This is a genomic window from Dechloromonas sp. ZS-1, from assembly GCF_039649255.1.
GTDB lineage: Bacteria > Pseudomonadota > Gammaproteobacteria > Burkholderiales > Rhodocyclaceae > Azonexus.
Genome location: NZ_JBDIYD010000010.1, coordinates 56,631 through 100,953 on the forward strand (window position 1 = coordinate 56,631; position 44,323 = coordinate 100,953).

44 protein-coding genes and 1 tRNA gene (1 of these 45 running past the window's edge) are annotated in these 44,323 nt (G+C 64.2%); 18 read left to right on the forward strand and 27 right to left on the reverse strand.

The window, feature by feature from the left end:
- Both napG and napH read left to right on the forward strand, forming a co-directional pair.
- A protein-coding gene (gene napG, locus AACO21_RS12705; protein ID WP_346192896.1) for a ferredoxin-type protein NapG crosses the window boundary here: on the forward strand, window positions 1–442 show its 3' portion. It extends 440 nt beyond the left edge of the window; 442 of the gene's 882 nt are visible here — the last part of the coding sequence; its start codon lies beyond the left edge, outside the window; its stop codon occupies window positions 440–442.
- Complete coding sequence (napH, locus tag AACO21_RS12710) at window positions 439–1,308, forward strand: quinol dehydrogenase ferredoxin subunit NapH (RefSeq protein ID WP_346192897.1); 870 nt, start codon at window positions 439–441, stop codon at window positions 1,306–1,308. Before napG ends, napH begins: the two co-directional genes overlap by 4 nt.
- Before the next feature lie 110 nt (window positions 1,309–1,418).
- On the opposite strand, the gene rpoH is transcribed toward napH, so the two are convergent.
- The 6 genes from rpoH to rpsU form a co-directional block, all read right to left on the reverse strand.
- Window positions 1,419–2,276: an RNA polymerase sigma factor RpoH gene (gene rpoH, locus AACO21_RS12715; protein WP_346192898.1), complete on the reverse strand. Its 858-nt coding sequence runs from the start codon at window positions 2,274–2,276 to the stop codon at window positions 1,419–1,421.
- A 143-nt stretch (window positions 2,277–2,419) separates the two neighbouring features.
- Window positions 2,420–2,496 (reverse strand) — tRNA-Ile (locus tag AACO21_RS12720).
- A gap of 12 nt (window positions 2,497–2,508) precedes the next feature.
- A complete protein-coding gene (gene rpoD, locus AACO21_RS12725; protein ID WP_346192938.1) occupies window positions 2,509–4,494 on the reverse strand; it encodes an RNA polymerase sigma factor RpoD in 1,986 nt (661 codons plus the stop codon).
- Between the two features lie 40 nt (window positions 4,495–4,534).
- A complete protein-coding gene (gene dnaG / locus AACO21_RS12730) occupies window positions 4,535–6,280 on the reverse strand; it encodes a DNA primase (protein ID WP_346192899.1) in 1,746 nt (581 codons plus the stop codon).
- 9 nt (window positions 6,281–6,289) lie between these two features.
- Window positions 6,290–6,736: a GatB/YqeY domain-containing protein gene (locus AACO21_RS12735; protein ID WP_346192900.1), complete on the reverse strand. Its 447-nt coding sequence runs from the start codon at window positions 6,734–6,736 to the stop codon at window positions 6,290–6,292.
- A gap of 91 nt (window positions 6,737–6,827) precedes the next feature.
- Complete coding sequence (gene rpsU, locus AACO21_RS12740; protein ID WP_275708197.1) at window positions 6,828–7,040, reverse strand: 30S ribosomal protein S21; 213 nt, start codon at window positions 7,038–7,040, stop codon at window positions 6,828–6,830.
- 157 nt (window positions 7,041–7,197) lie between these two features.
- Here rpsU and tsaD point away from each other — a divergent pair, with 157 nt between their 5' ends.
- Window positions 7,198–8,217: a tRNA (adenosine(37)-N6)-threonylcarbamoyltransferase complex transferase subunit TsaD gene (gene tsaD / locus AACO21_RS12745; RefSeq protein WP_346192901.1), complete on the forward strand. Its 1,020-nt coding sequence runs from the start codon at window positions 7,198–7,200 to the stop codon at window positions 8,215–8,217.
- Here tsaD and AACO21_RS12750 read toward each other — a convergent pair.
- Complete coding sequence (locus tag AACO21_RS12750) at window positions 8,187–9,137, reverse strand: LysR substrate-binding domain-containing protein (protein WP_346192902.1); 951 nt, start codon at window positions 9,135–9,137, stop codon at window positions 8,187–8,189. The genes tsaD and AACO21_RS12750 overlap by 31 nt on opposite strands.
- Before the next feature lie 107 nt (window positions 9,138–9,244).
- Here AACO21_RS12750 and AACO21_RS12755 point away from each other — a divergent pair, with 107 nt between their 5' ends.
- The gene (locus AACO21_RS12755) at window positions 9,245–10,153 is read left to right on the forward strand and encodes a DMT family transporter (protein WP_346192903.1); all 909 of its coding nucleotides are present in this window, start codon (window positions 9,245–9,247) and stop codon (window positions 10,151–10,153) included.
- Window positions 10,154–10,243: 90 nt separating this feature from the next.
- On the opposite strand, the gene AACO21_RS12760 is transcribed toward AACO21_RS12755, so the two are convergent.
- Both AACO21_RS12760 and AACO21_RS12765 read right to left on the reverse strand, forming a co-directional pair.
- Window positions 10,244–11,743 carry an acetyl-CoA hydrolase/transferase family protein gene (locus AACO21_RS12760; protein ID WP_346192904.1) on the reverse strand — a complete coding sequence of 500 codons (1,500 nt, stop codon included), beginning with the start codon at window positions 11,741–11,743 and terminating at the stop codon, window positions 10,244–10,246.
- Window positions 11,744–11,932: 189 nt separating this feature from the next.
- Window positions 11,933–12,133: a hypothetical protein gene (locus tag AACO21_RS12765; protein ID WP_346192905.1), complete on the reverse strand. Its 201-nt coding sequence runs from the start codon at window positions 12,131–12,133 to the stop codon at window positions 11,933–11,935.
- A 135-nt stretch (window positions 12,134–12,268) separates the two neighbouring features.
- Between AACO21_RS12765 and gcvA the strand changes: the two genes are divergently transcribed.
- Window positions 12,269–13,258 (forward strand): transcriptional regulator GcvA, encoded by a 990-nt coding sequence (gene gcvA / locus AACO21_RS12770; RefSeq protein ID WP_346192906.1) that lies wholly within the window; start codon window positions 12,269–12,271, stop codon window positions 13,256–13,258.
- Here the strand turns inward: gcvA and AACO21_RS12775 are convergent.
- Complete coding sequence (locus AACO21_RS12775; protein ID WP_346192907.1) at window positions 13,249–13,587, reverse strand: FlxA-like family protein; 339 nt, start codon at window positions 13,585–13,587, stop codon at window positions 13,249–13,251. The genes gcvA and AACO21_RS12775 overlap by 10 nt on opposite strands.
- A gap of 247 nt (window positions 13,588–13,834) precedes the next feature.
- On the opposite strand from AACO21_RS12775, the gene AACO21_RS12780 reads away from it, so the two are divergent.
- Genes AACO21_RS12780 through AACO21_RS12790 form a run of 3 tightly spaced genes read left to right on the forward strand, consistent with a single transcriptional unit; the run spans window position 13,835 to window position 17,940 of the window.
- Window positions 13,835–15,364, forward strand: coding sequence for a DUF4118 domain-containing protein (locus AACO21_RS12780; RefSeq protein ID WP_346192908.1), 1,530 nt, complete (start codon window positions 13,835–13,837; stop codon window positions 15,362–15,364).
- Entirely contained in the window at window positions 15,361–16,050 is a 690-nt protein-coding gene (gene kdpE / locus AACO21_RS12785) for a two-component system response regulator KdpE (protein ID WP_346192909.1), read from the forward strand. The genes AACO21_RS12780 and kdpE overlap by 4 nt, the downstream gene beginning before the upstream one ends.
- 9 nt (window positions 16,051–16,059) lie before the next feature.
- Entirely contained in the window at window positions 16,060–17,940 is a 1,881-nt protein-coding gene (locus tag AACO21_RS12790; RefSeq protein ID WP_346192910.1) for a potassium transporter Kup, read from the forward strand.
- A gap of 72 nt (window positions 17,941–18,012) precedes the next feature.
- Here AACO21_RS12790 and tpx read toward each other — a convergent pair whose 3' ends face one another.
- The 8 genes from tpx to AACO21_RS12830 all read right to left on the reverse strand — a co-directional run bounded on the left by tpx (window position 18,013) and on the right by AACO21_RS12830 (window position 25,880).
- Entirely contained in the window at window positions 18,013–18,513 is a 501-nt protein-coding gene (tpx, locus tag AACO21_RS12795) for a thiol peroxidase (RefSeq protein WP_346192911.1), read from the reverse strand.
- A gap of 118 nt (window positions 18,514–18,631) precedes the next feature.
- Window positions 18,632–18,787 (reverse strand): hypothetical protein, encoded by a 156-nt coding sequence (locus tag AACO21_RS12800; protein ID WP_346192912.1) that lies wholly within the window; start codon window positions 18,785–18,787, stop codon window positions 18,632–18,634.
- Between the two features lie 231 nt (window positions 18,788–19,018).
- Window positions 19,019–19,183 carry a hypothetical protein gene (locus AACO21_RS12805; protein ID WP_346192913.1) on the reverse strand — a complete coding sequence of 55 codons (165 nt, stop codon included), beginning with the start codon at window positions 19,181–19,183 and terminating at the stop codon, window positions 19,019–19,021.
- Complete coding sequence (locus AACO21_RS12810; protein ID WP_346192914.1) at window positions 19,176–20,273, reverse strand: AbrB family transcriptional regulator; 1,098 nt, start codon at window positions 20,271–20,273, stop codon at window positions 19,176–19,178. The genes AACO21_RS12805 and AACO21_RS12810 overlap by 8 nt, the downstream gene beginning before the upstream one ends.
- A 129-nt stretch (window positions 20,274–20,402) precedes the next feature.
- Window positions 20,403–21,470 (reverse strand): ABC transporter ATP-binding protein, encoded by a 1,068-nt coding sequence (locus AACO21_RS12815; RefSeq protein WP_346192915.1) that lies wholly within the window; start codon window positions 21,468–21,470, stop codon window positions 20,403–20,405.
- Window positions 21,463–23,130, reverse strand: coding sequence for an iron ABC transporter permease (locus AACO21_RS12820; protein ID WP_346192916.1), 1,668 nt, complete (start codon window positions 23,128–23,130; stop codon window positions 21,463–21,465). Before AACO21_RS12820 ends, AACO21_RS12815 begins: the two co-directional genes overlap by 8 nt.
- 90 nt (window positions 23,131–23,220) lie before the next feature.
- A complete protein-coding gene (locus tag AACO21_RS12825) occupies window positions 23,221–24,318 on the reverse strand; it encodes an ABC transporter substrate-binding protein (RefSeq protein ID WP_346192917.1) in 1,098 nt (365 codons plus the stop codon).
- Between the two features lie 161 nt (window positions 24,319–24,479).
- Window positions 24,480–25,880 carry a porin gene (locus AACO21_RS12830; protein ID WP_346192918.1) on the reverse strand — a complete coding sequence of 467 codons (1,401 nt, stop codon included), beginning with the start codon at window positions 25,878–25,880 and terminating at the stop codon, window positions 24,480–24,482.
- Between the two features lie 165 nt (window positions 25,881–26,045).
- Between AACO21_RS12830 and AACO21_RS12835 the strand changes: the two genes are divergently transcribed.
- Window positions 26,046–26,723, forward strand: a complete 678-nt coding sequence (locus AACO21_RS12835) for a response regulator (RefSeq protein WP_346192919.1) — start codon at window positions 26,046–26,048, stop codon at window positions 26,721–26,723.
- Complete coding sequence (locus AACO21_RS12840) at window positions 26,720–28,159, forward strand: sensor histidine kinase N-terminal domain-containing protein (RefSeq protein WP_346192920.1); 1,440 nt, start codon at window positions 26,720–26,722, stop codon at window positions 28,157–28,159. Before AACO21_RS12835 ends, AACO21_RS12840 begins: the two co-directional genes overlap by 4 nt.
- A gap of 94 nt (window positions 28,160–28,253) precedes the next feature.
- On the opposite strand, the gene plsY is transcribed toward AACO21_RS12840, so the two are convergent.
- Complete coding sequence (gene plsY, locus AACO21_RS12845) at window positions 28,254–28,862, reverse strand: glycerol-3-phosphate 1-O-acyltransferase PlsY (RefSeq protein ID WP_346192921.1); 609 nt, start codon at window positions 28,860–28,862, stop codon at window positions 28,254–28,256.
- Window positions 28,863–28,934: 72 nt separating this feature from the next.
- On the opposite strand from plsY, the gene AACO21_RS12850 reads away from it, so the two are divergent.
- Window positions 28,935–29,285, forward strand: a complete 351-nt coding sequence (locus AACO21_RS12850) for a dihydroneopterin aldolase (RefSeq protein ID WP_346192922.1) — start codon at window positions 28,935–28,937, stop codon at window positions 29,283–29,285.
- A gap of 95 nt (window positions 29,286–29,380) precedes the next feature.
- On the opposite strand, the gene AACO21_RS12855 is transcribed toward AACO21_RS12850, so the two are convergent.
- Both AACO21_RS12855 and argH read right to left on the reverse strand, forming a co-directional pair.
- The gene (locus AACO21_RS12855) at window positions 29,381–29,758 is read right to left on the reverse strand and encodes an OsmC family protein (protein WP_346192923.1); all 378 of its coding nucleotides are present in this window, start codon (window positions 29,756–29,758) and stop codon (window positions 29,381–29,383) included.
- Window positions 29,759–29,894: 136 nt separating this feature from the next.
- Window positions 29,895–31,283 (reverse strand): argininosuccinate lyase, encoded by a 1,389-nt coding sequence (gene argH / locus AACO21_RS12860; protein ID WP_346192924.1) that lies wholly within the window; start codon window positions 31,281–31,283, stop codon window positions 29,895–29,897.
- Between the two features lie 58 nt (window positions 31,284–31,341).
- On the opposite strand from argH, the gene AACO21_RS12865 reads away from it, so the two are divergent.
- Together AACO21_RS12865 and AACO21_RS12870 are read left to right on the forward strand one after the other, a co-directional pair.
- Entirely contained in the window at window positions 31,342–32,358 is a 1,017-nt protein-coding gene (locus AACO21_RS12865; RefSeq protein ID WP_346192925.1) for a histidine kinase, read from the forward strand.
- Window positions 32,337–33,113, forward strand: coding sequence for a response regulator transcription factor (locus tag AACO21_RS12870; RefSeq protein WP_346192926.1), 777 nt, complete (start codon window positions 32,337–32,339; stop codon window positions 33,111–33,113). The genes AACO21_RS12865 and AACO21_RS12870 overlap by 22 nt, the downstream gene beginning before the upstream one ends.
- Window positions 33,114–33,128: 15 nt before the next feature.
- Here the strand turns inward: AACO21_RS12870 and AACO21_RS12875 are convergent, their stop codons facing one another.
- From AACO21_RS12875 to AACO21_RS12895, 5 genes are all read right to left on the reverse strand, one after another.
- Window positions 33,129–33,905: a transporter substrate-binding domain-containing protein gene (locus tag AACO21_RS12875; RefSeq protein WP_346192927.1), complete on the reverse strand. Its 777-nt coding sequence runs from the start codon at window positions 33,903–33,905 to the stop codon at window positions 33,129–33,131.
- A 4-nt stretch (window positions 33,906–33,909) separates the two neighbouring features.
- Window positions 33,910–36,534 (reverse strand): aminopeptidase N, encoded by a 2,625-nt coding sequence (gene pepN / locus AACO21_RS12880; RefSeq protein ID WP_346192928.1) that lies wholly within the window; start codon window positions 36,532–36,534, stop codon window positions 33,910–33,912.
- An 82-nt stretch (window positions 36,535–36,616) separates the two neighbouring features.
- Window positions 36,617–37,642, reverse strand: coding sequence for an AraC family transcriptional regulator (locus tag AACO21_RS12885; protein WP_346192929.1), 1,026 nt, complete (start codon window positions 37,640–37,642; stop codon window positions 36,617–36,619).
- A gap of 1 nt (window position 37,643) precedes the next feature.
- The gene (gene leuE, locus AACO21_RS12890; protein ID WP_346192930.1) at window positions 37,644–38,306 is read right to left on the reverse strand and encodes a leucine efflux protein LeuE; all 663 of its coding nucleotides are present in this window, start codon (window positions 38,304–38,306) and stop codon (window positions 37,644–37,646) included.
- 3 nt (window positions 38,307–38,309) lie between these two features.
- Window positions 38,310–38,951, reverse strand: a complete 642-nt coding sequence (locus AACO21_RS12895) for a methyltransferase domain-containing protein (protein ID WP_346192931.1) — start codon at window positions 38,949–38,951, stop codon at window positions 38,310–38,312.
- A 42-nt stretch (window positions 38,952–38,993) separates the two neighbouring features.
- Here AACO21_RS12895 and hemC point away from each other — a divergent pair, with 42 nt between their 5' ends.
- Genes hemC through AACO21_RS12920 form a run of 5 tightly spaced genes read left to right on the forward strand, consistent with a single transcriptional unit; the run spans window position 38,994 to window position 43,213 of the window.
- The gene (hemC, locus tag AACO21_RS12900; RefSeq protein WP_346192932.1) at window positions 38,994–39,929 is read left to right on the forward strand and encodes a hydroxymethylbilane synthase; all 936 of its coding nucleotides are present in this window, start codon (window positions 38,994–38,996) and stop codon (window positions 39,927–39,929) included.
- A 23-nt stretch (window positions 39,930–39,952) separates the two neighbouring features.
- A complete protein-coding gene (locus AACO21_RS12905) occupies window positions 39,953–40,744 on the forward strand; it encodes a uroporphyrinogen-III synthase (RefSeq protein WP_346192933.1) in 792 nt (263 codons plus the stop codon).
- Window positions 40,734–41,759: a uroporphyrinogen-III C-methyltransferase gene (locus tag AACO21_RS12910; RefSeq protein WP_346192934.1), complete on the forward strand. Its 1,026-nt coding sequence runs from the start codon at window positions 40,734–40,736 to the stop codon at window positions 41,757–41,759. Before AACO21_RS12905 ends, AACO21_RS12910 begins: the two co-directional genes overlap by 11 nt.
- On the forward strand, window positions 41,756–42,946 hold the full coding sequence (locus AACO21_RS12915) for a heme biosynthesis HemY N-terminal domain-containing protein (protein ID WP_346192935.1): 1,191 nt from the start codon (window positions 41,756–41,758) through the stop codon (window positions 42,944–42,946). Before AACO21_RS12910 ends, AACO21_RS12915 begins: the two co-directional genes overlap by 4 nt.
- A 27-nt stretch (window positions 42,947–42,973) precedes the next feature.
- A complete protein-coding gene (locus AACO21_RS12920) occupies window positions 42,974–43,213 on the forward strand; it encodes a hypothetical protein (RefSeq protein WP_346192936.1) in 240 nt (79 codons plus the stop codon).
- Window positions 43,214–43,263: 50 nt separating this feature from the next.
- On the opposite strand, the gene hemF is transcribed toward AACO21_RS12920, so the two are convergent.
- Window positions 43,264–44,160, reverse strand: coding sequence for an oxygen-dependent coproporphyrinogen oxidase (hemF, locus tag AACO21_RS12925; RefSeq protein WP_346192937.1), 897 nt, complete (start codon window positions 44,158–44,160; stop codon window positions 43,264–43,266).
- Between the last annotated feature and the right edge of the window lie 163 nt (window positions 44,161–44,323).

Genomic DNA, 44,323 nt, shown 5'->3' on the forward strand with positions numbered 1-44,323 from the left:
CCTCGGCCTGCGCTGCGATGTCTGCTATCGGGTTTGTCCGGTGATCGATGAAGCGATCACCCTGGAAAAGCTCCCCAACGAGCGCACCGGGCGCCACGCGATGTTCCTGCCGACGGTGCATTCCGACCACTGTACGGGCTGCGGCAAGTGCGAAAAATCCTGCGTGCTGGAAGAAGCGGCCATCCGCGTCTTGCCGCCCAAGCTGGCCAAGGGCGAGCTCGGCAAGCATTACCGCGTGGGCTGGGAGGAGCAGAAGAAAGCGGGGCACTCCCTGATCGATGAATCCAAGATGCTCGATCTGCCGGATCGCCTGCCGGATGGCGCGGTGCTGCCCGGGCACTATGATCCGGCGAGCGGGCACACCGCGCCGGCGCGCGGCATGCCCGGCAGTGCCGCCGGGGTCATTCCGAGCACGCCGCCGGGGCTGGGAGACAAGCCATGAGCCGCCTCAACAAGCCAATCGGGGCGGATGCCGTTGCTGAAAAAGGCTGGCTGGCCGCGCACAAGTGGCTGATCCTGCGTCGCCTGAGCCAGTTCGGCATCCTGGGGCTGTTTTTGCTCGGACCGCTGGCCGGCATCTGGCTCGTCAAGGGCAACCTGAATTACAGCTACACCCTCGATACCTTGCCGCTGGCCGACCCGTATGTCGTGCTGCAGGCCCTGGTGACCGGTCATCTGCCGGAAACCCTGGGGCTGGTCGGGGCGCTGATCGTGCTGGCCTTCTACTTCCTGGTTGGCGGGCGGGTGTTCTGTAGCTGGGTGTGTCCGGTCAATGTCGTGACCGATGCGGCGGGCTGGTTGCGCGATCGTCTGGGCGTCAAGGGCAGCGTGCATCTGGCGCGCGAAACCCGCTACTGGATTCTGGGGATGACCCTGGTCGGTTCGGCTTTGAGCGGCGTGGTGCTGTGGGAGCTGATCAATCCGGTGTCGATGCTGCATCGCGGCCTGATTTTTGGCATGGGCGCAGCGTGGACCGTCGCCCTCGTCATCTTCTGCTTCGATCTCTTCGTGATGAGCCGTGGCTGGTGCGGGCGGCTGTGCCCGGTGGGCGCTTTCTACAGCCTGCTTGGGCGCTGGAGTCCGCTGCGGGTCTCGGCCGCCAAGCGCACTGCTTGCAACGATTGCATGGACTGCTTCGAGGTTTGCCCGGAGCCGCAGGTCATCCGCCCGGCCCTGAAAGGCGCAGCGAAGGCCGTGGCGCCGGTCATTCTGGCATCGGCCTGTACCAACTGCGGGCGCTGTATCGATATCTGCGCCAAGGATGTCTTCAATTACAGCCTGCGTTCGAATACGCAGGAACGTGTCTGACGGTCGACGGCACGGGAAGTGCCAAATCCAGCTCAAAAAGAAGGGGCGCCTGGGCGTCCCTTTTTGTTGCCTGATGCGGCGTTGACCGTCGGGCTCGTGTCTGCCGCTACTCAGGCTGCGAGCAGGCCGCGCATTTTTTGCAGGGCCTTGGCTTCGATCTGACGGATGCGTTCGGCTGACACGTCGAATTCAGCCGCCAGTTCATGCAGCGTGGCGGCATCGCCTTCGGCCAGCCAGCGTGCCTCGACAATACGGCGGCTGCGCGGGTCCAGGGCTTCCAGAGCGGCGTGCAGGCCTTCGCTCTGCAGGTGGGCCGCCGCCTTGTTCTCCAGTACGCGCACCGGCTCGTAGCGGGAGTCGGCCAGGTAATCGATGGGGGCGAAACTGTCCTCGCCGTCATCCGGGTTGCCATCCAGCGCCAGGTCGCGGCCGGTCAGGCGGGTTTCCATCTCGACGACTTCTTCCGCCTTCACGCCCAGGCGCGCGGCGACTTCCGCTGCCTGTGTGCCAGAAAGGGTGTCGATGCCTTCGTAGTCATTCTTCAGGCTGCGCAGGTTGAAGAACAGCTTACGCTGAGCCTTGGTCGTGGCCACTTTGACCAGACGCCAGTTCTTCAGGATGTATTCGTGAATTTCCGCCTTGATCCAGTGCATCGCAAAGGAGACTAGGCGGACGCCGCGCGACGGATCAAAACGTTTGACGGCCTTCATCAGGCCAATGTTGCCTTCCTGGATCAGGTCGGCATGGGGGAGGCCGTAGCCGAGATAGCCACGGGCAATCGAAATGACAAGACGCAGATGCGACAGCACCAGCTGACGCGCTGCTTCCACATCGCCATCGTCGCGGAAGCGCTCTGCCAGCCGGGTCTCCTCTGCCTCTGTGAGCAACGGGTAGCGGTTCGCCGCCTGAATGTAGGCGTCGATGTTACCAACTGCGGACGGGACGGGAAGCGCCAAGGCGTGGGTCATTGCGTTGAACTCTCCAGTAACGGTTACAACTTGATTCTAGCACTCACCCAGGGGGAGTGCTAATAAGCAGCGAGGCTTTTCTGTGACTGAATGTGTCGACAGTGCATATAAAAAACCCCGGTATTAACCGGGGTTTTCTGGGATGGTAGGGCCGGTGGGGTTCGAACCCACGACCAAAGGATTATGAGTCCTCTGCTCTGACCGACTGAGCTACAGCCCCGCCAATGAACGCTTAGCTGTTGCCCTGGTCGAGGAAGCTGCGCAGCTTGTCGGAGCGGCTCGGATGACGCAGCTTGCGCAGGGCCTTGGCTTCGATCTGGCGGATACGCTCGCGGGTCACATCGAACTGCTTGCCGACTTCCTCAAGGGTGTGGTCGGTGTTCATTTCGATGCCGAAGCGCATGCGCAGGACCTTGGCTTCCCTCGTCGTCAGCGTGTCCAGGATTTCCTTGGTCACGCCGCGCAGGCTGGAGTACATCGCAGCATCGGCCGGGGCCAGGGTTGCGGTGTCCTCGATGAAGTCGCCCAGATGGGAGTCGTCGTCGTCGCCGATCGGGGTTTCCATGGAGATGGGCTCCTTGGAAATCTTCATGATCTTGCGGATCTTTTCCTCGGGCATGTCCATCTTCTTGGCCAGCGTTGCCGGATCCGGCTCGGCGCCGGTTTCCTGCAGGATCTGGCGGGAGATGCGGTTCATCTTGTTGATCGTTTCGATCATGTGAACCGGAATCCGGATCGTACGGGCCTGGTCCGCGATGGAGCGGGTGATGGCCTGACGGATCCACCAGGTGGCGTAGGTCGAGAACTTGTAGCCGCGACGGTATTCGAACTTGTCCACCGCCTTCATCAGGCCGATGTTGCCTTCCTGGATGAGATCGAGGAACTGCAGGCCACGGTTGGTGTACTTCTTGGCGATGGAGATCACCAGACGCAGGTTGGCCTCGGTCATCTCGCGCTTGGCGCGGCGGGCCTTGGCTTCGCCGGTGGACATCTGCTTGTTGATGTCCTTCAGCTCCTTGAGCGGAATACCGGTTCTGTCCTGCAGCGCGAGCAGCTTCTTCTGCTCTTCCTTGATGGCCGGCGCATTGCGGGTCAGGATGGCGACGTAGGTCTTCGGGGCGGCGGCGATTTCGCCGTCCACCCAGTCGAGGTTGGTTTCGTTGCCCGGGAAGACGCTGATGAAGTGCGGACGGGGCATCTTCACGCGGTCGACGCAGATTTGCTGGATCTTGCGCTCGCAGCCGCGAATCTGATCGACCATGCCGCGCACGCTGTCGCACAGACGCTCGATGGCGCGCGACGTGAAGCGGATGTTGGTCAGTTCGTCGGAAATCTGGCCTTGCAGCTTGAGGTAGGTCTTGTCCTGCGAGCCCTTGCTGGCCAGTGCCTTCAGCATCTTGGCATGGAGGGCCTTGATCGTGTTGAAGCGCTCCAGGGCATCGGCCTTGAGCTGGATCAGCGAGGCTGCAGCGGCACCGCCTGCGGCGCCGTCATCTTCGCCGTCTTCGTCTTCGTCCTCGTCCTCTTCGTCCTCTTCTTCAGGCATCTCCTGAGCCGGGGCTTCTTCAACCGCGTTCGGGTCGATCAGGCCGTCGACCAGTTCGTCGATCTTCATTTCCTCGGTTTCGACCTTGGCGGCCATGTCGAGGATTTCGGCGATCGTGGTCGGGCAGGCGGAGATGGCCTGCACCATGTGCTTCAGGCCTTCTTCGATGCGCTTGGCGATTTCGATTTCGCCTTCGCGGGTCAACAGCTCGACGGAGCCCATTTCGCGCATGTACATGCGGACGGGGTCGGTGGTGCGGCCGAATTCGGAGTCGACGGAGGAGAGGGCCTGTTCTGCCTGCTCTTCGACTTCTTCGTCGTCGGTGGCGGCAGCAGCCGTGTCGGACATGAGGAGGTCTTCGGCGGCCGGGGCCTCGTCGAACACCTGGATGCTCATGTCGCTGAAGGTCGAGATGATGGCCTCGATGGATTCGGCGTCGACGACGTCGTCCGGGAGGTGGTCGTTGATCTCGGCGTAAGTCAGGTAACCGCGTTCCTTGCCCAGCTTGATGAGGGCTTTGAGGCGCGTCTTGCGCGTCTCGGCGTCGAGCGGTTCGGGCGTATCGGCGATGGCGCCTTCAAGCAGCGCCTTTTCGGCCGCCTTTTCCTTGGCTTTGCTGGTGCGAGCCTTGGGGGCTTCCTTAGCGGTGTCTTTTGCCTTGGCCATGAACACTGTCCCTTGATTTTCGGAAAACTTCAAATTCTACCATAGGTTAGCGCTGTTCCGGTCCGCGATTGCGGGCGGTCAGCAGCTGGATGTACAGCTGTTTTTCTTCGGCCGAGAGGCCGGCCACGCCAAATTGCTGCGCCTTGGTCTGGAGGGCCTCGAATTGCCGCTTGGTGTCGCCTTCCTGCAGCTTGTTCAGCGTGTCGCGGAATTCGGTCTCGGCTTCGCTTTCGTCAAACGGCAGCGCGAGAAGTTCCGACGCGCTGGTTTCGATCATCTGCTCTTCCGGCAGGCCGCGCAGCTGCTCGCGCAGGATCGCGTAGCTCGCGTTGCCCGGCTGGGCCGAGACCAGTGCGTGCAGGCGGGTCAGTGCCGGGCGCTCCGGCGTGTCGGGCAGGAGCGCGAGCGGCAGTTCGGCGGCCAGGGCGGGCTTGTGCAGGACAATGCGCAGCAGATTGCGTGTCAGTGACGGCGCGGTGCGCTTGGCCTTGGGCGGTGGAGGCGGCGTGTAGGATTTCAGCTCGCACAGGCGTTCGACCTCGCGCTGGTCGAAGCCGCTCGCCTCGGCCAGGCGCTTGACGAGCTGCAGGCGCAGCAGCGGCGTGGGCAGCTTGTGCAGCAGGGGCTTGGCTTCGTAAATCAGCTTGGCCTTGCCTTCGGCGCTGGTCAGGTCGCAGCGGTTGGCCAGCTCGCGCAGCAGGACGTCGGAGAGCGGCGTCGCCTGGGTGATTTCGCGATCGAAGGCGGCTTTGCCGTGGGCCCGGATGAAACTGTCCGGATCGTGTTCGGCAGGCAGGAAAACGAAGCCGATCTGCTTGTTGTCGGCGAGGGCTTCCAGCGCATTTTCGAGGGCGCGCCAGGCAGCCTTGCGTCCGGCGTTGTCACCATCGAAACAGAACACGATGCGGTCCACCTGGCGTAGCAGCTTTTGCACGTGCGTCGGGGTGGTGGCTGTGCCGAGCGTGGCCAGGGCGTTGCCGACGCCGTTCTGGGCCAGGGCGATGACGTCCATGTAGCCTTCGGTGACGATGGCGGTATTGGTTTCGCGCAGTGCCTGGCGGGCTTGCGGCAGCCCGAACAGCTCGCGCCCCTTTTCGAAGAGCGGCGTTTCCGGTGAGTTCAGGTATTTCGGTTCGCCCTGATCGATGACCCGGCCGCCGAAGGCGATGATCTCGCCCTTCTGGTTGATGATGGGGATCATCAGGCGGTCGCGGAAGCGGTCGTAGCGTCGCCCAGCCTCATTCTCGATGACCAGGCCGGCCGCCTTCAGGGCGTCGGCGTTGTAATCCGGGAAAACTGCTTGCAGGTTCTGCCAGCCATCCGGCGCGTAGCCCATGCCGTAGCGGGCGGCGATCTCGCCGGTCAGGCCGCGCTTCTTGCAGTATTCGATGGCTTTGGGCGAGCGCTTGAGCTGCTCTTTGTAGTACTGTGCCGCCCGCGCCATGATCTCGACGAGCGCGCGCAACTGGCCGCCGTTTTCCTGGCGCGCTTGTCCGCCTTCGCTTTCCGGGACGACCATGCCGGCGCGGCCGGCCAGGTCCTTGATCGCGTCAACGAAACCCAGGCCCTGGTATTCCATGACGAAGCCGATGGCGGTGCCGTGGGCGCCGCAACCGAAGCAGTGATAGAACTGCTTGCTCGGGCTGACCGTAAACGACGGCGTTTTCTCGTTATGGAAGGGGCAGCAGGCGGAGTAGTTGGCGCCGGCTTTCTTGAGGGGGACGTAGCTGTCCACCAGGTCGACGATGTCGACCCGGGCCAGCAGATCCTGGATGAAACTCTCCGGGATCATCGTCTGGGCTTAGCCGGCCAGTGCGGCCTTCACCAGCTTGGAGACTTCGGCCATGTCAGCCTTGCCGGCCAGCAGCGGCTTCAGGACGGCCATCAGCTTGCCCATGTCGGCCGGGCCGGTGGCGCCGGTCTGGGCGATGGCTGCTGCCACGGCGGCGGCGATCTCGTCGTGGCTCATTTTTTCCGGCAGATAGGCGGAGAGCACGGCGATTTCGGCTTTTTCGACATCGGCCAGGTCCTGGCGGCCAGCGGCCTCGTACTGCGTGACGGAGTCCTTGCGCTGTTTGACCAGTTTTTCGATGACGGCAGCGACGGCGGTGTCGTCGAGCTCGATGCGTTCATCGACTTCCTTTTGCTTGATGGCGGCGATGAGCAGGCGGATCGCGGCGAGGCGACCGGTTTCCTTGGCCTTCATGGCCGATTTCATGTCGTCGGAGAGGCGTGCTTTGAGGCTCATGGTGTGATGGATGCAAACAAAAGGGCTGAAAACAATGAAAAAAGCCGCCGGCTTAGAGGGCTGGCGGCTCTTCGTGCTGCGATGCGTACGATTAGTACAGCTTCGGCGGCAGGGTCATGCTGCGAATGCGCTTGTGATGACGCTTGACGGCGGCAGCCAGCTTACGCTTGCGCTCGGCGGTGGGCTTTTCATAAAACTCACGGGCGCGCAGTTCGGTCAACAGACCGGTCTTTTCGACCGTGCGCTTGAAGCGGCGGATTGCAACTTCGAACGGCTCGTTTTCCTTGACACGAATATTCGGCATAGATATCACCCCCTTCCGTCAGGCGCCCATCCGGTCAAGTTTGGGATGGTGCGCGCAAATTTTGTCCGCAGAAATGCGGCAAGCCCAACAGTATAGGGGGTAAAACCTTTTCTGATCAAGCATTAATCGTCGGGGCTGATGTTAAAATCTGCCGGCTATGCTGATCCTTGGTGTTGAATCCTCCTGCGACGAAACCGGTATTGCGCTCTACGACAGCGATGCCGGCCTGCTTTCCCATGCCCTGCACTCCCAGGTCGCCATGCATGCCGAATACGGTGGCGTGGTGCCGGAACTGGCTTCGCGCGATCACATCCGGCGCGTCGTGCCGCTCCTGCGGTCGACCCTGGAAAATGCCGGAAAATCGCTGGCCGACATCGATGCCGTGGCCTACACCCGTGGTCCCGGTCTCTCTGGCGCCTTGCTCGTTGGCTGCGCCTTTGCCGAAGCGCTGGCCGTGGCGATCGACAAGCCGACCATCCCGGTGCATCACCTCGAAGGTCACCTGCTCTCGCCGCTCCTGTCGAAAACGCCGCCAACCTTTCCCTTCGTGGCCCTGCTGGTGTCCGGCGGGCATACGCAGCTGATGAAGGTGACGGGCGTCGGTGAGTACGAACTGCTGGGTGAAACGCTGGACGATGCCGCAGGCGAAGCCTTCGACAAGAGCGCCAAGCTGCTCGGCCTGCCGTACCCGGGGGGCGCCTTGCTCTCCCGTCTGGCCGAAACCGGGACGCCGGGCGTCTATGAACTGCCGCGTCCGATGCTGCATTCGGCAGACCTCAATTTCAGTTTTTCCGGCCTCAAGACGGCGGTCCTCACGCTGGTTCGCGAACAAGGGGAGGCCCCGCTTGACGAGGCCTTCCGTGCCAATGCCGCGCGTGCTTTTCAGGAAGCCATCGTCGAGGTGCTGGTCAAGAAGTCGCTCAAGGCCATGAAGCAGACCGGCCTCAAGCAACTGGTCGTGGCCGGCGGGGTGGGCGCGAACAAACAGCTGCGGTCGACCCTCGACGAGGAGGCAAAACGCAAGCGCTTCCGCGTCTATTACCCGGAACTTGAATTCTGTACCGACAACGGCGCGATGATCGCCCTGGCCGGCTGCCTGCGCCTGCAGTCCGGCACACCGGCCAAGCCGGCCGGCGCCTTTGCCGTTCAGCCGCGCTGGCCCTTGATGGGCGCCTGAGCCGCCTCCTGCCCCTGCGCGGGTACCGTGGCGCTCGGTGGGGCGGAGGCCAATAGCCGTTCAACGAGCGCTTGCGCAAAGCCTGACAAATTGTCCCGGGCGCGGATGCAGACCTGCAGGTCGCGCTGCGCCCAGGGCTCGGCCAGTTCGATGACGGTGGGGGCCGCCAGCCCGCCGCTCACGGCACTGCGCGGCACCAGCCCCAGCCCGACCCCGGCCGCCACCATGCGGCACACCGCCTCGAAACTGCGCACCTGGATGCGCACATCCAGATGACGTCCGAGCGCGGCGGCCGTATTCATCGTGAAGGTATGGATGGCCGAGCCGGCATGCAGCATCACGAAGGGATGGTCCAGCACGTCAGCAAAGGCCGTCACGCCCAGCCGGGCCAGCGGATGCGCGGGCGGGGCAATGAGCACCAGGCGATCGGCGCGGTAGGGCAGCAGTTCGACATCGGCCCCTTCCACGCGCTCGGCGACCACGCCCACCTCCACCTCCCCGCGCGCCACGGCCAGCACGATTTCCGGGCTGGTCCGTTCTTCCAGCGTGACACTGACCTGGGGATGCGCCCGCAGGAACTCGGCCAGATCGTCGGGTAGAAAACTGTGCGTGGCGTGGGTGTTGGCCCACAGGCTGACATGGCCGCGCACGCCGGTGGCGAAGGGCGCCAGATCGGCGTGCATCTGTTCGAGCTGGGCGAAGACCTGGCGGGCATGGCGGAGCAGGGCCTCACCCGCCCGCGTCAGCCCGACGCCGCGCGCCTGGCGGATGAGCAGCGGCGTGCCGATGACTTCTTCGAGCAGGCGGATGCGATGGCTGGCCGAGGAGGGCGCAAGGTGGCTACGCTCGGCGCCACGGGTCAGGTTGCGTGCCTCGGCAATGGCCACAAAGAGGCGCAGGTCGGTCAGGTCGTATTGCATCAGGGTTCGTTCTGGACGAATGCTGGCTTGCGGAAAGGCCAATTGTAAGCTGGGTTTTGTGGTCGCATCATTCGTGCATGCCAAATCCTGGCGATCGAAAGTCACCCATGCCCTGGAAATCCTGGTCGACCGAAAAGGTCGGCGTCGCCTTCGCCCTGCTGGCTGCCTTCGGCTTTTCGCTGAAGGCCATCTTCGTCAAGCTCGCCTATGCCGTGGCTCCGGTCGAGGCCGTGACCCTGCTCGCGCTGCGCATGGCCTTGTCGCTGCCTTTCTTCGTGATTGCCGGCTGGTCTGCCCTGCGCGCCGGCGATGCGCTGACGCGGCGCGATTGGGGCATGCTCGTCGCGCTCGGCCTGCTCGGCTACTACGCCTCCAGCATGCTCGACTTCATGGGCCTGCAATACATTTCCGCCGGCCTGGAGCGCCTCATCCTCTTTACCTATCCGACGCTGACCATCCTGATCGGCGTGCTCTTTCTCGGCAAGCAGTTCGACCGCCGCCTGATTCCGGCCGTGCTGCTTTCCTATGCCGGGATCGGCCTGGCCTTCGCGCATGATCTGCAGATTGCCGGCGACCTGCGCAGTGTCTGGATCGGCGCGGGGTTTGTCTTCGGCTCGGCGCTCACCTATGCGCTGTATAGCGCCGGCACGGAGGTGGCGGTGCATCGTCTGGGCTCAACCCGCTTTTCGACGCTGGCGCTGCTTGTCTCGACAGCCGCGGCGCAAGCCCATTTCCTGATCAGCGAACCGCTCTCCGCCCTCATCCAGCCCTGGCCGGTCTATGCCTACGGCGCGGGGATGGCTGTTTTTTCCACCGTGCTGCCCGTCTTCTGGCAATCCGCCGCCATCCGCCGCATCGGCTCGGCCCGCTCTGTCCTGATTGGCACCCTGGGCCCGATGCTGACCTTGGGGTTCAGCTGGACGCTGCTCAAGGAGCCGATGTCCCTGCATCAAATCGGCGGCGCCGCGCTGGTGGTCGGCGGCGTGCTGCTGGTGACGCGCAAAGCCGCCCGCTGAAGCCCGCCTGATTTTTGGGCTTCTCCGGCGGTCGACCGTCGGAGAAGCGGCCATGCTGGCGCCGGCATCATGGCCCAGCCTTGGGCGGTTTTACCCCTGCCAGTTCCGCAGGAAGCTGAAGGCTTCCTCCATCAGATGCGGCGTGTGCTGGCCGGGGCTGCTGGCTTCGGCGCGGCGCAGGTAGTCGCGCAGGGCCGGACGGAAGTCGGGATGGGCGCAGTGCTCGACGATCTGGCGGGCGCGCTGCTTGGGCGAGAGACCGCGCAGGTCGGCCAGGCCTTGTTCGGTGACGATGACCTGGACGTCGTGCTCGGTGTGGTCAACGTGCGAAACCATGGGGACGATGCAGGAAATGCAGCCACCCTTGGCGGTCGACGGGGTCATGAAGATGGAAATGAAGGCGTTGCGGGCAAAGTCGCCCGAGCCGCCGATCCCGTTCATGATCGCGCTGCCGTTGATGTGCGTGGAATTCACGTTGCCGTAGAGATCGGCTTCGATGAGGCCGTTCATGGCGATCACGCCCAGGCGGCGGATGACTTCCGGGTGATTGCTGATCTCCTGCGGGCGCAGGATGATCTTGTCCTTGTAGCGTCCCAGGTCGGCATACAGTTCGCTCAAGGCGTCCGGGCTGAGCGAGAAAGAGGTGGCCGAGGCGCAATTGAGTTTGCCGGCTTTGATCAGGTCGAGCATGCCGTCCTGCAACACTTCGGTGTAGGCGGTCAGATTCTCGAACGGACCGGCCTGCAGCCCGGCCATCACCGCATTGGCGACATTGCCGACGCCGGATTGCAGGGGCAGCAGGTTAGCCGGCAGGCGGCCTTTGCGGACTTCGTGCCGGAGAAAATCGAGAATATGGCCGGCGATGCGGCGCGAGTTTTCATCCGGCGCGGTAAAGGGCGTGTTGCGGTCGGGATGATCGGTCTCGACGATGCCGATGATGCGGCTGGAATCGACGCGGTAATACGCATCGCCGATCCGGTCGTCCGGGCGCAGGATGGGAATCGGCTTGCGGTGCGGCGGCAGGGCCGTGCCGTAATAGATGTCGTGCATGCCCTCGAGCGCCGGGTTTTGCCAGCGATTGACCTCCAGGATGATCTTGTCGGCCTGATCGAGCCAGGTCTTGTTATTGCCGACGGACGACGACGGGATCAGGCGCCCGTCTTCCAGAATGCCGGCCACTTCGACCACGGCCACATCCAGCTTGCCGAGAAAGCCGGACCAGACAAACTGGGCCACGTGCGAGAGGTGGATGTCGATGTATTCCATCTGGCCGGCATTGATGCGCTGGCGGCAGATCGGGTCGGACTGGTAGGGCAGGCGCAGTTCCACGCCATCCACCTGCGCGAGCGCGCCATCCAGCTCCGGGGCGGTCGAGGCGCCCGTCCACACACCGATGCGGAAGGTCTCTCCGGCGGCATTGGCGGCCAGCATGCGTTCGGCCAGCGCCTTGGGCACGACCTTGGGATAACCCGCGCCGGTAAAGCCGCTCATGCCGACATTGGCGCCGGCGGGGATGAGGGCGGCCGCTTCGCTGGCGGACATGATCTTGCTGCGCAGCGCGGCGTGGTGAATACGGGACGAGGCAGACATCGACGGCAAACTCCTGGAAAAGGTGGGCGGGCGGCATGGACCCGAAAAAAGCCCGCACGAGGCGGGCTGAAAAACCGGAGACACCGCGCATGACGTGTCCGGTGAAGCGTTGACCGGCGGGGGAGGCCGGGATGCGGCAGACGGTTAGGGCCGCATCGTCGGTCCGACGGTCAACGCCAGGGGAAGGGCTTATTTGGGCTGGCTGTCCTGGGCGGGCGCCGGCGCCGGGGCCTCGCTGGCCGGTGCGCTGGGGGCGGGGGCCGTATCGCCATTCGGTGCGACCAGGGAGGGCTGGGTGGCCGGCGGCGGCAGCGCGACGGCTTCTTCCTTCTTGCCACAGGCCGACAGGGCCAGGGCGCAGAGCAGGGCGGCAAACAGTGTCGTTTTCATCTTGGATTTTCCTTTCCGTGGGGCGGGGGAACGCTGACGCAGGGGGCGTCGCGGACAGCGAAGATAAGGAAACGCTTGTGGGCTGACAAACGACAAATTATGATCCGACGGATTAGATAAACTTAACCATGCGCCATGACCGACCGCCTGCCGCCCCTGCTTGCCCTGCGCGCCTTCGAGGCAGCCGCGCGTCATCTCAGTTTCAAAAAGGCGGCGCAGGAGCTGCATGTCACCCCGGCGGCGATCAGCCAGCAGATCAAGCAGCTTGAGCTTGCGCTCGGCCATCCGCTCTTTGTCCGCCTGACCCGCGCCCTGGCCCTGACCCCGCAAGGTGCGGCCATGCTGCCCAAAATCCGCGAAGGCTTTGCCTGCTTTGCCGAGGCCATCGCCAGCAGCCGGCAAGCCCCCCGCGCCACGCTGACGTTGACCGCGCCGCCCTCGTTCGCTTCTCGCTGGCTGGTACCTCGCCTGCCCGGCTTTTATGCTGCCCATCCCGATATCCAGTTGCGTCTGGCCAGCAGCAGCGACAGCGTAGACCGTCCCGGCGAGCCGCCCTTCAAAGCGGCGGTACGTGCCGGGCCCTTGCACGATGCCGAAATCGCCATTCGCTACGGCACCGGCCACTACCCCGGTTTGCAAGCGGAGCTGCTGCTGGCGCCCATGCTCCTGCCCGTCTGCGCCCCTGGCACGATCACGGCGGAGCGCCCACTGCGCACCCCGGCAGATCTGGCCGGACATACCTTGATTCATGACGAAACCATCGTGCCGGGCGCGCAGCGCTCGGCATGGGATGAATGGCTCGCTGCCGCCGGCAATCCGACGGTCGACGCCCGTCGCGGCCTGTTTTTCTCCAACGCCGTGCTGGCGGTGGATGCTGCGCTGGAGGCTCAGGGCGTAGCCCTGGCGCTGCAGCCGCTGGTTGAAGCTGAGTTGGTGGCAGGGAGGCTGATTGCGCCGCTGCCGATGGGGATTCCTTCACCCTATGCGTACTACCTCGTGCTGTCCCCGGCGAGTGCCATGAGTCCCGCGGCAGTGGCCTTCAGGCACTGGCTGCTCGGCGAAACAGCGGCGAACTCATCCGTTAAGCGCGCGCCAGCACAGGTGTTGAAACCACCTCAAGCGTAGGTGTTCACCTGGCTGCCCAGTGTGTCGCTGCCGTTCGCAGTTGCCTGGGTGTCAGCCTGTGAGCTTGGAGCAGTTTGTGCCGAATTGCCGCCTTGCTTCTTTTCGGCCTTCAGTTGGGCGATCCGTGCTTGTAATTCGGCGATCTGCTGCTGCAACTGTTTGATTTTTTCAGCGCTTTTTCCGGACGTATCTTCCTGGGCTGTTTTCAATTGCTTTTGTAGCGCCTGCAATTGTTTTTCCAGTGCGGCAACCTGGTTGTCATTGCTGCTGACGCTGCTTGTGCCGGTCGAGCGGCTGGCCGTACTCGTGATGTTGCTCAGGGCTGACATGATGAACCTCGTGTTGGACTGTTTGAGTCAATATCGACACGGCAGCGGCTCAGCCTGAGTCCGAAACGGGTAAAACGGTGTAAAAGCTGGTGAGCGGATTGGGCGGGCGCTCACCAGATCAATGTCTCCGCCTGCGGCAGTTCGTACCGCGAATATTTACGCCATTTTTACGCCGCAATCGACACAATAAACACGGTTTTTAGAGGGCCTGTCTTAGCCTTCGAATATCTTATTTCAGGATACGGATATGTCTCCCGACCCGCTCAAGACCGAGCGTGCAGGCTCTGCGTTGCAAACGTATACCTTGACCTGCGCTGCATGTGCCACCACGACCATGCTGGCCACGCCGTTATATGCCTATCTCGATTCGGCCAATATCGTCATGTTGTTCCTGCTGACGGTATTGGGCGTGGCCGTTAAGTTGGGGCGAAATGCGGCGGTGCTGGCGTCCCTTCTGAGCGTCTTGTGCTTTGATATTTTTTTCGTCCCCCCGCGCTTCTCGCTGGCCGTCAGTGACATCCAGTATGTGGTCACGTTTTTCGTCATGCTGGTGACCGCATTGACCACAACGCATTTCACGTCGGTGCTGCGACAACGAGCCCAGGAGGCCCTGCGTCGCGAACAGCAAACCCAGGCTTTGTATCTGCTGGCCAAACAACTCGCAGGGGTGCTGCAACTCGAGCAGGTGGTCGAGATCAGTGCCTCATTTATCCGGACACAGTTGGTCGCCCAAGCTGTTGTCCTGTTGCCGGATGAGGGGCGTCACACCCTGTCGCCTGTGCCATTTGGTGCACCGTTGCCGGTGGAGATGCATTTGGCGCGGGTCGCTTTTGATAGCGGGCGCTTTGTGCGGAGTGATGAAGTGATGGGTATGGGCCTGGCCGCCTTCTATTTTCCGCTCAAGGCTCCGATGCGAATGCGCGGTGTGTTGGCGGTGGCCTTTCCCGCAGAGGCTGAAGCGCCCGGTGACGCGACGCTTTCCCTGCTGGAAGCACTTTCCTCCCTGATCGCTGTTGCGCTGGAGCGGCTGCATTACGTGGAGGTGGCGCAGGCCACGGAAGTCCGGATGCTGACAGAGCGTTTGCGTAGTTCGATCCTGTCGGCTTTGTCGCATGATTTGAGAACCCCGCTGACTGCCATGGTCGGTCTTGCAGATTCGCTGTTTCTCGTCAAACCGACGCTTGCGCCGGCTGCGCTCGAAACTGCCCAGGCCTTGCATGAGCAGGCTGATCGTCTGGCCAGTCTGGTGGGCAATCTGCTCGATATGGCCCGCCTCAATGCTGGCGAGGTACGTTTGCGCCGCGAATGGCAGTTGCTTGAGGAAGTGGTGGGCGCCAGCCTCAAATTGCTGGGTGGGGCGCTGAGCAAGCATCGGATACGGGTGATCCTGCCTCCGGATCTGCCGCTCCTGGAATTCGATGCCGTGCTGATCGAGCGGGTGCTCTGCAACTTACTTGAGAACGCGGCGAAATACGCTCCGGAGGGCAGCACCATTGAGTTAAGGGCAGCCGTGAGGGACGGCCATGTCGACGTGGCGGTGCTGGATGAGGGGCCGGGCTTCCCGATGCTGCGCAAGGCTGAGCTGTTCAATATGTTCGTGCGGGGCGAGGCGGTCTCCGGCAAGCCAGGGACCGGACTGGGGCTGGCGATCTGCAAGGCCATCATCGAAGCGCATGGCGGTGAGATTGACGTGGAAAACCGGCCGGAAGGCGGTGCGCGCGTCTATTTCCGTTTGCCTCTGGGGGTGCCGCCGAGTATCGAGGAAGAGCTGCCATGAGTGCGCCGGCCAAAGTGCTCCTCATCGAGGATGAAAAACAGATTCGCCGTTTCGTGCGCGTGGCGGTAGAGGAAGAAGGGTGCCAGGTGATCGAGGCCGAAACGTTGGCGCGCGGCCTGATCGAAGCGGGGACTCGCCAGCCGGATCTGCTGATTCTGGATCTGGGACTGCCTGATGGAAACGGGATTGATCTGATTCGTGAGCTCCGGACGTGGTCCGATGTGCCGATCCTGATCCTCTCAGCCAGAACGCAAGAGGATGACAAGATCGAGGCGCTGGATGCGGGAGCGGATGATTATCTGACCAAGCCCTTTGGTGTCGGGGAACTGCGGGCTCGCGTGCGTGCCGTGTTACGACGGCGCAGCCGCAGTCCCGATAGCGCATCACCGCGCATCGAGTTTGGTAGCGTGGTGGTCGACCTGTCTCTGCGGAGTGTGCAGCGGCGGGGGGAAAACATGCATCTGACGCCAATCGAATATCGCTTGTTGAGCGTCCTGATTTCACATCCAGGCAAGGTCATGACGCAACGTCATTTGCTGCGCGAAGTTTGGGGGCCATCCCATGTCGATCGCAGCCATTACTTGAGGGTGTATGTGGGTCACCTGCGCCAGAAACTGGAGGACGACCCCACTCAACCGCAACATTTTTTGACTGAAACCGGTGTGGGTTACCGATTCCAGCCCTAGGGGAAAAGCATGCAGACAGAACAAGATCGCAAGCGTTTTGCGACATTGACATTGGGGGCGCTGGGCGTCGTTTATGGTGACATCGGCACCAGCCCGTTGTATTCCATTAAGGAGGTATTTGGCGGAGCGCATCATCCGGTGCCGATTACGCCGGAGAATGTCCTGGGGATTTTGTCCCTGTTTTTCTGGACACTGATTATCGTGGTGACGGTGAAGTATGTGTCATTCATCATGCGCGCCAACAACAAGGGAGAGGGCGGCATCATCGCCCTGATGACGCTGGCCTTGCAAAAAGGCCAGGCGGGCACCTGGGAGCAGCGCCTGCTGATCATGCTCGGCTTGTTCGGGGCTGCCCTCTTCTATGGCGATGGCGTGATTACCCCGGCCATTTCCGTGCTGTCTGCGGTTGAGGGCCTGGAAGTCATCACTCCCGCTTTTTCTCCCTATGTTCAGCCCATTGCGCTGAGTGTGCTGATTGGCTTGTTCCTGATCCAGCGTCGGGGCACGGCCAGCGTCGGTGCGCTCTTCGGGCCGGTCATGATCGTGTGGTTTGCGGTGATCGCCCTGGCCGGTGCAGGAGCCATCTTGGCGAATCCGGATGTGCTCGCTGCGGTCAACCCGATCTATGCCCTGGATTTTCTGTCAGGCAATGCCAGCCTCGGCTTCTTTGCCTTGGGGGCAGTCGTCTTGTGCATCACTGGTGCTGAGGCACTCTATGCGGATATGGGGCATTTCGGCGCCAAGCCTATTCAGTACGCCTGGCTGGGTTATGTGATGCCGGCCTTGCTGGTCAATTATTTCGGTCAGGGCGCGTTGCTGCTGGCCGATCCCACTGCCATTGAAAATCCGTTTTATCTGCTGGCACCGGTGTGGGCGCGCTATCCGATGGTGATTCTGGCAACGATTGCAACCGTGATTGCTTCTCAGGCAGTGATTTCCGGGGCCTTCTCGATTACCCAGCAAGCCATTCAACTGGGGTACACCCCGCGTCTGGAAATCCAGCACACCTCTGATAAGGAAATCGGGCAGATTTATCTTCCGGCCATGAACTGGCTGCTCTTGATCGCCATCATCGGGCTTGTGCTGGAGTTCAAAACTTCCTCAAATCTGGCCGCGGCTTACGGGATCGCCGTCACTGGCACGATGTTGATCACGAACATTCTGGCGATTGCGGTGGCTGTGCGCCTCTGGCACTGGAGTCCGTGGCGTGCGCTTCTCGGGGCTTTGCCGTTCATTTGCATCGACCTGGGTTTTTTTCTGGCAAATTCGGTCAAGATTCCGGATGGCGGCTGGTTTCCGCTGGTCTTCGGGCTTGTCATCTTTATCTTGCTGACGACCTGGAAGCGCGGGCGTGAACTGCTGGGGCGTCGCCTGGCGGACGATGCCATGGCGCTCAAGCCTTTCGTGAATAATATTGTTTCCGGCGGCGTGGATCGCGTTCCGGGGACGGCCGTGTTCATGACGCCAAATCCGGATGATGTGCCGCATGCCATGCTGCATAGTTTGAAACACTACAAGGCGTTGCATAGCCAGGTCGTGGTGCTGAGCGTCAAGGTATTCGACGTGCCTTATGTGCCGGAAGTCGACCGTGTAGAAGTGCACCATTTGCCTGGACAGTTCAGCCAAGTGATCGTGCAATATGGCTTCAAGGACGAGCCGGACATTCCTGCCGCCTTGGCGATGTGCGAGGAGCACGGTCTGCTGCTCGACATGATGGATACTTCGTTCTTCCTCGGCCGTGAAACCCTGATTCCTAAACTGGGTTCGGAGATGGCGTATTGGCGCGAATTGTTGTTTATTGCCATGTTCCGGAATGCCGGCAGTGCGACCGCCTTTTTCAAGATTCCGTCCAATCGCGTGGTTGAGCTGGGCTCACAGGTCGTCTTGTAAGCATCCAGAAAAATGGGCCTGTCCGACGGTCGACCGTCAGTCAGGCCCATTTTTGAGCGGGAACGGGGCGGCTTAGAGCACAGCCAGTGCCGCGGCGTAGTCCGGTTCGTTCTTGATTTCCGAAACCAGTTCGCTGTGCAGGACGATGTTGTTTTCGTCGAGCACGACCACGGCGCGGGCGGTGACGCCGGCGAGCGGGCCGGCAGCGATGGCGACGCCGTAGTTTTCAATGAACTCGCGGCCGCGCATGGTGGACAGCGTGACCACGTTGGCCAGGCCTTCGGCGCCGCAGAAGCGCGACTGGGCGAAAGGCAGGTCGGCGGAGATGCAGAGCACGACGGTGTTCGGGATGTCGTTGGCCTTGGCATTGAACTGGCGGACCGAGGTGGCGCAGGTCGGGGTGTCGATGCTCGGGAAGATGTTCAGGATCTTGCGCTTGCCGGCGTAATTGGCCAGCGTGACATCGGCGAGGTCCTTCCCGACCAGGGTGAGCGCTGGTGCGCTTTCGCCTTTCTGCGGGAAATGGCCGTTGACGGGAATGGCGTTGCCGCCGAGGGTGACGCTTTGGCTCATGCTGTGCTCCGGTAAGGAATGGGATGGCGGCGCACTGGGCGCCAGCCTGCTTCAGACGCCGCCGGGGCGCGCAAGTTCCGTATGGGGCCTTTGGGCGCGCTGGCGGCGGGGTGTCAATTCAGACGGTGCGTAGCAGGAAAAACACTTTGCCCGGGAACGGGCAGGATGCCGCGCAGTCTTGCGCGACATCGAGGTGTTTTCCCTTCTTCTTGCCGTGCGCGCGCTTTGGGCAGTGCTTGCAGGGCGGATCGCTGCGGCAGCATTTCTTGGCCATGCGGTGCTCGTTGCGGGTCAGAAGTTGTCCGGCAGGGTGGCCAGGACATCGACACAGAGATCCCAGCTGACAAAGGTGTCGAACCACTGATCGATATAACGGGAAATCATGATGCGCCTCCTGCGGATGATCGGTCGTTTTGACCGGATGAAGGCAGTCTAAGGCGGGGCTTTCAATGAATCCAATCAATTCACAAAATTGGATTCATTGTCAATGGCTATTGATTCCCGCTCAGTTGTACCCGCGGATTGCAATCACGCGCAGCTCTGCGGGTTCGCTGCAGTCGGGCTGTGGCACGGGCGAAAATGCACTGCTGTTGGCCGCCGGCTGATCGGGGTCGCGGGGCACGATGGTCATCGCAGGGGCGAGGGGCAGTTCGGGCAAGGTGTCAGTCATGGTGGGGGGCTCCGTCATGGGCAGCCTGACGGCTGCGGTAAAGGTGAAAGAGGGCGGGCGCGAGCACGGTAAGCAGGACGACGCGCAGGACATGCGTGGCGGTGACCAGCGGTACGCTCAAGGCCAGTTCGCGGGCGGTGATGCTCATCTCGGCCATGCCGCCGGGTGAGGCGGCCAGGAGCAGGGAGGCGGCGGGCAGGCCGCTCAGCCAGGCGAGGGCCACCGTCAGGGCGGTACAGAGCGCGAGGCTGAGCAGGGTGGCCAGGGTGCTGATGGCGAGGAAGCGCGGGGCTGCCTTGAAAAAGCCCGGGGCAAACCGGCAGCCCAGTGCAATACCGAGCAGGAGCTGGCCGCCATTGACCATCCAGGCCGGCAGGCTGGAGAGCGGAATCTCGGCGGCGGTGAGCGTACCGATCGTGGCCAGCGGGCCGAGTACCCAGGCATTGGCAATGCGCAGCCGGCTGAGAAGGGCCACCCCGAGGCCGGAGGCGAGCAGCAGCCAGGGCAGGCGCAGCCAGTTCACGTCCCGGTTCAGGGCCTGAAAAATCTCGTGCCCGCTGATCTCGGCAAAGAGGCCGTGGTGCAGGGCAAAGGGAATGATGCTGACGACCAGCATGACGCGCAGCGCATGGGCTGCCGCGACGCGGTCACTGCGTCCGCCGTGGCGTTCGCAGAGCACCACCATTTCGGACGCACCGCCCGGCAGGCCGGCAAAGAAGGCCGTGCGGCTGTCGCTGCCGGCCCAGCGTTGCAGGAGGCGGGCTGCGATCAGGCCCAGGAGCAGGGCCGCTGCGGACATCAGCAGGATGGCGGCGGCATGGCGGTACAGCTGGTTGAGCACCAGCGGGGTGAAATAGAGGCCCAATGCCGTGCCAATGGCCCATTGCCCGGCCTGTCGACCGCCGGGCAGCGAACGCAGGGGAAGGCCGGCGATGCGCAGGCAGGCCACGCTGAACAGGGGGCCGAGCATCCAGGGCAACGGCAGGTGGGCCTGCTGTGCCAGCTCGCCGGCCAGCGCAGCCAGGAGCACGGTGGCCAGCATGCGCCAGCAGGCGGTGGGGCTGGGCGGGCTTTTCAGAAAGGCGGACATGGTGTGGGCGACGGTCAACCTGCGTCGCAGGGCAAAAATGGTGAAAAAAAGCCCCGCCCGCGAGGGCGGGACATCAAAAAGCAGTCGCAGCGCAGTTGAGGGAGGCCGCTTTGCGAACCGCGTAGGAGATCAGAAGATCCAGAGCGCGTCCGGCGGCAATTCCAGCCAGCGCTTGCCCGCTGCCTCGTGCCGCTTGCCCCAGGCGCGCAGCAGGTCGCCGCCGGCATGGAAGACGTATTCGTAGCGGTCGCCGAGGAACATCGAGGTGGCGAGATCGACTTCGGCCCGGTTATGACCCGGCCCGTCGGCGAGATGCAGTTGCTCGACGCGGATGACGGCGGTGGCCTCGTGCCCGATGGCCGCGTTGGTGCGGCGCAGGCCCCAGACCGAGAGGCCGTTGTCGAGATCGATGCGGGCTTCGCCGCCTTTGATGTCGCCGATGCGGCCCTTCATGATGTTGTTGCTGCCCATGAAGTCGGCCACAAAGAAGGTTTGCGGCTGGGCGTACATTTCGGTCGGCGTGCCCTGTTGCTCGATGACCCCGCCGTTCAGCAGCAGGATGCGATCCGACATGGCCATCGCTTCGGACTGATCGTGGGTGACGACCAGGGCCGAGAGTTGCAGTTCGACAATCAGGTTGCGCAACCAGGCACGGGCTTCCTCGCGCATCTTGGCATCGAGGTTGGAGAGCGGCTCGTCGAGCAGGATCACCGGCGGGTTGTAGACCAGGGCGCGGGCAATCGAGACGCGCTGTTGCTGGCCGCCCGAAAGCTGGTGCGGGTAGCGTTCGGCGAGGTGGTCGAGGCCAAGGTTCTTGAGTGCGGCATGGACGCGCTGGACGATCTCGTTCTTGGCGACCTTGCGCAGGACCAGCGGGTAGGCCACGTTATCGAAGACGGTCTTGTGCGGCCACAGCGCATAGGATTGAAAGACCAGCCCGAGGTCCCGTTTTTCGGCCGGGATGTCGATATTGGCGGCCGCATCGTAGATGGCGCGCCCGGCGATGATGACGCTGCCGGCATGCGGTTGCTCGAGGCCGGCCACCGCGCGCAGCAGGGTGGTTTTGCCGGAGCCGGAGGGGCCGAGCAGGGAGACGACTTCGCCCCGGTTGAGGTGCATCGACACGCCCTTGAGGATGGGGTTGTCGCCATAGGCCAGGGCCAGGTTGTCGACGGCGAGGATGGTCTTGTCAGTCATGAAGTTTTACTCCGAAGCGCAGGGCGATGGCGAGGCCGATGCCGACCAGGGCCATGTTGATCAGGGACAGGGCGGCAACCACATCGACGGCGCCAGACGCCCACAGGGAAACGATTTGGGCGCCGATGACCTCGGTGCCGGGGGAGAGCAGATACACGCCGGTCGAGTACTCGCGCTCGAAGATCATGAACACGAGCAGCCAGGCGCCGAGCAGGCCGTTACGGATGAGCGGCACGGTGATGTCGCGCGAGACGCGGGCACGGCTGGCGCCGACCAGACGGCCGGCTTCTTCCAGCTCCGGGCCGACCTGCATCAGGGCGCTCTGGATCAGACGCATGCCGTAGGCCAGCCAGACGATGGTGTAGGCAAACCAGACCGAAAACAGGGTCGACCGTGCGGGCGAGAGGAAGGGCACGAACAGGAAGACCCAGAACACGGCGAGGCCTGCCATCAGGCCGGGTACGGCGCGCGGCGTGAGGATCACGTAGTCCACGAAGCGGGTGATGCCGTCGTTCTGGCGATGGGTGGCCAGACCGATGGCCAGGTAGCCGCCCACGGCCAGCGCACCGCCCAGGGTGCCGATCAGGATCGAGTTGATGATCGAGCGGATCATCGTGTCTTCTTCGAAAACAGCGCGGAAGTGATCAAGGGTCAGCACGTCGAGCAGATGGATGCCTTGCCCCCAACTGCTCACCACCGAGCGCAGGGCAATGCCGGCCACCGGCACGATCACCGTCACGAACAGCCAGGCGAGGATCAGGGCCAGGGCCAGCCACTTCCACGGGCCGAGCATGAGCGGGCGCTGGCGGGCCGATTTGCCCTTCATGGCGACAAAGCGCTGCGCCGATTTGAGCAGGACGCGTTGCAGCAGCACCAGCGGGAAGGTGACGGCGATGATGCAGGTCGCCACCGCCGCCATCAGATGGTAGGACGGGGTGCCGAGCTTGTTGGTCAGCTTGTAGAGATAGGTGGTCAGGACCAGATGGCCTTCCGGGTCGCCGAGGATCAGCGGCAGCCCGAAAATCTCGAAGCCGAGGAAGAAGACCAGGACCCCGACGTAGAGCAGGGCTGGCGAGACCATCGGAATCGACACGTCGCGGGCCACCCGGAACGGACTGGCGCCGCTCAGGCGGGCCGCTTCTTCGACGTCGGAACCCAGATTGCGCAGGGCCGAGGAGGAATAGAGGTAGACATGCGGCACATGGGTCAGACCGGCGATGATGATGATCGAGGTCAGTGAGTAGATGTTCCAGGGCACGCTGCCGAAGATCTCCTGAAACCAGACCGAGAAGAAGCCGACCGGCCCGAGGGCGACGACATAGCCGAAGCCGAGCACCACCGGCGACACGAAAACCGGGATCATGATCGGCGTTTCCAGCCAGCGTCGGCCGGGCAGATCGGTGCGGACCATGATGAAGGCGAGCACGGCACCGAGCGGGATGGCAATGGCGCCCATGCCGAAGGCAACGGCCAGCGTGTTCTTGCCGGCGAGCCAGAAATCAGGATCGTCAAAGATGAAGGCGTAGGACTCGAGGCTCAGGCTGGCCGGCATGAAAAAGGGGCCGGACAGGATGCTCTGGTAGAGCACCAGCCCGATGGGGAAGAAGACGGAGAGGGCGAGCAGGGCCACCACTGCCCGTCGGGGCAATGTTTGCAACATGGGCGTTTCCTTGGGAAGGGAGTGGGGGTGGTGGCCGGCGGGGATCACCGGCCACCGGGCGCCAAGACGGCAGCGCCCTTGAACTGGGGCTTACTTGCCTTTGACCGTGCTATTCCACTGCTTCAGGAAGTCGAGGCGCTTGGCCTGATCCAGATAGGTCAGCAGGCCGGTGTTGATGGCCACGGGGCGCAGTGCGTCACCGAGTTGTTTCTTCAGGCCGCTGGCCGTGGTGTCGCCTTCGACATCGGGGCGGATGGCGTAGAGATCGGCCTTGCTGGCGATGATTTCCTGGCCCTTCTTGGAGAGTACGAAGTCGAGCCAGAGCTTGGCGGCATTCGGGTTCTTGGCCTTCTTGGCGATGAACATGACGCGGCTCAGGACCAGCGTGTAGTCCTTGGGCAGCACGATGCCGATGGACGGGTCTTTCTGGGCACGGGTCAGGGCGTAGGCCGCATTCAGGTTGTAGCCGATCAGGTTTTCGCCGGAGGCAATGCGTTCCATCATCGTGCCGGTCGAGGCTTGCACCTTGACCTGTACGGCGCCGAGGGCTTTTTGCAGGTCGGTGAAGCCGGCGGCATTCACCTGCTTGTCCTGGGTCACGAGCATGAAGCCGACGCCGGATTTTTCCGGGTCATAGGTGTTGACCTTGCCCTTGAACTTCTCGGTCTGGGTGTTGAGCAGCTTGATGAAATCGGCGTGGGTTTGCGGCACGTCGTTCGCCGGGATCAGGCGCTTGTTATAAACGAAGCCGATCGGCTCGTAGGTGGTGCCGAAGGCTTCGTTCTTCCAGTTGGCCCACTCGGGCAGTTTGGCCGTTTCGGCAGATTTGTGCGGCTGGGCGTAGCCGTCGTTGACCAGCTTGATCTGCAGGTCCATCGAGGAGGACCAGGTGACGTCGGCCGAACTGCCGGCGGCGGTCTCCGAGATGAAGCGGTTGTACAGCTCGGTCGTGCTCATATTGCTGTACTCGACGCTGATCGCCGGATACATCGTGCGGAACTCGCGGATCAGGTGGTTGGCCTGCTCGTTGTCGGTGACGCCATAGATGACCAGCTTGCCTTCCTTTTGCGCGGCGGCGACGAGATCGCTGCCGGTCTGGGCGTGGGCCGGGGTGAAGGTGCTGTGCAGTGCGGCCAGGGCCAGACCGGCCAGCAGGCCGCGCTGGAAGCGACGACGTTCGATGTTCATGAGATGTCTCCTTGTTTTGATTTTGGCATCCGGCCGCTAGCTTGTCAGTGAGCGGCGGGGGGCTTGTGTTCAATGTAGCGGCGCAGCCTTTCGATTCGCTTTCGCCGACCGGCAATTTCAGCTGATTTTGCCGGTCGACCGCAGGCCGCGCCGCAGCCGCCTTAGAAGCGGTAGCGCGCGCCCAGCATCAGCGAGGTCGGCGAGAAGTTCGCCGGCAGGCCGGAATCCTTGTCGTAGCCCTGGCAGGTGCCACCGGCACAGAGCGAGTTCTGGCCGCCGTTCTTGTTGGTCACCTTGGCGTAGTAGGCGTAGAGGTCGGTCTGCTTGTCGAGGGCAAACTCGTAGCCGACGCCGTAGTGATCGGAATCGCGGTCGGTGCTCATGCGATCGTCAAGGTGAGCATAGACGGCACGCAGGGTGTGGCGGTCCAGCACCGGCACGGCGGCGCCCAGCCACCAGACATTGCGATCCAGGCTCTTGTTCGGGGTCACGCCGGCCTGGGTGTCCTCGCCGTGCAGGAACTGGGCATACAGCTTGGCGAATTTCAGGTCATAGGTGGCGGCCAGGTTCCAGGACTTGCGATGGGCGTTTTCGGTGGCGGGGGCGCTGACCGTGCCCATCTTGGCGTAATCGAGATAGCCGGCGCCGACGAAGAGCGGACCGTTGCCGTAGGTCAGGCTGGCACTCCAGCCCTTGCCTTCGTTTTCCGGTCCGGTGCTGCTGTTGCCGGTGGCGCCGCCGGTCACGCCGACATCTGCGCGGCTGTTGTTTTCCATCCCGGCGCTGTACGCGATCTTGCCCTGAAAGCCCCCCACGGTCGGCGTGGCATAGAAGACGGCGTTGTCGAAACGGCTGGCTGCGGCCGAGGACCACAGCCGGAAGGCGGTGGCGCCGCCGATGGTGAAGGGATCGGAGGTGCTGGTGATCGAATAGATCGGTGCGTAGTCGCGACCGAAGCGCAGGTCGCCGAAGCGCTTGCTGTTCAGACCGACGAAGGTGTTGCGCGAGAAGATGGCGACGCCGGTGGTGTTGGGCGCAGCGGAGGAGGCGCTGCCCGCGCCCGGATTGCTGACGTTGCTGGAGTGGCCGGTGTTCTGGCCGTTGTCGATGGAGACCCCGGCTTCGAGCTGGAAGTAGGCGGTCAGGTCGTTGCCGAAATCGCGTTCGCCCTTGAAACCAAGACGGCTGGCTGAGCCGAGGCCGCTCTGAACGCGGGCCTTGTTGCCCTGGCCGTAGTTGCCGACTTCGATCCCGGCATCGGCAATCCCGTAGATGGTGAGGCCTTCGGGCATGCCGAGTTTGCTGCTTTTGGCCGGCGTGGCCGCAGCTTGGGCGGTTTTGCTGGCCTCATCGGCTTTTTTCGTGGCTTCTTCGGCCTTCTGGGTGGCGGCAGTGCTGGTGGCGGCAGTGGCCACGAGTAGGGCTTCGAGTTTTTCGATGCGGGCCTTTTGTGCGGCGATTTCGGCGCGCATGTCGTCGATCGGTGCGGCGTGGACGCTGCCGGCAACGGCGAGCGGGGCGAAGCAGGCGAGCAGGCGACGGCTCAGGATGGTGTAGTGCATTGTCTCCTCCGGGAGGTTGTTGTTGAATCGAAGTGCCCGGCAAGGCCGGGTGGGAAGGCATTAAAGGCGGCCTAGCTTTCGATTTGCTTTCACCGGCGCGGCACGGAACAATGTGTTCAAAGCGCTCGGCTCAAGCCGGCAAAAAGATAAAAACGGAGACAAAACATGAAGATCCTGCTGGTCGAAGACCATCCGGAACTCTGCGAATGGCTGGCCAAATCGCTCGGGCAGGCCGGCTATGTCGTGGAAATCGCGGATCGGGGCGATCACGCCGAGCATCACCTGCTGACCGGCGAATACGATGGTGTCCTGCTCGACCTCTCCCTGCCCGGCAAGGATGGGCTGGAGGTGTTGCGCAGCCTGCGTGCCCGCGGCTCGCGCGTGCCGGTGCTGATCTTCACGGCACGCGGTTCGGTCGATGACCGGATTCGCGGGCTCAACCTCGGGGCGGACGACTATTTGCCCAAGCCCTTTGAGCTTGGCGAACTCGAGGCGCGCTTGAAAGCCTTGCTGCGCCGCTCTGCCGGGCAGTTGCCGCATGTCTGTCTGGGGCGTTTGTGTTTCGACACCGTGAGCCGCCTGCCGACGGTCGACGGCGCGCCGCTGGCGCTCACGCCGCGCGAGCTGGCGGTGCTCGAGGCCTTGCTGACGCGCATTGGCCGTCCGGTGGCGCGTGACGTGCTCTTCGAGAAGATTTTCAGCATGGAGCAGGATGCCCGGCCGGAGGCCATCGAGATTTATGTTTCCCGATTGCGCAAGAAACTGGAAGGGAGCGGGGCCATGATCACCACGGTGCGCGGACTGGGTTACCTGATTGCGGCGCAGGCGGACAGCCCGGCATGACGCAGGCGAGCACATCGGGCAACGCCGCGCAGCGTCCGGCCCGGCGCGGCGCAGGAAAGAGCCTCAAGCGCGGGTTGACCGTCTGGCTGATCGGGGTGCTTTCGGCCCTGCTCGTCGTCGATGCCTGGTTCAGTTACCGCGATGCCCTGGCCGCGGCCAATCAGGCCTATGACCGTTCCCTGTCTGCCTCGCTCAAGGGCATTGCCGAGCGCATCTATGCCACCGAGAGCGAGGTTGTGGTGGATATTCCCTATTCGGCGCTGGAACTCTTCGAGGCCGGCAGTTCCGACCGGGTGTTCTACAGCGTCGGGCATCCCGGCGAGGCCTTGATTACCGGCTACGAGGGCTTGCCCGCGCCGAGCGAGCTGAAACCCAATGTCGCCGTGTTTTTCGATGGGGTGTATCGCGGCCAGGCACTGCGTCTCGGTGCCATGTTGAAGCCCCTGTACCGGACGGAGTTCCCCAAGCCGGTGCTGGTCATCCTGGGGGAAACCACCAATTCGCGCCAGGATGTCGTCTTCAGCCTGTTTGCCGGGGAAATCGGGCGCAAGGCCGTGCTGGTCGTGGTGGCCCTGATGGTCGCCCTGCTCGCGGCACGGCTGGCGGTCAAGCCGGTGGAGCGCCTCGGTCAGGCCATTCGCGAGCGTCCCGAGGATGACCTGACGCCGGTCACCGGCTCCGATCTGCCGCGTGAAGTCGAACCGTTGGTCGATGCGATCAACCTGCACATGGGCCGCATCGAGCGCATGGTCGAAGCGCGGCGCCGCTTCATCACCGATGCCGCGCATCAGCTCAGAACACCGTTGGCCGTGTTGAACACGCAGGCCGAATACGCTTTGCGCCAGGACAGTGCCGCGGCCATGCGGCCCGCCGTCGAAGCCTTGCACACCAGCCTGGGCAGCGCGATTCGCTTGACCAACCAGTTGCTGGCGCTGTCGCGGGCTGAGTCGGTGAATGGTCTGATGCTCTCGCGGCAGGCGGTGGATCTGTCGGTGCTGGCGCGCGACATGGTCATCGAACTGCTGCCGCTGGCCGCACGCAAGCAGATCGATCTGGGCTTCGAGGATGCCGCTGGGCAAGCGCTGAGCGTGGTCGGCAATGCCGTGCTGCTGCGCGAGATGCTGGCCAATTTGATCGACAACGCCCTGCGTTACACCCCGCCGGGCGGCATGGTCACGGTGCGTCTGGGGGCGGATGAGGCTTGGCCGGGGGGCGTTCGTCTTGCCGTGATCGACAATGGACCGGGGATTCCGGCCAGCGAGCGGGAGGCCGTGTTCCAGCGCTTCTATCGGCTGGATGTGAGCGATCACACCGGGAGTGGGCTGGGGCTGTCGATCGTGCGCGAGATCGTGCTCAGCCACGCCGGGGAGATCCATCTGGACGATGCCCCCGACGGCACGGGCCTGTGCGTCTGGGTGCGTTTGCCGCCGGGCTGAGCCCGACGGTCAACGGTCAGGACGGGGCCAAAACGGGCCGGCATGCGGGGCGGGGTGAGCCCGCCGGTTTGGCCGGTTGAATGAGCCCGCTGATTCAGCCCTTCTTCTTGCTGCCGATCTTGGACTCCTTGCCGGCGAGCAGGCGCTGGATGTTTTCCCAATGCTTGCCGACGAGGGCCATGGCCAGGACGCCGACGACCAGCGTCGTGCCGTTGCCACCCTGCATCAGGACTTGCCAGACCGGTGCGAGCGCGGCCGCGACAATGGCGGCGAGTGAGGAGTAGCGGAAGACAAAGGCGGTGAACAGCCAGGTGCCGAGCACGGCGAGACCGAGCAGCGGGTCGAGGGCGAGGAGAACGCCGGCGGCCGTCGCCACGCCCTTGCCGCCCTTGAACTTCAGGAAAATCGGGAAGAGGTGGCCGGCAAAGACCGCCAGGGCGATGAGGCCGGTCAGGTTGTCGGAGAGGCCGTAGTGACGGGCCAGCCAGACGGCCAGCCAGCCCTTGGCGGCATCGCCGATCAGGGTAAACAGGGCGGCTTTCTTGTTGCCGCTGCGCAGGACGTTGGTGGCGCCGGGATTACCGGAGCCGTAGGTGCGCGGATCGGCAAGGCCGAAGACCTTCGAGGAAATCATCGCAAACGGCACGGAGCCGAGCAGGTAGGCTGCCACGATGGCAAGCAACGGGAAGAGCGGAGTATCCATGGTCAGGTGGGCGCGGGGCGCGTTGAGGTACAATCGCGCCGAATTCTACACCCCGCTGCGGTCGACCGCCCCATGGACATCATTTTCATTGAAGAGCTGCGCGCCGAAACCTGGATCGGCATCTACCCGCGCGAGAAGGCCATGCCGCAGACGGTCGAGATCACCCTGCACATCGGGGTGTCCACGACGTCAGCCGGGGCCAGCGACGATATCCGCGATACCGTGGATTACGCCGTGGTCGTCGAGCGTCTGCGCGCCGACCTGGCGGGCGCCCATTTCAACCTGCTGGAAAAGCTCACCGAGCACATTGCCACCTATCTGCTCGAGAACTTTGCCGCCCAGTGGGTGCGCGTCTCGGTGGCGAAGCTGGGCATGATGCCGGGCGTCAAGCGCGTCGGCGTGACCATCGAACGCTCGGTCTGAGCCTGGCCGGGCATCCGCCCGGTGGGTTGGCAGGAGGCCTCTGCCATGAAAAACGGCGCTCGAGGCGCCGTGTGAGCGATGCGGCTCCCTCGCGCTCAGACTTCGCTGACCAGAAACTCGATGCTGGCGCCGTCCTTGACGATTTCCTTCACGGCGCAATGCTGGATGCTGTCCAGAATCGCTGCCTTCTGCTCGGCCGTGAAGCCTTCCGGGAAGCGGACTTCGGTCTTGAACTTGCCCAGGGTCAGCGGGCCGCCCGCGCCGGCAAACGGCTTGCAGGCGATTTCGACGCCGGCCGGGGAAATACCCAGCGACTTGCAGGCCTTCTTCGTGAATACGGCCGCACAGGCAGCGAGCGAGGCGTAGAAGGCTTCCAGCGGGTTCATCGCGGAGCCGTCCAGCGCGTAATCGGCAGAGAACTTGCCGTTGGTCACGGTGATGCCCATGGTGGCGTCGACGGTGGTGGTGTACATGCTGTGATCCTTTCTGGTCAGTACGACGTTATATTATTAAACGCTTATATTGTGACCCAAAAAAACCGCCACGGCAAGTGACGGTGTGTGACGGGCAGCGCAGGACGGCGGGCGCCCTGTGCTGCCGTATCGCGGATCAGCCCAGACGCTGGCGGGCGCGCACGATGGCTGCCTTGACCTGCTCCGGTGCGGTGCCGCCGATGTGGTTACGGCTGGCCAGCGAGCCTTCGACGGTCAACACGGCAAAAACGTCCGATTCCACCTGCGGGCAGAAGGCGCGGATCTCATCCAGCGTCAGCTGCGGTAGGTCGACGCCCTTGGCCTCGGCGGCCTTGACGGCGTGGCCGACGGCTTCGTGCGCATCGCGGAAGGGTAGGCCCTTCTTGACCAGATAGTCGGCGAGGTCGGTGGCGGTGGCGAAGCCCTGGGTCAGCGCCGCCTTCATGTTCTCGGCACGGACGGTGATGCCACCGGCCATGTCGGCGAAGATGCGCAGGGTGTCGGTGACGGTGTCGACAGCGTCGAACAGCGGCTCTTTATCTTCCTGGTTGTCCTTGTTGTAGGCCAGCGGCTGCGACTTCATCAGGGTCAGCAGGCTGATCAACTGGCCGTAGACGCGGCCGGTCTTGCCGCGGGCGAGTTCCGGCACGTCCGGGTTCTTCTTCTGCGGCATGATCGAGGAGCCGGTGCAGAAACGGTCGGCGATCTGGATGAAGCCGACGCGCGGGCTCATCCACATGACCAGTTCTTCCGACAGGCGGCTGATGTGCATCATCAAGAGCGCGCAGGCCGAGGTGAATTCGATGGCGAAGTCGCGGTCGGAAACGGCATCCAGCGAGTTTTCGCAGACGCCTTCGAAGCCCAGTTCGGCGGCGACGAATTCGCGGTCGATCGGGTAGGTCGTGCCGGCCAGGGCGGCGGAACCGAGCGGCAGGCGATTGACGCGCTTGCGGGCGTCGGCGAAGCGCTCGGCATCGCGGCCGAACATTTCGAAGTAGGCCAGCATGTGGTGGCCGAAGGTGACCGGTTGGGCAACCTGCAGGTGCGTGAAGCCGGGCATCGGCGTGGCGGCTTCCTTCTCGGCCAGATCGACCAGCGCGCTGCGGAAGGCCTTGAGCAGCACCTGAATGTCGTCGATGCTGTCGCGCAGGTAGAGGCGGATGTCGGTGGCGACCTGGTCGTTGCGCGAACGCCCGGTGTGCAGGCGCTTGCCGGCATCGCCGACGAGGGCGGTCAGGCGTTTTTCGACGTTCAGATGCACGTCTTCCAGGTCAATCGACCATTCGAGCTGGCCGGATTCGATTTCCTGCGTCACGATGGCCATGCCGCGTTCGATGTCGGCGAGGTCCTGGGCGCTGATGATGCCTTGCTTGGCGAGCATCTTGGCGTGCGCGAGCGAGCCGCGGATGTCCTGGCGCCACATGCGCTTGTCGAAGTCGACGGAGGCGGTGTAGCGCTTGACGAGGTCGGAGACGGGCTCGGAGAAACGGCCGGCCCAAGTATATTGATTGGCGTTCGAAGTCATGACTCTGGTCTAGAATGCGGCAAACTGGCGACGAATTTCAGGGAAATCCGCACGAAAAATGGCAAGTATACGGCACTTTCCGGCTACGCACCCGCTGCCCGATTGGCGCAACCTCGGCGTCATGCTGCGCGCCCTGCTCGGCATCAACCTGCTGGCCGCACTCGGCGCCTTGATGAGCGCCCCGGCGCTGGCCGATTGGCCGGCCCGCTGTCTGGAGGCTGCGGCCCTGGTCGAACCCGCGCTGCTGCTCACCCTGGCATTGCTCTACCTTGTGCGCGACCTGCTGCGTCGCCTGCCGGTGCGCCTCGGGCAGGCGAGCGTTCTGCTCCTGGCCGGTGGCGTGACCGGCGGGCTGGCGCTCGTCGCAGTCGATTTTTACTGGCTGTTTGGCCATGCGGTGAGCCGGATGGTCGTGCTGGCGATGCTGATGAGCGCATGTCTGCTCGGCTACTTTGAGTTGCGCGCCCGGGTTTTTTCGCCAGCCCAGACCGAGGCCCGGCTGGCCGCCCTGAATGCCCGCATCCGCCCGCATTTCCTGTTCAACTCGCTGAACGCCGTGCTCTCCCTGATCCGGGCGCGCCCGCAACAGGCCGAAGCGGCGCTGGAGTCCTTGTCTGACCTGTTTCGCGCCGCCATGGGCGATCCGGCGGCCCGCGTCACCGTGGCCGATGAGGTGGCACTCAGCCGTCAGTATCTGGAACTGGAGCATCTGCGCCTGGGTGAGCGTCTGACGGTCGACTGGCAAATCGACCCGGATTCCCTGTGCCAGGAAATCCCGCCCCTGATGCTGCAGCCCCTGCTGGAAAATGCGGTCTATCACGGCATCGAGCCGCGCCCGGAAGGCGGCGTGGTCAGCGTGCGTATCACGGCCGATCGCGATCAATTGCAGTTGGCCATCGCCAATCCGCTGGGCGCGGGCCCGGTGGGCCATGCCCCCGGCAACCAAATGGCGCTGGCCAATATCCGTGAACGCCTCGCCCTGTATTACGATCTCGAAGCCCGCCTAGAAATCGACCAGGATGATCAACATTACGAAGTGCGCATCTATCTGCCATGTCACCGGAAACCGTACTGAAAGTCCTGATCGTCGATGACGAGCCGCTGGCCCGCGAGCGCCTGCGTACGCTCCTGGGCGATCTGGCGGTGCAATTGCCGAGCACGGTGGTCGGCGAGGCAGCGAACGGCCTGCAGGCCCTGGCTGTGCTGCGTGAACAGGCGGTCGATGTGATCCTCGCCGATATCCGCATGCCGGGCATGGATGGCATCGAGCTGGCCGGCCATCTCGGCAGCATGCCGAAGCCACCGGCGGTGATTTTTACGACGGCTTACGACAATTACGCAGTCCAGGCCTTCGACCTCAATGCGCTCGATTATCTGCTCAAGCCCGTGCGTGCCCAGCGTTTGCTGACGGCGCTCCAGAAAGTGCGGCAGAGCCCGCCGCCCAGTGCGGCGCTGCTGGGCGAGATCGGCCAGCAGGTGCGCGGCGGCGGACGTTCCCATCTGGCCTGCCATGAGCGCGGGCGGCTGCTCCTCGTGCCGGTGCCGGAAATCCTCTACCTGAAGGCCGATCTGAAATACGTGGTGGCGCATACGCGCGAGCGCGATTACCTGCTGGACGACACCCTGACGCATCTGGAGGCCGAGTTCCCGGAACGCTTCATCCGCCTGCATCGGGCGGTGCTTGTGGCGCGGGATGCTCTGGCCGGGGTTGAGCGCGCCGCTGATGATGATGCCGAAGCCTATGGCTGGGCCTTGCTGCGCGACCTGCCGGATCGCTTGCCGATCAGCCGGCGGCAGTGGGGGCCGGTCAAGGCCGTCTTGCAGGGCTGAAGGGGCGCGTCAGATTCAGGGCGGGCAGGGGGCGGCGCGCAGGCGATAAGGATCGAGCCGGCGCTGCAGTTCGCCGTTCTGGCAGAGCTGCCGGAGGGCTTGGGCGAAGGTGCGGCTGGTGGCGTCATCGACGCGCAGCCGGGTCAGGCCGAAATGGTAGTAGAAGCGCTTGGCCTCGCCTGCTGCCCGCAGGCCTTGCAGGTTTTCCGAAGCGATCAGTGTTTGCGCCACGCGCTCATTGATCAGGACCAACCCTTCCGGGCCGTAACGGCCTGCTGCCAGTTTGCGCAGGGCGGTCAGGTTGTCGAGTTCGATCTGCTCTTCAAGCCCCTGTTCGGACCCGATCTCGCGCAGCGCGCTCAAGGTGCCGGAGGGGCCATAAACGCCGACCATCCGACCTCGAATATCCTCAGGCTTGCGGTACTGGAAGCGACTCTCGGTGCGGCTGAAGAACGTGTAGCGGGCTTCGAGGACGGGCGGGCTCAGGTGAAAGGCCTGGCGCCGCTCCGGCGTATCGACCACCGTGAAAATACCCTCGACCTCGCCCCGCTCGGCCATGCCGAGGGCGCGCCGCCAAGGCAGGACGCTGATGTCGCAGCTGCGTTTCAGTCGTTGGCAGGCGGCTTTCAGGACATCGACCATGGGGCCGGCCGCTTCGCCATTTTCCTGGTAGCTGAACGGCGGGAAGACCTCGGTCACGAAGCGCCAGCGCCCTGCCTCGGCCTGGGCGTGCACGCTCAGACTCCCCGTGCAGAGGAGGCAGGCGAGGAGGGCGAGGCGCCAGCCGGACATGGTCTTACCCCAGGGCGCGGCTCACCACTTCCAGCACATCGCGGGCGAGGCCGGGGTGGTTGCAGATGCGTTCGAGGGCCGCTCGGGCGTGCGCCTGACGCCCCGTGTCGAATTGCTTCCAGCGGTCGAAACTGCGGGCGAGGCGGGAGGCGACTTGCGGGTTCTTGTCCTGCAGGTCGAGCACGCGTTCGGCCATGAAGGCATAACCGCTGCCGTCGGCGGCGTGGAAGCGCACGAGGTTGGCCCCGAAGGCGCGGATCAGGGCGTAGATCTTGTTCGGGTTGCCGGCATCGAAGGCCGGGTGGGCGGTCAGGGCACGCACCGTGCTCAGCGTGTCGGCGCGACGGCTGGTCGATTGCACCTGCAGCCATTTGTCGACGACCAGTGCCTCGTGCTGCCAGCGGGTATAAAAATCGGCCAGCGCCTGCTCGCGCTGCGGGCAGGGATCGGTCGTGACGTTGGCCAGGGCAGCGAGGGCGGCAAACTGATCGGTCATGTTATCGGCCGTGCGGAACTGCGTGGCGGCCAGTTGCCGGTAGGCGTCGGCATCCGTCTCCAGCAGGTAGGCGAGACAGACATTGCGCAAGGCGCGGCGTCCGGCCTGCTCGGCGCTGGGCGCGTAGGGTTCGGCCACGGTCAGGGCGGCGTAGAGGCCGGCAAACTCGCCTTCGAGCTGTTCGGCCAGATGGCGGCGCAGGGCGTTGCGGGCGGCGTGCAGGGCATCCGGATCGACCACCGGCATCAACTCGGCCAGGGTGCCTTCGCCCGGCAGGGTGAGGGCTTCGGCGACGAAGGCGCTGCCGCGCTCGGCCTGGGTCTGGAGCAGGCGACGGCAGGCCGCGACGAAGGCTTCCGGCCAGTGCGGGGCGCGGCCCGCCGCGATGGCCTCGGCCGCATCGAGAATGAGCCGGGTGGCCAGGCGCTGGCCGGCATCCCAGGCATTGAACGGGTCGGATTCGTGAGCCAGGAGCAGGGTCAGCTGGTCCGGGGTGTAGTCGAAATCGAGATAGACCGGCGCCGAGAAGTCGCGCAGCAAGGAGGGGATGGGTTCGGCGTCGATGTGGTCGAAGACGAAGGATTGGCTGTGGGCGCTCAGGTGCAGGGTGCGCTCGCTGCCCGGCAGCAGCGTGCCGGCCTCGGAGAAGAGGGCGACGCGCAGCGGGATCAGGTAAGGCGCGGGATTGTTCGCGGCATCGCTGGCCTTGGGGTTGGTTTGCGTGCAGGTCAGGGTATAGCTGCGGGATTCGGCATCGAAATGACCGTCGACCGTCACCCGCGGCGTGCCCGGCTGCTTGTACCAGCGCATGAACTGGCTGAAATCGAAGCCGGAGGCTGCCGCCATCGCCGCGACGAAATCCTCGCAGGTCACCGCCTGCCCGTCGTGGCGGCGGAAGTATTCGTCCATCCCGGCGCGGAAGGCGTCGCGGCCGATCAGCGTCTGGATCATGCGGATCACCTCGGCGCCCTTTTCATAGACCGTCGCGGTGTAGAAATTGTTGATCTCGATATAGGACTCGGGCCGGATCGGGTGCGCCATCGGGCCGGCATCTTCCGGGAACTGCGCGGCGCGCAGGGTGCGCACCTCGCGGATGCGGGCGGTCTGGCGGTTGTGCAGGTCGGCGCCGAATTCCTGATCGCGGAAGACGGTCAGGCCTTCCTTCAGCGACAGCTGGAACCACTCGCGGCAGGTCACGCGGTTGCCGGTCCAGTTGTGGAAGTATTCGTGCGCGACAACGCGGTCGATGTTTTCAAAATCGACATCGGTGGCGACATCCGGGCGGGCCAGCACGTACTTGGTGTTGAAGATGTTGAGGCCCTTGTTCTCCATCGCGCCCATGTTGAAATCGCCGACGGCGACGATCATGTAATGGTCGAGGTCGCACTCGAGGCCGAAGCGTTCTTCATCCCACTGCATCGACTTCTTGAGCGCCGCCATCGCGTGCGGGCACTGGTCGAGCTTGCCCGGTTCGACGTAGATGGCGAGCTGCACCTCGCGCCCGGAGGCGGTGCGGAAGGTGTCCTTGAGCACATCCAGCTTGCCGGCGACGACGGCGAATAGATAGCAGGGCTTCTTGAACGGGTCCTGCCAGGTGGCCCAGTGCGTGCCATCGGTGTGTTCGCCCGCGGCCACCGGGTTGCCGTTGGCGAGCAGGACGGGGAAACGGGCTTTGTCTGCGTGCAGTGTCACCGTATAGACGGACATCACGTCCGGGCGGTCGAGGAACCAGGTGATGCGGCGGAAGCCCTGTGCCTCACACTGCGTGAAGTAACCGTCCTTCGAACGATAGAGCCCCGACAGGCAGGTGTTCTGATCGGGCTGGATGCGGACCACGGTGGTCAGCGTGCAGGTGTCGGGCAGTTGCTCGACGGTCAACGTGTCCGGCGTGGCCAAAAACGGGGTCGGCTGGCCGTCGACCGTCACCGACAGGGTGTCCAGCTCGGCCCCATCGAGCACGAGCGGCTGGCGCGGCTGGTCGGCATTGCGGCGCAGGGCCAGGCGGGCGGTGACGGTGGTGCCGGTATCGGCGATGACGATATCGAGATTGACCGTGTCGATCCACCAGGCGGGCGGCGTGTAGTCCTGAAGGCGGATGGTCGGGGCGGTCGTGGCTGCGGTATCGGTTTTCATCGGGGATTTCTTAAAAATGCGAAAAACAAATTCATGATAAGACAAAGCGCCGGTGTGCCGTAGGGGCGCTGCCCCAAACGGGTTAAAGCGCTTTGACCGGAATGCAGAGCTGGCAGGTGAACATGCCGGTTTCCGGGTCGTACTCGGCGTCGACCGGATAGCGCTCGAAACAGGGGCGGCTGTCGATCTGCAAGCCGCTGTTGGGCAGCCAGTCGCGCAGGAACTCGGTCCAGGCCAGACCGATGCCCGGCCCGTCGCCCCGGTAGTCCGCCAGCGCATAGCGTCCGCCCGGCAGCTGGACGACACCGGCGGGGGCGGGCGGCGTGACGTGCTCGGGAATCTCGACGGCCGCATCGTAGCGGCAGTGTTCCGGCGCCGTGATGCCGGGGTCGTCGTGGCCGATGCCGTAGCAGGGGCGGCCCCCCAGATCGTTGGCCTGCATCCAGGGCAGGAAGCGTTGCTGCCAGAAGGCGGCGATGGACGGACCGTAGGGGCCGATATGGCGCAGGTAGGCGATGCGGGTTGGCGGCAGGGTGCTGAGGGTGACGGGCATGACGGAACGCCTGAGATCGGGTTGGATGACCTCGGTAGTCTCCGTCTGGGGGGCCACGGGCGCCTGATCGAACTTGCGCTCGACCTGATCGTGCTTGCGCCGTTGTCGCAGCAGTTCATCGGCCCAGCGTGCGTCGGTGTTGGCCCGCCAGGCACTGGGCGTGTTGCCGAAATGCGCCTTGAAGGCACGGGCAAAGGCTTCGCCCGAGCCAAAGCCGACACTCAGGGCGATGTGCAGTACGGGCATCTGGCGCTGGCCTGCGAGGCGGGCCGCCGCCACTTCCAGGCGGCGCCGGCGCAGGTAATCGCCCAGGGTTTCGCCCATCCAGGCAGAAAAGATGCGGTGGAAGTGAAAGGGCGAAAAATGCGCGACGGCCGCCAGGGTGGCGACCTCCAGCGTCTCGTCGAGATGGGTGTCGATGTGATCGAGCACCCGGTTCATGCGCTGCGTGTATGCCTCGCCCGGTGCCGGACGGGCAGGGGCGCGCGAGGGGGCGCCGGGGTTTGAGGCCGCCGGGCGGGGCGTGCGCCCGAGGCGACGGGAAGGGATCGCCATCTCAGTTCAGGGAGGCGCTGGCCAGCTTGGCACCGAAGCCGATGAAGAGCGCGCCGACCGCCCCGGTCCCACCTGCGGCCAGCCAGCGGCGCTGGCTGACCTGGCGGGCCAGGTGAACGCCGCCGAAGATGAGCAGGGTCAGGTAGAGCGCGCTGCAAATCTGCACGATGAGCCCGAGGATGGCGAAGGACAGGACCGGATAGGGATAGCTCGGCGAGACAAACTGGATGAAGAAGGAGACGAAGAACAGGATGGCCTTCGGGTTGGTCAGGCTGATCAGGAGCGCAATGCGGAAGGGGCGGCTGGCGTCGAGGCGCTGGCTGAGCGGATCGCCCGTGCCATCGGCCGGATCGGCCGGCTGGCGCCAGCGGGCCAGGCCGGCCTGGAGCAGCTTGATGCCCAGCCAGGCCAGGTAGGCCGCACCGCTGTACTTGATGAGCATGAAGAGGGCGGGCGTCGCCTGGAGCAGGGAGGCCACACCGGTGGCCGCCGCAATCATGAGCAGGGTGTCGCCGAGGAAGATGCCGCAGGCGCCGCGATAGCCGGCGGCAATGCCCTCGCGGGAGGCGACGGTCATCACATAGAGCGAGTTGGGCCCCGGCAGGAGCACGATGACAATGGTGCCGATGACAAAAGTCCACACATCGGTAATGCCGTAGAACATGGTTCAGTCCTTGCGCTGCCAGACTTGCCAGCGCTCGCGGCCGGCAAAAACGGGGATGGAGTCGGCGACGGCGCGATCTTCGATGCGCTGGAAGTGCGGCGACAGCAGCGCGTCGAGTTGCTCGGGCAGGATGCCGAAGGGCGGCCCCTTGGGCTGGTCGCAGACGAAGAAATAACCGGCCAGCAGCGCGCCCGGCGGGAGCAGGGCGGCAACGCGGCGGGCCCAGTCATCCCAGAGCTTGCGCGGCAGGGCGCAGAGGAAGGCGCGCTCGTAAATCAGGTCGAGCGGCGTCTCGGGTTGCCACTGGAAAAAGTCACCGCAAACGAGGTCGACCGTCGAGCCCGGCCCGAGGAGCGGGGCGAGCACGGCCTGGGCGCGTTCGACGGCCGTCGGCGAAAAGTCGAGGGCGGTGGTTCGCCAGCCGCGCTCGGCCAGCACGCTCGCCTCCCAGCCGCTGCCGCAGCCGGGGATCAGGGTGCGCAGCGGGCGTGCCTGATGCGCGACAAACTGCGCGAAATCGTCCGGCACCTTGCCGGCATCCCAGGGCGTGGTGCCGGCGCCAAAGCGCTTGCACCAGAAATCCGGATGCTCCGGGCGTTGATCGTCGGCTTTGATCTGAGTGGGGGAAGGGGCGTGATCGCTCATGCTAAGATCACCGCTTCCGAAACCCTTGCTGCGTGCCGTTTCATGTCTGCTCCGTCGAAAATCGTCATCGCCTCCCGCGAATCCCGCCTTGCCATGTGGCAAGCCGTCCATGTCCAGGGCCGTCTGGCCGACCTGAATCCGGGGGCGGAGGTCGTCATTCTAGGCATGACCACTCAGGGTGACCAGATTCTTGATCGCCCGCTCGCCCAGATCGGCGGCAAGGGCCTGTTCATCAAGGAGCTGGAAGTGGCGATGCAGGAAGGCCGCGCCCACCTCGCCGTCCATTCGATGAAGGACGTGCCGATGGTGATGCCGGAAGGCTTCGTGCTCGCCGCCATCTCGGCCCGCGAAAACCCGCGCGATGCCTTCGTCTCGAACACCTACGCCGGCCTGGACGATCTGCCGGCCGGCGCCGTCGTCGGCACCTCCAGCCTGCGCCGCGAGGCCGTGCTGCGCGCCAAGTATCCGCACCTGGTCATCAAGAGCCTGCGCGGCAACCTCGATACGCGCCTGAAGAAGCTGGATGCCGGCGAATACGACGCGATCATCCTGGCTGCCGCCGGTCTGATCCGTCTGGGCCTGGAAGCCCGCATCAAGGCCGTGCTGACGCCGGAGCAGTCCCTGCCGGCGCCGGGTCAAGGCGCCCTCGGCATCGAACTGCTGGACGGCGATGCCACGATGGCCGCCGTCGTCGCGCCGCTCAACGACCCGGAGACCGCCCACTGCGTCAAGGCCGAGCGCGCCTTCTCGCGTGCCCTGGGCGGTTCCTGCCAGGTGCCGCTCGGCGGCTACGCCATCATCGACAACGGCCAGCTCTGGCTGCGTGGCTTTGTCGCCTCGGTCGACGGCACGGAAATGGTCAGCGCCGAATTGCGCGGCAACCCGGCCGATGACGAAGCGCTGGGGCGTCAATTGGCCGACATGTTGCGCGCCCAGGGCGCCGAGGCCATCCTCGCCAAGCTGGCCTGTCACGCCTGATTCCTTTGACGGGCACGGCGCGCATGACGCACCCCCGCCCGCTGGCGGGCCGCACCATCGTGGTGACCCGGCCCGCCGCCCAGGCCGCGCCGCTGGCGGAAGCCATCGCCGCGGCGGGGGGCCTGCCCCTGATCTTCCCGCTGCTTGAAATTTCGCCGGTGGCCGACCTGGCGCCTGTGCATGCTGCGGCGGCACGTCTGGCCGAGTGCGCCCTCGCCATCTTCATCAGCCCGAATGCGGTCGAGCATGCCTGGCCGGCCATTCAGGCCGCCGGCGGCTGGCCGGCCGGTGGTCCGATCCCGGCTGCGGTCGGGCAGGGAACCGTCAAGGCGCTGGCAGCACGCGGCGTGCACGGCTGCATCGCCCCGACCGAACGTTTTGATTCCGAAGCCCTGCTCGCCTTGCCCGCCCTGGCAAAACCGGCGGTCGACGGCAAAAAAGTGCTCATTTTCCGGGGCGATGGCGGGCGCGAACTGCTGGCCGATACGCTGCGCGAGCGCGGTGCTCAGGTCGACTGCATTGCCTGTTACCGTCGCCAGGGGCCGTCTGGCGGTGTCGCACCCCTGCTTGCGGCCTGGCGTGGCGGGCAACTCGACGCCCTGACGGTCTCGAGCAGCGAAGGCCTGCGTTATCTGGTTGATCTGCTTGATGCCGAAGGACGGACCTACCTCGCCGAGACCCCGGTCTTCGTGCCGCATGCGCGCATCGCCGAGAACGCGCAGTCGCTCGGCTTGCGTCAGGTTGTGCTGACCGATGGTGCAGATGCCGGTCTGTTGGCCGGTTTGCATGCTTATAATTGGCCGCATGATGAGTGACAACGAACACACCCCGCCGCCGGCGCCGTTTGTGCCGCCGGCCCGTCCCGCCGTCAGCGGTGCCCTGCGCGTCAATCTGGCCCTGATCCTCGCGGCCGGCGCCCTGGGCCTCTCCGCCTGGCAGTGGCAGCAGCAACGCGTCAGCCAGATGGAAACCGGCCTCAAGACGGCCGCCGCCCAGGAAAGCAGCCAGCAGGCGCTGACTCAGCTGCGCGAACAGCTCGATGGCCTGGTCGAGCGCCAGACCGATCTGGAAGACCGCCTCGATACCGTGCGCGGCGATACCGAAGCCTTGCAGAACCTGCGCCAGGAACTGGCGCGCGGGCGCGAGGAAGTGACCCTGATCGAGGTCGAGCAAGCCATCACCCTGGCCAGCCAGCAACTCCAACTGGCCGGTAACGTGCAGGTGGCCCGTCTGGCGCTGCAGGCGGCCGACAGCCGTCTGGCCCGCCTCGATCGGCCGCAGTTCCTCGCCTTGCGCAAAGCCGTGGCGCACGACCTGGCCAAGCTGAATGCGGCGCCGCTGGTCGATGTGGCCGGGATCAGCCTGCGTCTGGAAGAGATCGTCGCCCAAGCGGAAACGCTCCCGCTTGCTGCCTACGGTCGACCGCTCAACAAGGCCAAAAACGAGGCCCCTGCCGCCACGGGCTGGCAGGCCACGGCTCAGGCTGTCTGGGCAGAGTTCAAGGGGCTGGTGCGCATTCAGCGTTTCGACAGCGACGATGCCGCGCTGTTGGCGCCGGGGCAGGCCTATCTGCTGCGCGAAAACCTCAAGCTGCGCCTGCTCAATGCGCGCCTCGCCCTGTTTTCGCGGGACGCCGCCACCTTCCTGGCTGAGCTGAAGCAGGCCCAGGCCATGCTGGACAAGCATTTCCTGAGCGACGACAAGGCCGTTCAGGCCGCACGCGAGACCTTGCGCAAGCTGCAGCCGGCGGACGGTGCGATGGTCTTGCCGACGCTGGCCGACAGCCAGACTGCCCTGCGTCAGCTGCATCAGGCCAAGGAGAAGCGGTGAAAGGTCTGTTCTGGATTCTCGGCCTGTTTGCGTTGGCCGTGGCTGTGGCACTGGGTGCCCGGCTGAACGAGGGCTATGTGCTGCTTGTCATGCCGCCCTGGCGTGTGGAGATTTCCCTCAACTTTGCCCTCCTGCTGGCGCTGGCGGCATTCCTGCTGGCGTATGCCGCCTTGCGCGGGTTGCGCCTTGCCTTCGGCTTGCCGGCGGCCGTGCGCGACTATCAGCAGCGGCGCCAGCGCGACCGTGCCGCCGCCGTGTTTCAGGATGCGGTGCGTCTGCTTTTCGAAGGCCGTTTTGGCCAAGCCCTAAAAAAAGCCACTGAAGCCCATGCGGCCGGAACGGCGCCCGGTTTGTCGGCGCTCATTGCGGCCCGTGCCGCGCAACGTCTGCGTGAGCCGCAGAAGCAGCAGGGCTGGGTGGCCCGGGCCAAACTCGACGATCCCAAGACCGAAGCCGCCACGCTGATGCTGGAAGCCGAGATGATGGTCGAGGCCCGCCAGTTCGATGTGGCGCTGGATGTGCTCGCCCGCCTGCAGGAAAAGCATGGCCGCCACATCGCCGCCCTGCGCCTCGAACTGCGTGCCCGTCAGGGGCTCGGCGACTGGGATGGGGTCCTCAAGCTGGTGCGCCAGCTGGCCAAGCGCGATGCCTTGCCGCCCGAGGTGGTGGCCGAGGTACAGACACAGGCGCATCTGGGTGCCCTGGCCAGGCGCAAGGGCGATCGCGCCCAGTTGCAGGCCTATTTGAAATCGATGCCGGAAGCGGAATGCAGCCGGCGCGTTGCCCTGGCCGCGGCCCGTGCGCTCTTTGCCCAGGGGGCGGAAGAGGCCGTGCAGGCGCTGATCGAGCGCCAGCTGGCGCCGGAGAGTGCCTGGGAGTGGCAGTCCGATCTGGTCGATCTGTATGGCCGTTTGACGCAGGGGGGGCAAACGGCCCGTATTGCCAAGGCCGAAGCCTGGCTGAAGATGCATCCGAAGGATGGTCTCCTGCTGCTGGCTTTGGGACGGATGTGCGTGCGCCAGAAACTCTGGGGCAAGGCACAAAGCTATCTTGAGGCGTCGCTGGCCATCCGGCCTTCACGGGCGGCGCATCTTGAACTGGCGCGTTTGTTCGATCAGCTGGAGCGACCGGACGACGCGAATCGACATTACCGGGCCAGCATTGATCAGGACGAACGTCCGGACTGAGACAACGACAACAAAGGAGGCGGGGCCATGCTGAACATCGATTTGCGCAAGATCTACAATTTTTATCCCATTGAGCCCGCGCCCGATCCGGCAGCCCTGCCGACCGGCGGGGATGTCTATTACGAATGCGCGGACTGCAACGTGATCGTCAATTCCGTGCCCTTCGTCAATGCGGCCTGCGCCTGCGGCAATCTGAGCGGGACCGGCGGCAAGCTCAACGTCAAGGACCCGGCCCGGGTCAAAGTGGTCAAGGGCAAGCTCAAATAAACGGGCGATCCGGATGAAAAAAGGGGGAACCGCGGTTCCCCCTTCGTCGTTTACAGCCAATCCCGGTGCTGCAGGAAGACCTCGTAGAGCTCGGCTTCCGGTGAGCCAGCTTCCGGCTGCCAGTCGTAGCGCCATTTGACGACGGGCGGCAGCGACATGAGGATCGATTCGGTGCGTCCGCCGGACTGCAGACCGAACAGGGTGCCCCGGTCCCAGACCAGATTGAATTCAACGTAGCGGCCGCGGCGGTAGGCCTGAAAGTCGCGTTCACGCTCGCCGTAAGGCATCGCGCGACGCTTGGCGAGCACCGGCAGATAGGCCTCGGTAAACGCATTGCCGACGGCCTGGGTCAGGTTGAAGCAGCGTTCGAAGCCGCCTTCGTTGAGATCGTCGAAAAACACGCCGCCGACCCCGCGCGGCTCATTGCGGTGCTTGAGGAAGAAATACTCGTCGCACCATTTTTTGTATTTCGGATAAACCGCATCGCCGAAAGGCGCGAGGGCATCGCGGCAGGTTTGGTGAAAATGCACCACATCCTCGCGTTGACCGTAGTAAGGCGTCATGTCCATGCCGCCGCCAAACCACCAGACGGGGTCTTCGCCTTCCTTGGTGGCGACGAAGCAGCGCACGTTCATGTGGGCGGTCGGGCAGTACGGATTGCGCGGGTGCAGGACCAGCGACACGCCCATGGCTTCCCAGGCGCGCCCGGCGAGTTGCGGACGCACGGCGGTGGCCGAAGCGGGCAGAGACTTTCCGGTGACGTGCGAGAAATTCACGCCGCCGCGCTCGAAGAAATCGCCTTCCTCGATCAGGCGTGAAATGCCGCCACCGCCCTCCGGGCGCTGCCAGCTGTCCGTGCGGAAAGACTGACCGTCGAAGGCTTCCAGCTCAGCGACGATGCGCGACTGGAGGCCGGTAAAGTAGGTTTTGAGCTGTTGGGTGTCCATGGGGATTCTGATTTTCTTGGGGGCTCTATTTTGAGGCTTTTGGGGTGGGGTGGGCGGGTTTTTGTTGTGCGTGGGTGTTTGTTTGAGGCTGTGTTCCGCCCTGACGGCGTCTTCCTTTCTTTTGCTTCGCCAAAAGAAAGGAAGCAAAGAAAAGGCGACCCCA

What these genes read in the sequence shown, in the direction of transcription:
- AACO21_RS12800 (WP_346192912.1), bottom strand. Translation starts at nt 18,787, where the DNA reads ATGGCCAAGAAATGCTGCCGCAGCGATCCGCCCTGCAAGCACTGCCCA.
- AACO21_RS12830 (WP_346192918.1), bottom strand. Translation starts at nt 25,880, where the DNA reads ATGCACTACACCATCCTGAGCCGTCGCCTGCTCGCCTGCTTCGCCCCG.
- AACO21_RS12905 (WP_346192933.1), top strand. Translation starts at nt 39,953, where the DNA reads ATGACGCACCCCCGCCCGCTGGCGGGCCGCACCATCGTGGTGACCCGG.
- AACO21_RS12760 (WP_346192904.1), bottom strand. Translation starts at nt 11,743, where the DNA reads ATGTCTGCCTCGTCCCGTATTCACCACGCCGCGCTGCGCAGCAAGATC.
- AACO21_RS12735 (WP_346192900.1), bottom strand. Translation starts at nt 6,736, where the DNA reads ATGAGCCTCAAAGCACGCCTCTCCGACGACATGAAATCGGCCATGAAG.
- AACO21_RS12805 (WP_346192913.1), bottom strand. Translation starts at nt 19,183, where the DNA reads ATGACTGACACCTTGCCCGAACTGCCCCTCGCCCCTGCGATGACCATC.
- AACO21_RS12775 (WP_346192907.1), bottom strand. Translation starts at nt 13,587, where the DNA reads ATGTCAGCCCTGAGCAACATCACGAGTACGGCCAGCCGCTCGACCGGC.
- AACO21_RS12835 (WP_346192919.1), top strand. Translation starts at nt 26,046, where the DNA reads ATGAAGATCCTGCTGGTCGAAGACCATCCGGAACTCTGCGAATGGCTG.
- AACO21_RS12875 (WP_346192927.1), bottom strand. Translation starts at nt 33,905, where the DNA reads ATGTCCGGCTGGCGCCTCGCCCTCCTCGCCTGCCTCCTCTGCACGGGG.
- AACO21_RS12790 (WP_346192910.1), top strand. Translation starts at nt 16,060, where the DNA reads ATGCAGACAGAACAAGATCGCAAGCGTTTTGCGACATTGACATTGGGG.
- napH (WP_346192897.1), top strand. Translation starts at nt 439, where the DNA reads ATGAGCCGCCTCAACAAGCCAATCGGGGCGGATGCCGTTGCTGAAAAA.
- argH (WP_346192924.1), bottom strand. Translation starts at nt 31,283, where the DNA reads ATGACTTCGAACGCCAATCAATATACTTGGGCCGGCCGTTTCTCCGAG.
- AACO21_RS12765 (WP_346192905.1), bottom strand. Translation starts at nt 12,133, where the DNA reads ATGAAAACGACACTGTTTGCCGCCCTGCTCTGCGCCCTGGCCCTGTCG.
- AACO21_RS12750 (WP_346192902.1), bottom strand. Translation starts at nt 9,137, where the DNA reads ATGCAATACGACCTGACCGACCTGCGCCTCTTTGTGGCCATTGCCGAG.
- hemF (WP_346192937.1), bottom strand. Translation starts at nt 44,160, where the DNA reads ATGGACACCCAACAGCTCAAAACCTACTTTACCGGCCTCCAGTCGCGC.
- AACO21_RS12755 (WP_346192903.1), top strand. Translation starts at nt 9,245, where the DNA reads ATGCCCTGGAAATCCTGGTCGACCGAAAAGGTCGGCGTCGCCTTCGCC.
- AACO21_RS12825 (WP_346192917.1), bottom strand. Translation starts at nt 24,318, where the DNA reads ATGAACATCGAACGTCGTCGCTTCCAGCGCGGCCTGCTGGCCGGTCTG.
- tpx (WP_346192911.1), bottom strand. Translation starts at nt 18,513, where the DNA reads ATGAGCCAAAGCGTCACCCTCGGCGGCAACGCCATTCCCGTCAACGGC.
- AACO21_RS12870 (WP_346192926.1), top strand. Translation starts at nt 32,337, where the DNA reads ATGTCACCGGAAACCGTACTGAAAGTCCTGATCGTCGATGACGAGCCG.
- rpsU (WP_275708197.1), bottom strand. Translation starts at nt 7,040, where the DNA reads ATGCCGAATATTCGTGTCAAGGAAAACGAGCCGTTCGAAGTTGCAATC.
- AACO21_RS12780 (WP_346192908.1), top strand. Translation starts at nt 13,835, where the DNA reads ATGTCTCCCGACCCGCTCAAGACCGAGCGTGCAGGCTCTGCGTTGCAA.
- AACO21_RS12895 (WP_346192931.1), bottom strand. Translation starts at nt 38,951, where the DNA reads ATGAGCGATCACGCCCCTTCCCCCACTCAGATCAAAGCCGACGATCAA.
- AACO21_RS12815 (WP_346192915.1), bottom strand. Translation starts at nt 21,470, where the DNA reads ATGACTGACAAGACCATCCTCGCCGTCGACAACCTGGCCCTGGCCTAT.
- AACO21_RS12885 (WP_346192929.1), bottom strand. Translation starts at nt 37,642, where the DNA reads ATGGCGATCCCTTCCCGTCGCCTCGGGCGCACGCCCCGCCCGGCGGCC.
- AACO21_RS12910 (WP_346192934.1), top strand. Translation starts at nt 40,734, where the DNA reads ATGATGAGTGACAACGAACACACCCCGCCGCCGGCGCCGTTTGTGCCG.
- tsaD (WP_346192901.1), top strand. Translation starts at nt 7,198, where the DNA reads ATGCTGATCCTTGGTGTTGAATCCTCCTGCGACGAAACCGGTATTGCG.
- gcvA (WP_346192906.1), top strand. Translation starts at nt 12,269, where the DNA reads ATGACCGACCGCCTGCCGCCCCTGCTTGCCCTGCGCGCCTTCGAGGCA.
- AACO21_RS12820 (WP_346192916.1), bottom strand. Translation starts at nt 23,130, where the DNA reads ATGTTGCAAACATTGCCCCGACGGGCAGTGGTGGCCCTGCTCGCCCTC.
- AACO21_RS12920 (WP_346192936.1), top strand. Translation starts at nt 42,974, where the DNA reads ATGCTGAACATCGATTTGCGCAAGATCTACAATTTTTATCCCATTGAG.
- rpoH (WP_346192898.1), bottom strand. Translation starts at nt 2,276, where the DNA reads ATGACCCACGCCTTGGCGCTTCCCGTCCCGTCCGCAGTTGGTAACATC.
- AACO21_RS12810 (WP_346192914.1), bottom strand. Translation starts at nt 20,273, where the DNA reads ATGTCCGCCTTTCTGAAAAGCCCGCCCAGCCCCACCGCCTGCTGGCGC.
- AACO21_RS12865 (WP_346192925.1), top strand. Translation starts at nt 31,342, where the DNA reads ATGGCAAGTATACGGCACTTTCCGGCTACGCACCCGCTGCCCGATTGG.
- pepN (WP_346192928.1), bottom strand. Translation starts at nt 36,534, where the DNA reads ATGAAAACCGATACCGCAGCCACGACCGCCCCGACCATCCGCCTTCAG.
- kdpE (WP_346192909.1), top strand. Translation starts at nt 15,361, where the DNA reads ATGAGTGCGCCGGCCAAAGTGCTCCTCATCGAGGATGAAAAACAGATT.
- leuE (WP_346192930.1), bottom strand. Translation starts at nt 38,306, where the DNA reads ATGTTCTACGGCATTACCGATGTGTGGACTTTTGTCATCGGCACCATT.
- AACO21_RS12855 (WP_346192923.1), bottom strand. Translation starts at nt 29,758, where the DNA reads ATGTACACCACCACCGTCGACGCCACCATGGGCATCACCGTGACCAAC.
- AACO21_RS12840 (WP_346192920.1), top strand. Translation starts at nt 26,720, where the DNA reads ATGACGCAGGCGAGCACATCGGGCAACGCCGCGCAGCGTCCGGCCCGG.
- plsY (WP_346192921.1), bottom strand. Translation starts at nt 28,862, where the DNA reads ATGGATACTCCGCTCTTCCCGTTGCTTGCCATCGTGGCAGCCTACCTG.
- hemC (WP_346192932.1), top strand. Translation starts at nt 38,994, where the DNA reads ATGTCTGCTCCGTCGAAAATCGTCATCGCCTCCCGCGAATCCCGCCTT.
- AACO21_RS12850 (WP_346192922.1), top strand. Translation starts at nt 28,935, where the DNA reads ATGGACATCATTTTCATTGAAGAGCTGCGCGCCGAAACCTGGATCGGC.
- dnaG (WP_346192899.1), bottom strand. Translation starts at nt 6,280, where the DNA reads ATGATCCCGGAGAGTTTCATCCAGGATCTGCTGGCCCGGGTCGACATC.